Genomic DNA, 53,647 nt, shown 5'->3' with positions numbered 1-53,647 from the left:
CCGCCACCCAGGTCACCGGTAGCGCAAGCAGACCGACGACAGCGGTGGCGCCTGCGGCAGTGGCCACTTTTCCACCCGCTGTCAGGCTGAAGTCCGCATTCACGTCCGGCTCCGAGTTCTGCGCCGGGCGGACCCCCACGGTTCGCGGCAGTTGATCGAATCGCTCGCTGACCCGCTTGACTTCCGCCTCGTAATCTTCGGTGCTGAGGTGACCGGCGCGCTTCTTGTGACCGGCCAGGCTCAGCGTCTGCTCGAGCAGCTCGATGGTGTCGACGTCGTCTCGCAGCAGCTCTTTCCCCTTGGGGTCGCGCGGGATGTCGCCGAGGCCCATTTCGTACACCACCTTGAAGGTGGCCTTGAAGTCGTAGAGCTTGGTGTCGGCGCTCACCGTGCCGTCGACGACCAATCGGCCGTCTTCGGTTCGCGGCACGATATCGGCGTCGAGGGCGTCGAGGCTGCGGTCTTGCCCGCCGATGCTGATGGTCTTGGGGCCGGCCAGCGCGCACGGCGCATCGGGATCGAAGTCGCCCTCGTCGAGTCCGAAGCTGTTCATCACGGTGTCACGGACCTGCCGCAAAATGCTCCACCCGGTGACGGCCAAAGCCGCTCTCTCACACGGATTTTCGGCGAGGACGGACACTGGTAGCTCCTCCCCGGGCGGCAATTCGCGCAATGTCTGCAGCTGCACGACCATGGATTCCTCGGTGTCCTCGCCGACTTCGAAGCGCTGCACGACGGCGTCGAGTTCCTTGACTGTGCTGTCGTCCTGGGCCGCGGGGTCGACGTCCACCGGGGTTGGCAGCAGCGCCTGAATCCCGTTGTCCCCCATCGCCTCCAGTTGCGGGCCGACGGCGTCGGCGATTTGGGCGGCAAGCGAGTCGAGCACCCTGGTTCTGGCCTCGTCATCGGAGAGGCCGGGGTGCTGCAGTTTCTCCAGGTTCACCATCAGCTCCCCGGCGATGCTGTGAGTTACCCAATACGCCTCGGCGTAGTCGAGTTGCCAGCTGATCCGCGGGTCTTGTCCGTGAAAGACCGTGACCCCATCCGCACGCCGCTCGACGTGCGGGCCGAACAGCAGCCCGACGTGTGGGTCCGTCGATGGGGCGGCGACCAGTACGGGCCCGTCCTGGGAGGTGAAGTTGAGCGCGATCGTCTGCTTGCCCGGCTCTATTTGGTGCGATTCGAGCTGGTCGTGAATTGTCAACCGCCCGAACAGCGGAATCTCGTTGTACGGGATCTCGCGCGATTCTCCGGCACGCGGACCGTCCGGGATCGTGATGGTCGCCGGGGGAAGCGATACCAACGGGATGCAGGTAACCGAATCGATAACGATCTTCGAATCGAAAATCACCAGATCAATCGCGAAGTGTCGCAGAGGGTCGCGAAGTTCACCGTCTGCATCCTCCTGCCACAGCCGCTGACGAGAGTCGCGGACGAACCAGACGCGATCCAGGGTGAGGTCAAGGGTCGCCGTCGCGGAGTAGCCGGTGCCGTCGACGGACTGCGTGTACTTGTCACCGCTGAACATCTCGGCCGTCTGATCCTGCACGCGCTCGCGATGAATTTCGATGATCGTGTCGGGGCGATGCATGTCATAACTCCGTCCCTCGGCGGTACGCACGACACCGTCGTCGCGTATGCGGTTATGTCGGCCCGATCAGTGAACTCCAGTCGGCTTGTGGATCCTGTACCCAAAAAGGCATGGGTCGAGTCGCCCCAGGCCCATTGGGGAGTAGCGGACGTTCGCCTTGCTAATCCGGTCGGCGCGGCGGAAATTCGGCGCGCTTCTCGATGGCCTCGCGATAGGCATGCACCCGGCCCGGGATCGTCCCGAGCACCGCGATGGTGCGACCGCCCCGCCCGTAAGCGCCGACGAACTGCCAGCCGTCCGGATTGCCTTCGATGATCTCGACAGCGTCGTAATCGGTTGGCACGCCCAGCATTTGCAACTTCACGTCATATTGGTCTGACCAGAAGTACGGCACGGCTTCGAAGGCTTGGGCATGCTCGCGCCCGGCCAGCAGCGTGCGCGCCGCGGCCTCGCCCTGACGTGCCGCGTCGTCCCAGTGTTCAGTACGCAGATGGCGCTCGTACAGCGGATGCCACCAGCGCGCAACATCCCCGGCGGCGACGACATTGCCGTCGCCGGTGTCGCCCTCGGCGGCGCCGGTGGCATCGCAGACCACCCCGTCGTCCAAATGCAGACCCGAACCTTGCAGCCAGTCGGTGGCGGGCGTAACGCCGAGCCCGACGATGACGACATCAGCTGGCACCTGCGAACCGTCGGTGAGTCGAACCGCTTCCACCCGCCCGTTGCCGGCGAATCCGTCGACAGCCACGCCGACGCGCAGGTCCACACCATGTTCGCGATGCAACTTCGCCCAGCAAGGCGCCAGCTCCGCGCCTAACGCTTGAGCCAGCGGTCCGGAGGCCTTTTCGACGAGCACCACATCCAGCTCGAGCGATCGGCAGGTCGCGGCGACCTCGCTGCCGATGAATCCGCCGCCGACCACCACGACACGGGGCCGCGAGCCGAGTCGTTCCCGAATGCGTAGACAATCCTCGACCGTCCGCAGCAGAAGCACCCCGTCGGGAGCCTGTCCGCCCGGCCATTCGCGCGGCTCGGCGCCACTGGCGATGACCAGTCCGTCGAATTCCAAGGACAGGTTCTGGCCCTCGTCGCGGACCTGGACGGTACGCGCGGGCATGTCAAGGCCCACCGCGGATGCCCCTCTCAGCACCCGCGCATCCATGTCGAACTGTGGCGCCATGTCGACGCCCGCCCGGTGCACCTGGCCGCTGAGCAGCTTCTTCGACAACGGTGGTCGATGGTAGGGCGCCTGCCGTTCGGCTCCAACGATGGTCAGGGCGCCGTCGTAGCCGTCCTGCCGCAGCGTCTCCGCCGCACGCATTCCTGCCACGCCGGCGCCCACGACGACGATCTGGCGTAGCTGTCGATTTGCCGGCATCGCGTCAGTCCTCCTCCACCACGATCGCCCGCGTGGGGCAGGACACCTCGGCGGCCTTCAACGGTCCGCGCAACTCTCGCGGCGGCTGCTCTTGAAGCAGGTGCAGCCCGTCCTCTCGTACGTCAAATACTTCGTGGCACAGGCTCATACACACACCGTTGCCGTCGCAGGTATCGAGGTCCACCGAAACCTTCATCGCACCGCGACCTTTCCTTCTAGCTGAGCCCGTTCGCGGGCGGCCTTGGCTGCCGGCGAGTTCTTGATGTACTCGACCGCCATCTCTGTGACCGCTTCGGGGCCCGGGTGATGAGAAGGCCGCATGTACCTGGCGGGCTGGGTCACCATCAGCTGCCAAGGACCCGGCAACTTGTACTCCCTGGCCGCACGCCACCAATCGCGCCAGCGCCACTTCTGGTCGATGGTCGGGTCATGGGCCATCAGGTATTTGGCTCCGGCAATCCACCAGCCGTAAAACAGCGGGGTGGTCATCAACATCGAGAAGGCCCTGATGAAATAGTTGCCGCACACGTGCTGGTAGACGTCGAACACCAGTGAGCGGTGTTCGACCTCCTCGGCCCCGTGCCAGCGCAGCAGATCCAGCATCATCGGGTCGGTGCCGGCGTAATCCAGACCGCGGTTCTGCAGCACCCATTGGCCCAACATCGCGGTGTAGTGCTCCAGCGCCGCCACGTCGGCCAGGCGTCGATACAGCCACCACCGCTTCATCGCCGGCGGGAACCACTTGGGCGGATCACCCAGCGCCACGGACAGCATCTTCCGCAGACGCGAGGTGTACGGCTTCGTGTCGATGCCCTGTTCGCCCAAATGGTCGAGCACCACCTGGTGCGCCCAGGCGTGCCACGACTCCTGCTGGATGAACGGTTTGATCGCCGCCTCCAGCTCCGGGTCATCGACCAGCGACGACGCTTCCAGCACGGCCTTGATGAAGTGCCGCTCCCCCTCGGGCAGCAGCAAATGCAAGACGTTCATCATGTGCGTTGAGAACGGGTCGTCGGGCACCCAGTGCAGCGGTGTCTCGGACCAATCGAATCGGACCATCCGGCGATAGCGCGGGTGTCCGTCGTGGTGAAGTTGGACCTCCGGCATCACAAACTCCTCTCCCCGACCGACCGTTGCAGCCGGCCGAAGCTCTCTTCTACGAAGGAAACGACTCGGCCCGCGGGCACAGGCGCCGTTTCACTGCGAACAACCGTTCACTCAGTCGCGTACCCACACAGGCGGTCGGTCATGCGTGCCAGCCGGATGAGAAGGCTGAGAGTCCGCTGAATTGGCTGGGTTGTGGCGGCGGTCTGCCGCGGTGACGCAGGAGTGCAGCGAGGACTCAAGGATGCTGCCATCTTTTCGCTGCGGAGTCCGGACCGACGCCCTGCGCGACCTTCGCGCCAGAATCGCGGAGAGCAGGTTGAATAGTGCCGCAATTCGTGGCTGTTCCTTTGACCGCACCATGGATAAAGCAGATTTCTTGGTGGGTTTGACGACTTTTATCCAGCGGCATGATTCCGTCGCCGTAACTTCGACAACCCGAGCGATGCGCGGTAACTAGGCTAGCTTCTGAATGCGGTGTTGCCGGCTGGTTGTCGTCGTGCTGCCAGAGCAGGACGCTGCATGATTGAAACTGCGGAGAGAGACACTGCAGCGATATCTTCATACCGTGGCGCGGTGACTCGTTGCGGAATAAAATGCGGTCCGTCCCCATAGCTTTGCCGGTACGGTACGAGGAAATCATGTTCAATTTTTTCCCGAGCAGATTGTTCGCAGCGGCGTTTATTCTAGTTTTCACCATTGCCGCGTGTTGCTCGCCTTCCCAGGCGAGAGGTGGCTGTGGTTCAGGCGAAGAAACCACTCCGCAGACCCCCGTGAGTCTGGCGAAGGGCCAGGATATGGACGACGGCTTGGGAATGCTGAGCCCGGACACCAAGGCGTGCCCCTTGTCTGTCCTTGCCGAGAACGATCCTGAGCCGCCGTTGTACCCCTACATCGGAAGCGCGCATTGGCACGTACCGTGGGGGCAGGAGTATTTCGATCAGGGCCTGAGATTCTACTTCGCTTTCAACAACCGCGAATCCTATCGTGCATTTCGCAAAGCGGCTTCTGAAGCCAGGGATGAGGGGATTTCCTGCTCGGCCTGTTATTGGGCCCAAGCACTTGTGCTCGGGGTGGACTTGAATATGAAAAATGAAAATGAAAAGGATCGGCTGGAGGCGATCAAGTCGCTCGACAAAGCGGAGGACAGCTACCCGAACCCTGAGGACGAGGAGATAATCCGGGCTTTGCGCGGGCGATACCTGGATTGCAATCCCGACAAGACAGACAGCGACCAGGAGAAAATATGCCAAGGTGAACGCAACCAGGCCTACTACAAGGGGATGAAAACCGTCCTGCACGACTTCGGCCGCGACGATCCCAACGTTGTCACGCTGTTCGCCGACGCGGCCATGAATCTGACGCCCTGGGACTTTTGGGATAGGAACGGAGATCCAAAGTACCCTCGGTTTGCCGAGCCGATCACGGAGGCCAAGAAAGAACTCGAGAGGGCTCTGAACTTCGTTCAATATCCGAGAAACGAAGGGCCCCTCCACTGGTATATCCACCTGATGGAGCAGTCACCCACACCGGGTGATGCCGAGCGATCCGCGGACCTGTTGGCATCGCTTGCGCCGAATGCGGGTCATCTCGTCCACATGCCGTCACATATCTATTTCCGCATGGGCGACATGCGGAAAGCGGTTGACGCCAACAAACAAGCGGTCGAAGCGGACGAAAGGTATTTCGCCGAGGAGCCCGATCTTTATCGCCCGGATGGCGACCGGTACAGGTACTCGTATTATCCTCACAATATTCATTTCGTCATTGATGCCGCCGCGTTGAGCGGCGACGGCGATGACGTCAATGACTATGCGGAAAGGCTGTTCGAATCGGCGCCGGACAACGCAAACCCACTACGCGCGGACCTATACCGGGCGGTCTACTATCTCGCTAGGACGAATTTTTCCAGTTCGGACGATATTCGCAACTTTCGGAAGCCTGATGCGTTGAATCAGCAACCGCTGGCAAACATCGCCTACGATTTTGCCCACGTGATGGCTGATATCTGGGGCGGTAGGCCTTACGCGGAATCGGTCGGCCAATTCGGCAAGGACCTCACAAAGTATCGAGCGCTTGCGAAAGGGCCCAACCCCACCTGCGACGTGAAAAAGCGCCTCCCACCGGTCAAGCTGTGTCTGGCCGCGGTGCTCGATAATCTGCAGCGCGCGAGAGTAGAGGCCGCAAACGGAAAGTGGAATGAAGCGATTGACGCTGCGCAAAGCGCTATCGATATCCAGAAGGCCATGTCCGATCGGTCCTATGACGAGCCTCCCGTGTGGCCCTATCCCGCAAGTCAGACGCTGGCCTCGATCCTGATCCGCAAAGCGGACGCTGAGGGCCCCAAGACGGGTCCGGGTCAAGACGATCTGGACACCGCCAAGCGGCTACTGTCGACGAGCCTGAACCTGAACAGAACCCCGGGCGTCAATCCCGACCGAGTCCCGACGGACGCTTTTCTCGGAAACGGCTGGGCTTATTACGGCCTGTGGGAGATCGCGAAGTGGGACGACTCGCCCCAGGCCCAGGCCGATAAGGCCTTAGACGCTCTCAATAACCACTGGTTCGGAGCCACCCAATTCCGAAAACTCGATCGCATGTAGGTCGGCGCGTACTTGCAGCCGCCGTGCATTTTTTCTCGGTGGAGCTAAGGGGACTCGAACCCCTGACCCCCACACTGCCAGTGTGGTGCGCTACCAGCTGCGCCATAGCCCCAAGAAGTCGTGCCCATCGAAGCTACACCACCGTCAACCGTCCATCAAAGTTGCTGCTCAGGCAGGTTCGCCGTGTGCGGAGAGGGCGACGGGTCCGGCTCCGGGACGGGCACGGTCCGGGTTTCCGGCGCCGCCACCCATCCGACGGCGGCGATCAGCAGAACTATCCCGCTGATGGTGAAGCCCCAGCCGTAGCTCAGCCGCTCGGCGACCCAACCGAGCGTCATCGAGCCGACGATGGCACCCAGATCGGACATCATTTGCACCGCCGCCACCGGGCTGCCCGCCCGCGCCTCGCTGCCAAGGATGTCGGCGACCGCGGCCTGCATCGGCGACATGTAGATTCCGGTCACCGCGCCGACCACAATCGCAGCGGCCAGAAACGACGGCAAAGACGACGCGACGCCCAGGAAGACGGTCGCCGCGCCGGACAACGTCAGGCCCACGATCATCAGCGTGCGCCGTCCCACCCGGTCAGACAGGTAGCCACTGGGGATCATCGCCACCGCGTTGCCTCCGGCGAACGCCGCAAGCGCAACGCCGATGATGCCGACGCCGCGGCCCATGACGTCGGTAATGAACAGCGGGACCAGCGCGACGCGAAGGCCGAACGCCGACCAGCCGGTCGCGAAATTGGCTCCCAGCGACGACCAGTAGGCGCGGAATCGCAGCGCCTCTCGCATCGTCACCGTCGATCGTGTCGGCGGCCCCGGCGCGGCAAGGGTCGAATTCCGCAGGCTGTAGAACAGCACCGCCGCGACGCCCAGCAGGGCGACGCCGTACACGATGAACGGAGCGGTCAGGCCCCACCCGGCCGCCAGGGCGCCGACGGCCGGCCCACCCACGGCGCCCACCATGAACGAGGTGGTGAAAAGGCCCGCGACCCGTCCGCGCGCGTCGGGTGGGCTGATGTGGATCATCAGTCCCAGCGCCGACACATAGAACATGGTCGATCCGATGCCGCTGATCACCCGGAAAGCCAGCAGTTGCCAATAGGCCTGGGAGAACGCGCACGCGGCGGTGGAGACCGCGACGATCAGCATGCCGCCGATGTAAATCCGCCGCTCCCCCAGGCGCTGGACCAGCTGGCCGCTTATCGGCGCAAAACACAGGCGGCTCAACGAAAAGACGGTGACCAAGAAAGTCACCGCCTTGATGCTGACTCCGAAGCTGCGGGCGAACGACGGCAGCGCCGGCGAAATGACCCCGTAGCCCAGCGCGACCATGATGTTTGCCCAGCTCAGGATCCAGACTTCGCGCGGCAGCCGGCCAAAACGGGACGCACGCCCCTCCGCGCGGGCAAGCCGGAGGGAAATTGTCACCCAATGACTTTATTAACTACCTCGCGCGCGGTTTCTTGCACCTCCGCCAAATGCTCAGGCCCGTTGAAAGATTCCGCGTAAATCTTGTACACGTCCTCGGTGCCCGACGGGCGTGCGGCGAACCACGCATTGGCCGTCGTCACCTTCAATCCGCCCAGCGGGGCGCCATTGCCCGGCGCCGCGGTCAGCTTCGCCGTGATCGGCTCCCCCGCCAATTCCGTCGCGGTCACCTGATCGGCGGACAGTGTCGACAGCCGGGCCTTTTGGTCTCGATCGGCCGGGGCGTCGACCCGCGCATAGAACGGTGTGTCGTACTCGGCGGTCAGCCGCTGATAGCGCTGGGACGGACTCGATCCGGTGACCGCGAGAATCTCCGAAGCCAGCAGCGCCAGGATGATGCCGTCTTTGTCGGTGGTCCACACCGATCCGTCCCGCCGCAGGAACGATGCCCCGGCCGACTCCTCGCCGCCGAAGCCGATGGTTCCGCCGATCAGGCCGTCGACGAACCATTTGAATCCGACCGGCACCTCGATCAGCTTGCGGCCGATGCCGGCGACCACCCGGTCGATCATGGACGAGCTGACGGCGGTCTTGCCGACGGCGATGCCGCCCGGCCACGACGGCCGCTGGGTGTAGAGGTATTCGATGGCCGCCGCGAGGTAGTGGTTCGGGTTGAGCAGCCCCCCATCGGGTGTCACGATGCCGTGGCGGTCGGAGTCGGCATCGTTGCCGGTGGCGATCTGGTAGCGGTCGCGGTTGGCGATGAGCCCCGCCATCGCGTCCGGCGAGCTGCAATCCATGCGGATCTTGCCGTCGTGGTCGAGCGTCATGAACCGCCACGTCGCATCGACCAGCGGATTCACCACGGTCAGATCCAGGCGATGCCGCTGGGCGATCTCGCCCCAATAGTCCACGCTGGCCCCGCCCAGCGGGTCGGCGCCGATCCGCACCCCGGCCGCGCGGATGGCATCGATGTCGACGACATTGGGCAGGTCGTCGACGTAGTTGCCCAAGTAGTCGTGCCGCTGCACGGTGCGCAGAGCGCGGGCCAGTGGAATGCGTTTGACCCCCACCCCGTCACGCAGGATCTCGTTGGCGCGCTTGGCAATTGCGTTGGTCGCGTCGGTGTCGGCCGGGCCGCCGTTGGGCGGGTTGTATTTGAAGCCGCCGTCGGCGGGCGGGTTGTGCGACGGCGTCACCACGATTCCGTCGGCCAACGCCTCGGCGCGGCCACGGTTGTAGGACAGGATGGCATGGCTGACCGCGGGTGTCGGCGTGTAACGGTCGCGGGAGTCGATCATGGCGACGACGTCGTTGGCGGCCAGCACCTCGAGCGCGGACACCCACGCCGGCTCGGACAGGCCGTGGGTGTCCCGGCCGATGAATAACGGCCCCGTGGTGCGGTGCTCGGCGCGGAACTCGACGATGGCCTGGGTGATCGCCAAGATGTGGGCCTCGTTGAACGCGCCATTGAGTGCTGACCCACGGTGCCCCGACGTGCCGAAAGCGACCTGCTGCGCGACATCACCGGCGTCCGGCTGAATCGAGTAGTACGCCGTCACCAGGTGGGGCAGATCGACGAGGTCTTCGGGCTGGGCCGGCTGACCGGCGCGGGGGTTTGCCACCATGGGTACCAATTCTGCCCGTGTCCGCGGCCCCCCGGGCTGCGCCGGTCTGGACTTCGGCCATACGCTGCGTAGCGCAGCGGCAATCGAAGGGAATTCGCCCAGTGGCTCAACGGGACTATCGCGAATTGGCCGCGGTATTCGCCGGTGGGGCGCTGGGCTCCCTGGCCCGGGCCGCCCTGAGCACGCTGGCCGGCGATGACCCGGCGAGCTGGCCATGGCCCACCTTCATGGTCAACATCGTCGGGGCGTTTCTGGTGGGCTATTTCACCACCCGGCTGCTGGAACGGTTGCCGACATCGAGCTATCGACGGCCCCTGCTCGGCACCGGATTGTGCGGTGGTTTAACGACTTTCTCGACGATGCAAGTCGAGACCCTGAAGATGATCGAACACGGCCACTGGGGGCTGGCCGTCGGCTACACGCTCGCCAGCATCGCGTTGGGCCTGCTGGCGGTGCACCTTGCCACCAAGTTGGTACGCCGGGTCCGGGTGCGCCGGTGACCGCCGCCACGGTGACGACGGCTCTGGTCTGGGTCGGCGTCGTGCTCATCGGCGGCGTCGGGTCGGTGCTGCGTTTCGTCATCGACCGCACGGTGGCGCGCCGAGTGTCGAGACCGTTTCCGTTCGGCACGCTTGCTGTGAACATCAGCGGCGCAGCGCTTTTGGGTTTCCTGGGCGGCCTGGCGCTGAACAGGGAGGCCGCGCTGCTGGCCGGCACCGCCTTCGTCGGCGCATACACGACGTTTTCCACCTGGATGCTCGAGGCGCAGCGGCTCGGCGAGGAACGCCGGCTGCGAGCCGCACTGGCCAACATCGTGGTCAGCGTCTTGCTCGGTGAAGCGGCGGCGTTCATCGGACAGCAGATCGCACAGCAGTTGTGATCCGGGTCCGCGGCGCCATCAGGCGTCGCGCTGACGCGGTATGTCGTCGGGAGTTCGGGGCAGCACATACAGCGCCATCCGCCGATTCGACATGGCATGCTCGCCGAGAAACGCGCAACCGCCTCGTTCACAGAACTTGCGCGCCAACGCGTTGCGATGATCGGGATCGAACATGATGCGGCGACACCGCGGATCGAGGGTGAAGATGCTGATCACCAAATACGGCAGCAAGTAGCTGACGTGCCCGCGTTCGATGTGATCCAAGTCGGCGACCGCGACGTGCAGTCCCAAATCGTTGGGATCATGCTCGTATCGACGAGCAATGGAATCCTTTGCCGCTCTGTATAATTCGATGTACGCGCGGTCTACACCGTCCAGGGTGGCGATGAGCGGGCGAGAGAAAGCGCCCTCCAATTGCGCCTCGAGGTAGCGATGCCACCGTGCCACCGGCCAGTTGGATTCCCATGCCTCGACCAGGTGCGGCCGGCTCATCCACTCCGAGACCATCTCGGCGTCGGTGTCCGGGTCGGCAACGCGCAGACCATACGGCTCGGGCAATTCCGGAATGGGCGGCGGTGAGACGCTGCGGATCGCCTCGGGAAGGTCGGTCAGTTCCCGCGGAAGGATGGGTTCGGCGTTAGTCATGTCAACCGGCGAGCCTACGACGGCGTGGGTCTGAGCCGGTTCACCGGGGTTCGAGCAGCTTGGCCAAGACAGCGGCCTGGCTGATGTCCAGGTCTCGGGTCGCGGTCACCAGCGTCACGGCTTTCCGCTTGGCGAGCTTGCGCAGGTCTTCCAGCGCGGCACTGTCACCCAGTTCCGCCTTATAGCGTGACACGAATTCGTCGAACCGGTCCGGATCGTGGTGATACCACTCGCGGAGATCCTTCGACGGCGCGACGTCCTTGCACCAGATACCCACCCGCGGATCGTCTTTGCGCACTCCTCGCGGCCAGACCCGGTCGACCAGGACACGCTGGCCCTCGCCGGGGTCGACCTCGTCGTAGACCCGCGTCACCCGGACCCGCTTTTTGGCGCTCACAGGCTCAGGGTAGCCGCGGACGTGGCGGCGTCCGTCGGCTCAGTAGTGATAGGTGTCCGAGGGTGCGGGCGAGTGATCACGCTCTTCCTCGTCGATGTCCAACGCCTCGATCCCGTACGCGCGGGCCAGCTCCAGGATTTTGGTGGCCCGGGCGATGCGGGGCAGATCGGAGCCATTGCGGATCTCTCCCCCGTCGCGTTCGAACTCGGCGAAAAACTCTTTCGCCCAAGATATTTCGTCCTGCGATGGTGACAGCCCCTCATTGACCACGGCGCATTGGTCGGGCGTCAGGCAGATCTTCCCGGTCATTCCGAATTGGGTTGACACCGCGGTGGCCTCGATCAGTTTCAGCGGATTGGAGCCGATGGTCGGCCCGTCGATGGCGCTGGGCAGGTCGGCGGCCTTGGAGGCGATAGTGAAGCGGGATCGCGTGTAGGCCAGGGTCGCCGGGTCGTCGCCGAAACCGGTATCGCGGCGAAAGTCGCCGATGCCGAAGGCGAGCCGGAACGTGCCCTTAGTCGCGGCGATCTCGGTGATGCGCTCCAGGCCCCGGGCGGTTTCGACCAGAGCCACGATCGGGACGTCGGGCACCCGCTTCGCGGTCTCGGTGATGTGGTCGACCGATTCGACCATCGCCAGCATCACTCCGCCGACCGGGGTGGTGGCCAGGGCGGCCAGGTCGTCCGCCCACCAGGGAGTGCCGAAGCCGTTGATGCGGACCCAGTCGGTGTTTCCGGCGTTCAACCAGCGCACCACGTTGTCGCGCGCCGCGTGCTTGTCTTTTGGCGCGACCGCATCCTCGATGTCGAGGACGATGATGTCAGCGTGCGAGTGCACCGCGGACTGAAACCGGTCGTCGTGTGCACCATTCACCAATAGCCAACTTCGAGCCAGAACAGGATCGATGCGGAAGCCGATGACGTCATCGGACTCTGGCGCGCTGTTGTTGACCTGCTCGTACATGTCAGCTGAGATGTCGCCTTCTCGTGGTTGCAGTCCTGGGCTCCTTTACCGTAGCCCGGCCGGGTGTGAACTCACTCCGAACGGTCGTGTCGTCTTTCGATTTCGGGCAAGAACCCGCCGAGGCCCGGGGATCCAGCAAACGAAACCGCCCTCCGACGGGTTTCACCGTAGCTGCCTCGGGGTAGAACCTCCTTCGCCACGTTACGGCCATCGGTCGTGCGTCGGATCCTGCGGAGGCTAGAGCAACCTGGTCCCGAAATGCGTCTCGATCACCCGTCTCTGGGACCGACCGAGGAAAAATCACGAGGAGTAGATATGCGTAAGGCCATAGCAGTCGTTTCAGCGACCGGGGCATTGTTGTTCGGTGGAGCGGGTGTTGCAAACGCCGCCAGTCCGAGTGCTCCCGCACCGTCGTCCACCACCACGACACTGGCGGACAACAACAACACCGGCAATGACCAGAAGAGCGACAACAACGGCTTGTGGGGCCTGGTCGGTCTCTTGGGTCTGGGCGGACTCGCCGGGCTGATGCGCCGAAAGGATCACGTCGCGGGCACCGGCACCGGCGCCGGACCGGCCGCCACTCGGGGCCGCGGAGTTTAACCCCGCGCCTTAGTCCTCGAGCTCCCCGTCAGCCGTCGTGCGGCTGACGGGGATCGCTGGGCGACGGGCGCTGCTACACAAAACCGTTGCGCCGCAGCGGTTTTGCTCATTGAGTGGGCGCAATGAGCGTCGCGCGGAGCGCCGGCGTCCGTTTGGCCATTTGCGCGGCGGGTATGCCTCGTTCAAGCCGTACACAGCCCAGCGTGCGTCCCCTATTCCCCTCATCACAGGAGGTACCGGCGATGGCCGAGATGATTATCGAATCACCCGACGAAGTCGTCGCATTCCTGAAAGCGCAGCACAACCTCATCGAGGACATGTTCGACCAAGTGCTGCACGCCACGGATCCCAAAGCGCGCGAGGAGCCATTCGCAACGTTGCGCCAGCTGCTGGCCGTCCACGAGACGGCCGAGGAAATGGTGGTGCATCCGCGCGTGCGGCGGGAGGACGATGCCGGCGACGCCATCGTCGACGCCCGCCTCAAAGAGGAGCATGACGCAAAGGAACTGCTGTCGGCGATCGAGAAGCTCGACATCACCTCCGACGAATTCATTGCAGAGCTCACCAAATTGCGCGGAGCGGTGCTCGAGCACGCCCGGCAAGAGGAGGACGAAGAGTTCCCCGTCTTGAAGCGCAAGGTGGACACCGACGACCTCAAGCGAATGGGGGCGGCGGTACGCGCCGCTGAGGCGATCGCTCCGACGCGCCCCCATCCCGGCGTGGAATCGGCGAAACTGAACTTCGCGCTTGGGCCGTTCGCGTCCATGCTCGACCGCGCCCGCGATCTGATCGGCAAAGCCCTCGGATAGCGCGCCCGGCGCGCCTTTTGGAGTTTCCGTAGGCTCGATGAGATGAGCGTTGCCCCGGATACCACCGTTGCTCTCCAAAACCGGTTCTTCCGCGAGTTGCCGGAGATGGCGGTCCGTTGGCAGGCGGAGACATTCCCCGAGTTGCAGCTGTTGGCGCTCAACGAACCCCTGGCCGGCACGCTGGGACTCGACGTCGGCTGGCTGCGCGGTCTCGACGGGTTGCGCTTTCTGGTCGGCAACTCGGTGCCCGGTGGCGCCACTCCGGTGGCCCAGGCCTACGCCGGGCATCAGTTCGGCGGCTTTGTTCCGCGGCTGGGCGACGGGCGTGCCCTGCTGCTCGGCGAACTGGTCGACGGCGACGGGCGGCTGCGCGACATACATCTCAAGGGATCCGGCGCCACGCCGTTCGCCCGCGGCGGCGATGGCCTGGCCGCGGTAGGGCCGATGCTGCGCGAATACCTGGTCAGCGAGGCGATGCACGCCCTGGGCGTGCCGACGACGCGGTCGCTGGCCGTCGTGGGGACTGGGCGTCCGGTCCATCGCGAAGAAACGCTGCCGGGTGCGGTGCTCACCCGCGTGGCAAGCAGTCATCTGCGGGTGGGCAGCTTCCAGTTCGCCGCGTCCACCGGCAATGAAGACCTGCTGCGCCGCCTCGCCGACCACGCGATCAGCCGCCACCACCCAGCCGCCGCCGAGGCGAAGAACCCGTATCTCGCCTTGTTCGAAGCGGTGGTCGCAGTGCAGGCGTCGCTGATCGCCCAATGGATGCTGATCGGATTCGTGCACGGCGTGATGAACACCGACAACACCACCATCTCGGGCGAAACGATCGACTACGGGCCGTGCGCCTTCATGGAGGTCTACGACCCCGACACCGTCTTCAGTTCGATCGACTTCTGGGGGCGCTACGCCTACGGAAACCAACCGGTCGTCGCAGGATGGAACCTCGCGCGCTTCGCCGAGACACTACTTCCGTTGCTCTCGGAGAACACCGAGGACGCCATCGCGCTCGCGGAGCAGTCGTTCGCGGTGTTCCAAACCCGCTACGACGCCGTATGGAGCTCCGGAATGCGAGCCAAACTCGGCTTGTCCGCCGACGTCGACGCCGAATTCGCCACGGTGCTGGTCGAAGAGCTGCTCGCGCTGCTCAAGCAGAACCACATCGACTACACCTCGTTCTTCCGCCGGCTCAGCCACGCGGCGCGCGGGGATGCCAGATCCTGTGCCGAACCCGTCCGCGGATTGTTCGCCGACCTCGCCGGCTTCGACGCGTGGCTGACGCGGTGGCGGGCGTTGGGTCCCGACGCCGACACAATGGATCGCACCAACCCGATCTACATTCCGCGTAACCATCTGGTCGAGGAGGCCCTGGCCGCCGCGACGGCCGGCGAGCTCGGCCCACTGCAGCAACTGCTGGCGGCCGTCACCGACCCCTATGCGGAACGGCCGGGCCTCGAGCGCTACGCGGAGCCCGCCCCCGACGAGTTCGGCAAGTATCAAACCTTCTGCGGCACTTGACCTTACGAAAGCTTGGCGAGCTCAGCCTGCAACCCGTCCAGGCGATGCAGCGTCTCGTCGCGAGGCTCCGTCGGTAAATCCACCAAGAGGTGTGTCAACCCCAGCTCGCGATAACCCTCGAGTTCCTTCGCCGTCGGCTTGCCGCCGTGGAAGTGGATCACCGGCACGTCCCGGCCGGCCACGTCACGCAGTTGCTCGAGCGGAGAAGACAAATCCTGCGCCGACGCCGTCATGGACAGCCAGCCCGTGTGCAGCCGAGCGATGCGCGTGAAGCCCGCCGGTCCTCCGCCGAGATAGAGCGGCGGATGGGGCTGCTGGATAGGCTTGGGCCAGCTGTAGATGGCGTCGAAGTTCACGAATTCGCCGTGATATTCCGCCTTTTCGTGTGTCCAGATCTCGATCATCGCGTCCAGCCGCTCGTCGACGACGCGCCCCCGGACGGAGGGGTTCACACCGTGGTTGGCGATCTCCTCGCGCAGCCAACCGACGCCCACCCCCAAACGAAATCGCCCCTGCGACACCAGATCCAGCGAGGCGACCTCTTTGGCCGTGTGGATCGGATCGCGCTGAGGAACCAGTGCGATCCCGGTGCCCAGGATGAGCCGTTCGGTGGCGACCGCCGCGGCGGTCAGCGCCACAAACGGGTCCAGCGTGCGGTAGTACTTCGGCGGGATCGGACCACCGCCCGGGTACGGCGTCTTGGCGTTGACCGGGATATGCGAATGCTCGGCGAGGAAAAGCGATTCAAAACCACGCTGCTCGAGCGCCTTGCCCAACTCGGCGGGGCCGATTCCGTCGTCGGTAACAAATGTCAGCACACCGAAACCCATGAAGCTCAGTCAACCGCATCGTCGCGCGGCTGTCAGCGCGCGAGCCTGTTTCGGCGGCTCGGGTATGTCAGCTCATGGCGCTGGTTCTTCGGTCACCGCGCGTTTGGCCGGACGGCGGCTCGGACGGACCGCCCCCCACAGGCCGGCGGCGACGCCGACCGCGGCGCCGCCCAGGCCGATGATCTGCTGCGAGGGCTTCAGTTCGCCGTGCACGCTCAACCCTCCGACCAGGTCGGCCACGTCGGCACCGGCTGAGGCCAGGAACCACCCGCGCGTGTTCTTACCGCGCAGCGCCGCCCCGGCGAGCAGAGCGCCGATCAGAGCGTCGCGATAACCCATCGAGCGCAACAACAATTGCGCGGTCGGCGTCGGCTCCTCCGGGTCGCCCCATAGCTTATTCGCCCGTAAGGGATCGACGAGAAACGAAACGCCAGAGGCGAGGCGGATGGTGCCCGCAAGGAGGCCGAACCGGTCGATTGACATGTTCACAGAGCCTAGGAGCAATCCGTCCCGTCGTGCACGCATTCCACCCGCACGTCGCTCACGGCGCGGGGCAGGAATCGGCGATCTGCAACGACGCCGGCCACAGCACCGTGGTCGCCCCGAAGGCTATGGCGTCGGCGCCGGTGGGCGACACCGCTTCGATCCGGGCCTGGATTCGCTGGGTCTGCTCGGGGTGAAAGGCGGTCCACGCGAACCCAATACACAGGTATGGAATCAACAGCCACACCGTCAGTTCGATAAGCGCGCCGACGCTGATCTTGTGCCCGAGCATGCGCCGGACCGGAGCCATCGCGTGATCGATTCCGCCCATGACACTCCCAGCTACCGCAGCACCAGTTTGAGAGCGTAGTCGACGACGGCGTCGAGATCACTGCCCAAATGCCCGGCGAGCCACTGCTGAGCAAGCTCGGCCATGGCACCCGTGTACAGGGCGGCGGCGACCTCCGCGGCCACCGGATCGGAATCCGGATTGAGGCGCCAGCCCTCGGTCAGCACGCCCTCGCGCAGCATGTCCTGCGTCGCGCGACGGCGCGCGGCCAGCACGGGGTTCGTGCGGGCATCGGTGAACAACACGCGACCGCGGCGCGGATCGGCCGACGAGAAGCCCAGCACCGCCGCGATGCCGGCGCGGGTCCGGGCCCCCAACGAGTCCCCCGCCTCCTCGATGGCGGCCGCGATCACCTCGGTCAGCTGCTCACTCACCCGGTCGTAGACCGCGCCGAGCAGGTCGTCGGTGTCGCCGAAGCTTTCGTAGAAGTACCGCGTATTCAGCCCGCATTCCCGGCACACCGAGCGCACCGAGACGGCGGCCTCGCCCCCGCTGCCGAACACGCGATAGGCGGCCTCGACCAGCAGCGCACGACGCTCGGCGCGGCGGTCCTTGAGCGGTATACCGGCCCACCGGGTGGGACTCGACATCCCTACAGCGTAAGTCGAGAAGGCCCGGGTCTTGTCACACCTGTAGCCAAAACTTATTCTGGTTACAGTCGTGACCAGAATGTCGAGGAGCGAGCTGTGTTTCTGCCACACCAGATCGTCGGGCAGCTGATCAACAAAAAGCTGGACGAAAACATGCGGCGGTACTTCTTCCGTGGCATGGAGTTCGCCGCACCCGTCGGCGATCCGGGATGGTTCGGCCCCGACAGCGCCGTGTGGCGGGTGCATTCGCACCTGCCCGCCCTGATCTTCGGCCTGCAATGCGCCGCCTTCATGGAGACCCTGGACCCGTCGATCTATTGGATGGGCATGCACCACTCGCGGTTGATCAAGCGGGACAGCAACGGAAACCCGATTTCGCAGGTGCCCCATATCGACCCAGAAGGCGCCGCGACACGCCTCGGCCACTCGGTGGCGTTCTTCATCGGCACGGCCTACGGGTCGACGGAAACCGCTGAGCGCCTGGCGAAATCCGTGCGCGCGATGCACCACACCATCAAGGGCACCCGGCCCGACGGTGCCCGCTACGACGCCGATGACCCGGAGTGGCTGCGGTGGAACTACGCGACAGTCGTCTGGGGCCTGGCCACCGCGCACGAGCTGTATCATCCAATGCCGTTGCGCGGCAAGAAACTTGACCGCTACTACGGTGAGTTCGTCCGGGTCGGGCACGCGCTGGGAGGCACCGACCTGCCGACCACGAAGGCCGAAACGCTCGAGTGCCTGGAGTCCTACTTACCGAGACTGGCTGTCACTCATGGTGAGGCGATGGGCACCGGCCCCAACGTCTCCATGCCGCAGGCAGCGGTCGACTGGGCCATCCGCGACACCATGCCGAAATGGGCCAAGCAGATGCTGCAGCACCGCGACTGCAATATCGTGGAACGTACCGCTCGTCGCACCGCGGTGTGGTCGATCATCAACGGGATCAACGCCGCTTCCGGCCCCACACCGGAATTTCAGCAGGCCCAGGCCAGGGTCATGGGAGGCACCGCGGTTGCCCACACCCTGCCGACCTACGTACTCGGCAGCGATGAGGTCCACAGCCGCTCCGAGGTGGAGCGCAGCTTCCAGTCGGTGTAGTCGCTCCCGCCGCCTCCGGTGCTCGACACCGGGCAGATTTCACACACGGCCTATCCGCGCGAAACCCGTTGCGGTACAACCAGAAACAACTGCTACGCAGCGCCGGGTGTGATGATGGGAATGTCGATGAACGGCGGCGGTTGCGGCGCCGGAGGCGGCGGTGTCTGGGTGACTGGTTGCCCCAGATGCTGAGGACAGTAGGCGCTCGCCGCGATCATCGTGAATTGGGCGGCGCCGTCCACGGTGAACCCCGGATTACTCGACGACACGCTCTTGATGACCTCGACCTGGGGACTGCCCTCGTCCATCAGTTGGCAGGCCCTCTTACCGACCCCGACGGCGGCGGCCGGATCCTGATAGGTGATTCCGGCTTTGTTCAGCGCGGCGATGAACCTCGCATCGGCTCCCGAAGTGCCGACCGGATCGGCGTACGCCGGCGCGGCCGCGCCGATGAGTGCGGCGCAGCCCGCAAGCACTACCAGCATTCGCATCGCTTCATCCTCGTATAGATCGGCGCCGTTTGTCCTGCCAACCCCTCAGTCTGTGCACACACGGGCAAGTCGAGCGGCCTGGTGGCGGTTCCGCACCAATGCTGGCATTCGCCCTGGATGTGGTACACAGTGGCTATGTCCGCGCTGTCCCGTCAACCTCGTTGAGAGGCCCGGCGTGAACGACAATCGACTTCTGACTCCTGGCCAGACCTGCTGGCGCGCGGCACGGGCCGACCAGTTCGCCCCCATCATCGATGCCGCCGACTATTTCAAGCACGTCAAGGCGGCGATGCTGCGCGCCCGCCATCGAATCATGCTGATCGGCTGGGACTTCGACTCCCGGGTGACGTTCGAGCGGGGCGCGAAGACGCTTCCCGGGCCCAACCAGCTGGGCGCATTCCTCTACTGGATTCTGTGGAAACGCCCGAGTCTGGACGTCTATCTGCTGAAGTCCAATCTGCGGCTGCTGCCGGCCTTCGATGGAATCTGGTTTGGCCTCACCCCGGTATCGCTGCTGAACCAGATCAGCAGCAGGCGAATGCATCTCGCCATCGACGGCGCCCACCCGGTCGGCTCGGTGCATCATCAGAAGATCGTGGTCGTCGACGATGCGGTGGCGTTCTGCGGCGGCATCGACTTGACACTCGAACGATGGGACACCCGTGCCCACGCGCATCGCAACCATCACCGCCGGACGGTGGGGCGCGGCTACGGTCCGCGACACGATGTCGGCCTGGCGGTCGACGGCGCAGCAGCGCGGGCCCTGGCTGAGCAGGCCCTGACCCGGTGGCAGACCGCGACCAAACAATCGTTGTCGCCGGTGCGGGCCAAGCACAGCGCCTGGCCCACCAAGCTGAAACCGACGCTGCGCAACGTCGACGTCGGCATCGCCCGCACCGTGCCGAAGCTCGAGGACTCCGATGAGGTCCGGGAGGTGGAGGCGCTCAACCTGGCCGCCATCGCGGCCGCCCGGGACACCTTCTATGTGGAAAACCAATACCTGGCGTCCCGAACCATCGCCGAAGCGCTGGCTGCGCGGCTGCGCGAAGACGAGGGTCCCGAGATCGTCATCGTGCTGGCCCGCAGAGGCAACAACCCGCTCGAGCGGGGAACCATGGACAGCGCACGCCACCGCCTCATCCATCTGCTGTGGGAAGCCGATGAGCATGGCCGGTTGGGCGTGTTTTGGCCAGCGACCGACGGCGGAGCGCCGATCTACGTCCATTCGAAGGTGCTGGTGGTCGACGATCGGCTGTTGCGCATCGGCTCCTCGAATTTCAACAACCGGTCGATGGGGTTCGACAGCGAGTGTGACGTCGCGATCGAGGCGCAGCCGACTTATTCCGAACACGACGAGCTGCGCCGCGAAATCGCTTCGGTGCGAAACGAATTGATGGCCGAACACCTGGGTGTTTCGGTAGGCGAACTGGAAGCGGCGATCGGTGAACACCGGTCGGTGTTGAAGGCCATCGAGGCGCTTCGCGGAGATGGCAAGACATTGCGGCCCTTCACCGAACGCACCATCGCCAACGAGGCGGGTCCGCTAGCCGAGAACGACCTGATGGATCCCGACCACGTGCCCCGGTCGCTGACCCGCAGCGTGCAACGGTTCATCACCGGCCTTCGGGGTTGACCCCGGTCGGCGATTCGGGTGTGGGTTGAGCCGAATTCGGCCTAGGGTGGGCAGGAGCGCAGTGGAGCAAGGACGAGCACCCATGAGCATCGACGACGAATCGGTCACCACGCTGGAGGATTTGCGAGGCGATCTGGCGCAGCGCTACAAGCGGACGCCGACCGGTGGAAGTTCGATCGACAGCGCGATCGTCGAAGCCGACATGGCCGCGCTGGATCGCGACGGCTACGTCGTCTGGGACAACCTGCTCAGCCCCGAGCGGTGCTCGCAGATCCGCGACGTCGTGCGCCCTTGGCTGGGGCACACCGGACGAAACTCCTTTGAGGGCCTGCGCACTCAGCGCATCTACAGCGTGCTGAGTAGGACCCGGGCGTGCGATCGACTTGTCGATGATCCGCGGGTGCTGGCTGTGCTCGATCGGCTGCTGATGCCCAACTACCTACTTTCGGCGTTGCAGGCCATCAACATTCACCCCGGAGAGGCCGCACAGCTGGCGCATCACGACGATGGCTTCTACCCGATTCCGCGTCCTCGGGCGCCGCTCGCGGCCGCGACGATCTGGGCGATCGACGACTTCACAGCCGACAACGGCGCCACCGTCCTCTACCCGGGCAGCCACCGCTGGGGAAAGCGCCGGCCGGGTCCCGACGATCAGGCCCTCCCCGTCGTCATGCCCGCCGGATCGTGTGTCTTCTTCGTGGGCACGCTGTGGCACGGTGGGGGCGCCAACAACACCGACCGCGAGCGCCTCGCCGTCACCGCGCAGTACTGCCAACCGTGGCTGCGGCCCATGGAGGCCTACACCCTGTCGATATCGCGCGACATCGCCCGAGCGGTGTCGGATGACATTCGCCGGATGCTCGGATACAGCATTCATCCGCCGTTCGTCGGCAACGTCGACGGTCTGCATCCGTTGCGGCTGTTGGAAGTCGGGCCGCAGCCCTAGCGAGCGTCCGATCGGGAGGCCGGGCGCTGGTTTGACGCATCGCTACCTGGCTATTCATAGTTTTGAAATGACGCGTCGAGCGGGCCCGCCCGACGAGCAAGATTCAGATTCGCCGACGGCCGGGCCCCGGAATCGCTTGCACCGCAACCATCGGATGGTGGCCGGTGCCAAAACGCTGGCCGCGCTGACGTCGCTGGCCCTGGTGGCCGCCATCGGCATCGCCTGGCATGCCTACCGCAGCGCCTCGGCGGGCATCACCAAATCCGAGGCATTGGCCGGTGAACCCGCGTCGACCGGAAGCGAGCAGAACATCCTGATCATGGGGCTCGATAGTCGTCGCGACCAGCACGGACAGCCGTTGCCACCCGACATCTATGGCGCGCTGCACGCAGGCAGTGAGGATTCCGCCGACGGCGATTCCGACGCGCTCATCGTGGTGCATCTGCCCGCCGGCGGTGGTCGGGCCACCGCGATCTCGATCCCCCGCGACGACTACGTCGAACTGGCCGGGTGCCCGACCTCGGATTGCCGCGGCAAGATCAAAGAGGCCTACAGCTTCGCCTACCAACGCGTGATGGCCGGCCACGGCTCCGCCGCCGTGTCCCCGACTCCGACCCCGCTTCAAGGACAAGACTTGACCACTAGGGAACAGACGGCGCGGGAGGCGGGCCGCAAAGCCGAAATCAGCACAGTCAAGAACCTCTTGCAAATTCCCATCGATCACTTCATCGAAGTCACCCTGGCCGGGTTCTTCGAAATCGCACGGGTGGTCGAACCGATCACGGTGTGCCTCAGCGCCGACACTTCGGACCGCTACTATTCCGGCGCGGACTTTCACCGAGGACTGCAACAGATCAGCGCAACTCAAGCGTTGGCTTTCGTCCGCCAGCGCCGCGACCCCAACGACGCGGCCTTCACCGACCTTGATCGGAGCCGGCGTCAGCAGGCCTTTATCGTCTCGGTGGTCAGCGCGATGCGCCGAGGCGGGATGCTGTCGGACCCCACCAACCTGCATGCCCTGCTAGACGTCGCCAAGCAGAACATCGCCGTCGACGTCAATTTCGACTTCGACGATTTCGTTCGTAACGCGTTGGAATACCCCAACAGGCCAGTCGCGCTGTACACGCTGCCGGTCACCAGCTTCGGCGAAATCTCGAATGGTGCCTACGTGAACTTCATTGACGCACCCACCATTCGCTCCATCGTGCGCAACCTGGTGGGCACCGATTCGTCGACAACACCCTCGACCAGCAGCCCCACCACAGCACCGCAACCGGACAGCGGCGCGCAGAGCACCGCCGGCAGCGTCACGCTCGACGTGGTCAACGCCTCGGGCCGGCAAGGCGAGGCCGCAAGCGTCCAAAGAATCTTGGCGACTGGACAATTCAGTGACGGCAAGCTCAGCAGCGCCGACTCCACCAGCGAGACGAGCAGCGTCGCCTACGGGCCCGGCGCGAAGATCGCGGCCACCGAGCTCGCCGACCAGTACGACATTACGGCGACCGCATCCGACAGCATTGCCGGCAACACGGTGCAGCTGACCGTCGGGACGGATTTTTCCCGGTTCGACCACCACCGCACTTTGACGTCGGAATCGACCACAACCGCGGCGGCGCCCGTCACCACCGTGCCGGCCACCGTGGCCGGCACGCAAGAACCTGCTATCACCAACCTCTCCCGCATGACCGCCGACGGCATTCCCTGCGTGAAATGACGTGAGACTTGGTCATTTCGTAAGGCCAGGCGTAGATGTCGTGGCCGACGCGCGGCGTTTTAGAGATGCAGGGCCTGCGCCGCGGCCGTAGCCACGGCACCCCTGAGATTCGAGATCGGCGGGCTGCCCCGCAGGTGAATCGAGTTCGAGAGCAGGATGACGTAGGTATTTGAGCCTGGGTCCATCCACAGCGTCGTTCCGGTGAACCCGGTGTTGCCAAAGCTGCCGACGGGAAAGACCTTTCCCCGGGGCCTGGAGTAGGCCGTGTCGATGTCCCAGCCAAAACCAAACAGGCTTTGCCCCTCGATCGCGGGATAGCGGGCGGCGTGAGCTCCTTGGGCGGCGCGGTTTGCCGCTTCGACTTGGCCGGCGGTGTGGCCGGGCTGCTGAGGGGTTGTCATCAGCTCGAGAGTTTCGGGCCGCAAAGGAAACTCACCCGGGCGGCCGGCTAGCCGATCAAGCAGCGCCTGCGCAAAGATACTGACGTCGTGCGCGGTCGAGAACAGGCCGGCATTGCCGGCCACTCCCCCCATGCGGCGCGCCGTCGGGTCATGCACGGTACCCCGAAGCAGCGCATAGAAATCCGGATTTCTGCTCGGGTCGTCTCTGCTTTCCTCGTCACGCGCCGTCGGCGCGATGCGCGACAGGAGGCTCGTGTTCCATGTCCCCGCGGGACAAGTCATCAGCTCGCCTGCCGGCGGGGCGGGCGCAAAGGCGACCGCCGCCCCTCGCACCACGTGTGAGCCACACGCTTTGGCCGCAGGAAGGTAGCGGGTGTCTTGCAGGCCAAGCGGCGCAAAGACATTGCGTTGGACGTACGTATCTTCGGCCTCGCCCGTGGTCTGTTCGAGCAGCGCGCCCAGCAGGATGTAGTTGATGTCGGAGTATCGGAAGAGCTCACCGGGACCCGACTGCAGTGGCGTGGTGAGCGCGCGACGAATGCCTTCGGATTTGTCGGGTCCGCCCAGCCCCCAGGGGTCTTGAAGGCTGACGTCGATCCCTTCGCCGGAGAAGTTGGTCAGCAACATGCGAACCGTGACCTTGGCGCGCCGTGCATCGTTCGTTGTGTTGAAGTCGGGCAGATATTTCTGCACCGGATCGTCGAACGCGACCTTGCCCTGTTCGTAGAGCTGCATGATGGCGACCGCCGTTGCGAGGCACTTCGTCAATGACGCCATGTCGAAGATCGTGTCCTCGGTCATCGGCTCCGCGGGTGCGGACGATCCGTCCAGGCCCGGTTCGCCCGCCAGTTTGCGCGACCCGTACGCCTGGTGGAAGACGACGTTGCCGCCGTGCCCGACCACCACCACGCCACCCGGCAACCCGCCCGCCGCGATCGCGTCGTTCATCAGCTTGGAGACAGTTGCGAAATCAGGTGCGGGCGCCGCGGCCGGGGTCTCCGATGGCGCAGGCAAGGGCACGGACGTCAGCGCGGGCTGCTGCGGGCGGTCGGCGACCGGCGTGTGTGCCGTAAACACCCAGGGTGAGGCCACGACGAGGCCGAGCAGCACCATTGCGACCACGACCGTCTTGCGCAGCGCGGTTGCCCTGAACTTCCACCTGCCACTGACCACAGGCATACGGCAAGGGTAAATCACGGCCTGACGGCATCCACGACTTCTTCGGTTTCGGCGCAAAGCGGCTGTCGCGCAGCAGGTTAGAGCGGTATGCAGTAGCGTTGGCCCCGGACGTGTCGCGACGCCGGTCGCGGCGGTCGAGTCGATCTCGGAGCGAGCGGTGAGGACGCATCCCCATTGACGTCCGCCAGGCGATGGGTTGCCGTGCTGGCGGGCACGATGGCGGCCGGGGTCACGTTGACGCAATGCGCCGCCGCGCCGGCGCCCCCCGTGGCCAGGCCATCGTCCGCCGCGTCGTCGGCGGCCGGCGCGCCGTCAGCGGGTGCCGATCACAGCATTCGGCCGGTCACCGCCGCGGAGCTGGGCGCGAGCTGGCGGCCGGGCTGTCCGGTGGACCCCGCGCAGCTACGACGAGTCGAGGTCGACCACCTAGGTTTCGACGGACATACGCACCGCGGCGAGCTGATCGTGCACCAGGACTTGGTGCCGGAGGTCATCACGGCCTTCGCTCGGCTCTACCGACTCGGCTTTCCCATCGAAAAGATCCGCACCGCCGACCACTACCCGGCCGCCGACGATGAGCTCTCCATGCAGGACGACAACACGTCGGCGTTCAACTGCCGGGGCATCCCCGGAAGCGAGCACTGGTCGCAACACGCCTATGGTCGGGCTATCGACCTCAATCCACGTCTCAACCCGTGCGTCTACGCCACCGGCGCCTTCCAGCCACAAAACGCGGCCCACTACCTGGACCGCAGCCAAAGCGAGCCAGGACTCTTACACGACGGGGACCCCGCCGTGCGCGTCTTCACGGATCGCGGGTGGCGGTGGGGCGGTCACTGGACGGCGCCCATCGATTATCAGCATTTCGAGCGGCCCTGAACCGGCCTCTGTAAGAATGGTCGGATATGTCACGCTCATATGACGTCTCGACCGAATCACCCGCTAGTGTCGAACAAGTCCATGCCGCGTTCGGTCGCGAGGATTATTGGCTGGCCCGCATCGCCGATGCCCCCAGCATCACGCTGGATTCGCTGGTGGTCGACGCCGATGGCACGGTGACGGTGAGCACCAGCCAGCATTTCGGTCGTCAACTGTTACCCGGCCTGGTGTCCAAGCTCATCAAAGGCGACCTGAAGATCGTGCACACCGAGATATGGCGGCCGGACGGTGACCGCCGGGTGCGCGGGCAAGTCAGCGTCTCGGCGTCCGGCGGCTTGGGGTCTGGTCATGTGGAGAGCTGGCTGGCACCGACGGATGACGGCGGTTGCCAAATGCGCTCTGCCCTGCGCGTCGAGGTGAAAATCCCTCTGCTGGGCGGCAAACTCGAGAAATCCATCGGATCCGATTTGGCCAACGGCATTCCCGAGATAGTGCGCTTCACCACCACGTGGATCACCGAGAACGAGGTCTAAGTCTTCGTCGTGTCCCGTGCCGAGGCCGAACGTCGACGCGACTCGGCGGGCAGTGACTTAAACACAGGCCGGCATACTGTCCCAGCCGCGCACGGCTGACGACGACGAGAACACCGCGGCATCGAGGTCGACTTCCCAGTCGGGAAAGCGATTCATGATCTCGTCCAGCGCAATTCGACCCTCGATCCGCGCGAGCGCGTTGCCGAGGCAGTAGTGGGCACCCACCCCGAACGTCAGATGTTGGCGCGGCACCCGCGTCACATCAAACGTTTCGGCGTCCTCCCCGAATCTCCTTTCGTCGCGGTTGGCTGCTCCGATCAGAGTCAGGATCGCGCTGCCCTTCGGCACCGTCTCGCCGTGGAATTCGATGTCACGGGTGACGTACCGCGCAGCTTGCAGCGCGGGTGGCTCGAAACGCAGCAGCTCTTCGATGGCCCCGGGCAACAGTGATCGGTCGTTGGCCAGCAGTCGGCGCTGATCGGGATGCTCGGAGAGCAGCTTGCCCGACCAGCCGATCAACCGCGTTGTGGTCTCCGACCCCGCGACCGCAACGACTTTCATGAACATCAGCAGTTCGTCGCGGCGCAGCTTTCTGGTGACGCCGTTTTGGTCCTTGAATTCGGCGTTGAGGAGTTCCGTCGTGAGGTCGTCGGCGGGATGGTTTGTGCGCCAGTCGATGAAGTCGGCGAAGACCTCGCCATCGGCGAGCTTGGCATCGGTGTTGTCGGTCATCCGGCCACCACGCTTGGTGCGGACGAACTTTTCGCCGTCTTTTTGAACTCGCCGCTGGTAATCCTCGGGGATTCCGAACAGGATGCCCACCACGCGCATCGGCATGATGGCGCCGAGATCTTGGACGAAGTCGAGCCGGTCGCCGCCGGCCAGGGGGTCCAGGCAGCGCTGCGTGAACTCGCGGATCATCGGCTCCAGGGCGTTGATTTTGCGGGGCGTGAACGCGCGGGAGAGCAAGCCGCGGTGGATGTCGTGCACGGGTGGATCTTCGAAAATGAGCAGTCCCGGCGGAATGTCTATGCCCGCCTTGATGATCTCCAGCACGACACCGCGTGCGGAACTGAATGTTTGGTGGTCGACTAGTGCCCGGTTGACGTCGTCGAACCGGCTCAGCGCATAGAAGTCATGTTCGTTGTTGTAGTACAACGGCACGTTCTCGCGGATGCGTCGAAACATCGGATAGGGATCGGAGTTGAGGTCGACGTCCCACGGGTCGTAGTACAGATCATCGCCAGTCCTGATGGTCACGGCCATTCCTGACTACTGCGTCTGCGCGTTTGCGCCGAAGGTTTCGCGGTGCAGTTCGATCAAGGCGTGGAGTTGCTCGAGATAGTGCTGCAACGAGTGGTGAACGAAGCGGGCCGAAAGGGTGGTGGTGCCGCCGTTGGCCAAATCCCGCAACGTCTCTCGCGTCGCTTCCGGTTTTCCGGCGGGATCGAGGGGCTGTTCGGCGGGCATCACCACTTCGAAATTCGGTGGTAGTTCGAACCGCCCCAGCCACTGCGCGGCCGTGTGGATCGACACGTAGAACGGGCACCAACCGTCCGCCAGGGTGACCGCCCGTCGCAACGAACGTCGCGTGCGCCCGCCGACCCAGATCGGCGTGTGTGGTTGTACCGCACAGGGGTCGACGGTCAGCCCGCCGAAAGAGTAGAACTCACCGTGATATGCCGGCTCATTGCTGGCCAGCGCCGCCCGCAGCGCCCTCAGGGCGTCGTCGCCGCGGGCGCCGCGGTCCTCGAAAGGCGCACCGAGAAGGTCGAACTCCGCCTTGAGCGAACCGACGCCCACACCGAGGATCACCCGTCCATTGCTGACGTGGTCGAGTGTGCCGTAACGCTTTACGATCGCCAGCGGATGGTGGTACCCGAGCACCAACGTCATCGTGGCGAAGCGAATCCGCTTGGTGCGCCCCGAGACGTAACCGAACGTCGCCAGCGGATCCCAGTAGCGAGCTCCGCGCCGACCGGATTCGGTCGAGGGCATGCCGATGTGCTCGCTGCAGGTCATGTGGTGATAGCCGAGCCGATCTGCGAGCTCCGCGACCCGGCCGATGTCCTCGATGCCGGCGTCCTTCTCCCATTCCAAGGGCGCTCCAGCGACATTGGTGACGACCGGGGTGGCGATGCCGAGCTTCACTGCAGGGGCTCTTCACCCGCGAGAATCGTTCGGTGCATGAGCCGGCCGCTGTCCACCGCATACGGCAACACCCGGTGCATGGTCCCGGTGTTGTCCCAAATGAGCAGGTCGCCCGGCTGCCACTGATGCTGATAGACGTACTGCGGCTGGGTGGCCCAATCACGAAGCCGCGCAAGCAGCGCCCGGCTTTCCTCCACCGGCAGGCCGATCACGTAATCCGAGGTCGCGCCCAACAGCAAGGATTTACGGCCGGATTGATGCGTCCACACGATCGGGCACGCCTTCGTTGGCGACTTCTGCCAGAAGGCCACCTCGTCGTAACTCATCTCCGGGGTGACGTAATACTGCGAGCGTTCCGCGCTGTGCACCACGCGCAGCTCCGCAATCGCGTCCTTGTCGGCATCGGGCAGGTCGTCGTAGGCCGCGTAGGTGTTGCAGAATTCGGTCTGCCCCCCGATCTCGGAGAGCTGCACTGCGCGCAGCAGCGTGGCCAGGTTGGGCAGCGGCTGCAGCGATCCGTCGAAATGCCAGAACATCGAGCCCTGCAGGTATTTGGCGCGCTGATTGACGTTCTCGTCGAGGGAGATCTTGTTGATGCCGCCCTGGCCCTCGTTGGCGACCAGCGTGCCGAGGGTCTTGGCGATGGCGACCTGCTCCTCGTCACCGATGTCCAGCCCGCGGAAGAACACCACGCCGCGCCGCTCGAGAACGTCACGGATCGTCGACGCCTCCCGCCCGCTCAGCAGCGTGTCGAGATCGGTTCGGATCTCGCTGCCGATTCTCGGGGTGAGGTCGACGATCTCCAGCTGCGCAGAAGTGAGTCCCATGGTTTCAGCTGACTCTCGTGAGAATGGTGTTGGCCGAATGCTTTACCCGCGGCTGCTTCCACAGCTCGACCGCCAACGAGACGGTGATCAGCGAGTAGAGCAGGTTGCGCAGGTTGGCCACATCGTCGGGCAGCGGCTCGGAGTAGTCGAACTTGTCGATGTAGGCGACGGCTTCCTCGGCGTGTGGAAACACCTCGTCGTAGAAGGCCCGGATTTGGTCCATGGAGCTGTTGACGCGTTTGACATAGCGCTGATGGCCGTCCTCGATCGCCCACTCGGGCACCAGGTGCTCGAGTTGCGAAAACTCCCTCGGCAGAACCGTACTCATCTCGAGCGTGCCTTGGCCGCTTCGCCGGCCGCAACGTAGTCGCCGACCACAGTATGCAGATGGCGCAGCAGGATTTCCTCGTCGTTCATCGTGAAATGTGTCAGCACACCGCTGTTGAGCATCGCCTGCAGACCCTCCGACGGGCTCGCGTCCTCGAGGATGATGTCGTTGAGGAAGGTCACGGTGAGCTCCTGGCCGAGCCGCTCCTTGTGCGTCTTCGGCGGCTGATAGAACATCTCCGCCTCGAACACGTGCGAGTGCGGACCCGTCGGCCAGTGGGCGTGGGTGCTGAATCCGGACGCCCCGAAGATGATGACGAAGTTGGGGAAGAACTGGAACGAGTCGAACCCGTACTTTTCCGACCGGGTCGGATTGATCCCCGCGGGTATCGGCCCCCGGTCCAGCTTCTTATTCCAGGGGCCAGCGGCGCTGGCTTCCATCACGCATTCAATTGGCTTGGAATATGGCGTCTTTTGCGAGGGTTCACCGGAGAACGAGAACATCCGATGCGGACCGCTGAGCTGGTAGGCCAGCGCGTCGGTGAACGGGTTCGGTCGATCGAACGCGTCTCTGGCCTCCGCGGTGAGGGCGCCGAACGACGACGCGTGCAGGTACGGTCCGTGGTAGCTCTCGGCGAAGCTGTCGACGAAGATCTTCCAGTTGCACTGCAACTCGGCCGAGAATTTGTAGATCTGATGCGGGCCGCCAAACGGATAGCCCTCGATGCCGTGGGCCAGTTCGCCGAGGAAGGAACGCAGCGGCTCGGTGTTGTTCGGGTTGAGATTGATGAAGATGAAGCCCTCCCACACCTCGCACTGCACCGCAGGCACCCGACAGCTGTCAGCGTCGAAGTCCAGGAGCAAATCCTTGCGAGTGGCCGAGTGGAGCGAGCCGTCCAGCTTGTAGCGCCAGCCATGGAAGCGGCAGTACAGCAACGGGGCGCGCCCGGACACCTCCTGGAACGGGTCGTCCTCCCACAACATCTTGTTGCCGCGGTGCGGGCAAATGTTGTGGAAGGCGCGGATCACCTGGTCCTTGCCGCGCACGATGATGATTGAAGTGTTCAGGAACCTGAACTCGCGGGTGAAGTAGCTGCCCGAGCGCGGGACTCGTTCGACTCGCCCGACGTATAGCCAGGTCTTCTTGAAGACGTGCTCGCGTTCCTTCTCGTAGAACTCTTCGGACACACAATCTTCGAGCGACACCGGGCCGCGGCCGAGTTCGGGATACGCGTCGGTCCAGTGCCCGGTCGGGGGTTTGGCGACGGCGCTGGGCTGATTCATCCCCGTACCTCCTACGTGGTGCGGCCGACGCTAGCAGGTGCGGGGACTCCCAATAAGGTGTACGTACGCAACACCCTGTTGCATACTTGGAACACCGATGGAACAGAATCTGCCCTTCGACCTCGATGCCCTGCTGGTCTTCGGCAAGGTGGTGGACTGTCGCGGCATCTCGAAGGCGGCGACGGCGCTGGGCATGCCAAAGTCCACGGTCAGCCGGAAGTTGACCAAGCTGGAATCGGACCTGGGCGTCAAGCTGCTGCGAAAGAACACGCACCAGCTGACGGTCACCGACATCGGCGAACAGATCTACGACCATGCGGTGAACATCTTGACCGAGGCCAACGGTGTACGGGCCCTGGTGGAAGCCAGTCGGCAGGAACCACAGGGAGAACTGCGGGTGGCGATACCGGTGAGCCTCGGCATCGACTACGCATCGCGCGTCGGCGCCACCTTTCTCCAGCGTTACCCGCACTCGCGCTTAGACATTCGATTGGTCGACAACATGGTTGACCCGATCAAGGACGGTTACGACGTCGTGTTCGGTCCCGGACCGCTACAGGATTCGACGCTGATCGCGCGAAAAGTCTTCGACCTGAACCTGTTTCTGTGCGCCTCGATCGATTTCGTGGGTCAACTGAAGGATCAGCTCACCGAACCCGCACAGTTGAACGCTCTGCCGTTCATCGACTTCGGTTTCTGCGGACCTCAAAAGCTGGCGGTGACCAGACTCGGCAGACGATATGAGTTGTCGCCACGAGTGCGCGCACGAGCCAACAACTTTCAGGTGTGCAAGGAGTACATTCTGCAGGGTCTCGGCATCGGCGCTATGCCCACGCAGATCATCTGCAGCGAGGAACTGCGTAAGGGCACCATCGTGCCGATCCTTTCCGAGTGGGCGGTCGAGCCTCTGGCCGTGCACATGATCTATCCCTTCGAGCTCTCCTTCTCCACGCTGATCAGCGCCTTCTACGAGACGGCCTGCCAGATCATCGTCGAGAACATCGCCCGGGCCGAGAGCTGAAGTTGGCCTGAGATACGCGACAATCGCCTCATGCCCCATGAACCCGAACATCCGCCGGCCGCGCCGAAACCGAAGCGGGTGCACGTCACGCCCGAGGATCTTGAGAGGTTCGGCGACGAGGAGCAGATGCGCGAGGCATCGGACGACCGTCGGCTGCGCGACGAGCAACCGCCGCACCACCAGTAACGCCGGCGGCGCTCAGGGAACCGCACTGGAAAAGTGGGGGGCCGCTGAGTGAGACTGGTAGCTATGAGTTTCGTGGAAACGGTCTTCGCGCAGATTCTGCGGGTGCACGACACGGTCTATCAGAAGACGAACGGCTGGATTGGTCACCGCACGCTGTGGATACCGAGCCTGCTACTGCACACCGTCGGGGCGAAAACCGGCAAACAACGCACGACGTCGCTGTCCTACGCCCGCGACGGTGCCAACTACCTGATCGTCGCCTCCAAGGGCGGTGCGCCCCAGGCTCCCGGCTGGTACCACAACCTGAAGGCCAATCCCGACGTCGAGATCAATGTCGGCCCAAGGCGTTTCGCCGTCACCGCACGACCGGTGCTCTCCGGCGATCCCGACTACCAGCGGCTGTGGCAGATCGTCAACAAGAACAATCAAAACCGCTACAACGAATACCAGAAGAAAACGTCGCGCCCCATCCCCGTCGTCGTCCTGGCCCCGAGGGGTTAGGACAACCGATAGCCGCGCGAGTCACGTTGCGGCGGGCGCCTCTAGGCCGAGAGTGAAGACTTGCACCTCGGCCGACTTTCCTTTCAGAGCGTGCGACCCGCGATCAAGGAGTCCGTGCGGTCGGCTGGTCAGCGCGTCCACGCACGAACCGGTCAGGAGGATCGCGCAACCAGCTGGACCGCCACTGCGATGGTGGCAGCCACCGCAGCGTAGTGCACCAGCCGTAACCAACCGGCTCCGGCGATCGCTCCGACAGCGACCGACAGCGCGGCAGCCCAGATCCCGGCTGCCCACACTGTGCGAGAAGTCGCCCTGCGGACAAAGACACAGGTGCCTTGCAGCGCCGTCATCCGATCGACCTCGTGGCCGGCCGCCCACCGCTCGGTGGGGCGTGCCCATCGGCGATCCGGAAGCACCATGAGGCATACGAACACCAGCACAGCCACAACGGTGATGGCCGTAGCAGCGACGTAGCGGCCCGACTTTTCAAACGCGACGATCGGAAACGACACGGACGTGAGGTAGATCGGCAGCGCTACGAAAAAGCAGATCACGCCCCCGCCCACGTATATCGCGCCCCCTACCGATCCCACGCCCACTGCCAGATGCGGTCCATGTCGGGAGATTAATTCGTCGGTTGCAGCGATGCGGGGCAAAAGGACCGCATCGCGGCGGCTGCGGCGTCGAGGCACGATGTCTCTCATGGTCGCCGTCTACCGCGCGCCGATGCGATCCCGGGACGATGCCGTCGAGCCGCAAGCCACCATCGATCGCGCCCGCCGGCTCGGCGTGTGCGGGTTCGGCCGACGGGTGAGCGGTTCGGCCGAACAGGAGCGGCTCGCCCGTCGGGTCGCCCGCTTCGCCGAGCTCGACGAAGGTTCGTTCGTGTGGACCCACGACACCCACGGGTGGTTCTGGCTGGGCCGCATCTCCGGGCCATACGTCTACGACACCGGCAAAGCCGCTGCGGCGGTGGATTTGGTGCACGTACGACCCTGCGAGTGGCTGTCCATGCCAATCCTGGAGCAGAATGCGCCGGCCGCCGTCATCGCCACATTCGGTCGGGGCGGAAGGAACTTTCAGGAGATCCACCATCCCTCGATCGGCGTTGAGAGTCAAAGGATTTGGGATGCGCGGGCGGATCGTTCCACGGGGAGCTGAGCGCGTGGATAACCCCTACCCGTCAACCTTCAACGGCGAACAGCGCCCACTCACCCGCGACACCCTTGAGGGCGTGCGCGCCGCGAGCGGAAGCCACCTCCCCGCAGGACGCGGCTGCATCGGCTCGATTGGCCATTCGCACCCGAGCGCGGCGGTGCCTTTCCTCGCTTCAGAGTGGGTCGTTAGCCTCCCAGGTATGGTCACGTCGCCTGCCGCGCTCACCGCGGCAGAGCTGGAATTGCGGGAACGGGTTCGGGCATTCCTGACCGAGACGCTGCCCTGGGGGACGTTCGAGCCTGGGCTCGGCATGAGCGCGGAGGTGAATCCGCAGTTCTCCGCCGCGTTGGGCGAGCGTGGCTGGATTGGCATGGCGGTCCCGGCCCGCTATGGCGGCCACGACGCCACCGCCGTCGACCGCTTCATCATTGTCGAAGAACTGCTGCGCTGGGGCGCCCCCGTGGGGCATCATTGGGTGGCCGACCGACAGATCGCCCAGGTGCTGCTTCGCTACGGCACCGAGGAACAGAAGCAAATGCTGTTGCCCCGAATCTGCCGCGGCGAGTTGTGTTTTTGCATCGGCATGAGCGAGCCAGACGCCGGAAGTGACCTCGCGTCGGTCCGCACCAAAGGTGTTCGTGACACGGACGGCTGGCGGGTGTCCGGTGTCAAGGTGTGGACAAGCAACGCGATGCGCGCCGACTTCATGATCGCGCTGTGCCGAACCGGTGACGGCGAACGGCACGCGGGGCTGAGCCGGTTTCTGATCGATATGCGCAGTCCCGGTGTGACGGTCAAGCCGATCCCCTTCCTGAATGGCAGCACCGACCACTTCGCCGAGGTGCTCCTGGACGGGGTTCTGGTTTCCGACGAGATGGTGATCGGCGAAATCGGGCAGGGCTGGGCACAGAACGCCGACGAGTTGGCCTTTGAGCGCAGCGGCCCCGATCGCTGGATCTCGACCTTCCTGGTCGTTCAAGAATTCATTCGCGAACACCCGGGCCTGGCGGCCAGCCGCGAAGGGAGCCGGCTGATCGGCGAACTCGCGGCCCAATACTGGGTGCTACGCCGGCTCTCACTGACCGTGGCCAGGGCGATCGATGCCGGCGACACCCCCGCGGCCGAGGCGGCGCTCATCAAGGAGATGGGCACCCGGTTCGAACAAGACGTCGTGCGCGCGCTGCGGGAGTTGTTGGACCGCGAGCTGGTGTGCGGCCTGGAGCCGGAACCGTCATTGTTCGAACGGTTGTTGCGTCGCGCCGCGCTCGATGCGCCGTCATTCACCATCCGGGGCGGCACTACCGAGGTGCTGCGCTCCGTCGCCGCCAAAGGATTGTCATGAGCGACAACCAGCTGTACGCAGCCGCCGACAAGCTGTTTGCCGCGCACAGCCTTTGGGAGGATGTTGGCGACGCCGACGCCACCGGCTGGGCACCACAACTATGGAATGCATTGCAGCAGCACGGGTTCAGCGATGTCCCCGTTCCCGAGGAGCTGGGCGGAGCCGGGGGCGGCGTTGCCGACGCGATTCAATTGCTCCGCGCCGCGGGAGCGCACGCGGCACCGGTGCCTCTGGCCGAAGCCGGACTTGTCGGCGGATGGTTATTGGCGTCTGCTGGTCTAGCGCTGCCCAAAGGTGTTCGCACGATGCTGCCACCCGCCGCGACGCTGCGTCTCGACGGCGACCGCCTGTTCGGTACGGCGCCGGCAGTCGCGTGGGGTCACCGCGCCGAGCATGTCATCGGACTCGTCGACGGCGTCGTGGTGCTCGCGCCCGGACCGGCCGCATCGTCAGGAGGCCCGGCCGTCAGCCGCGGGGTCAACCTCGCCGAAGAGCCCCGTGACACAGTGATTTTCGATGGTGTTCCGGTAACCGAACGCGCCGAAACACGGGTCACCGAACAATCTCTGAGGGAGCGCACCGCGCTGGGGCGTGCCGCGCTGATGGCCGGCGCGGTAAGTGCCGTCGCGGCAATGACACTGCGCTACAGCGCCGAACGTGAGCAATTCGGCCGCCCCATCGGTCGTTTCCAGGCTGTTCAAGCCCATCTGGTGACCATCCACCAGCAGGCCGCGGTGGTCGCATCGGCCCTCGACGGTGCGGTCGAAGCGGTCGAAGTCGGCCGGGGCGGGTTCGAAATCGCCTGCGCCAAAATGCTTGCCGACCGGGCGGCGCAGTTGGTCACGGCGGCCGCCCACCAGACGCATGGCGCTATCGGTATGACGAAGGAGTATCCGTTGCACTATCTGACTCGTCGGCTCTGGGCATGGCGAGACGAAGCCGGGGGGCATCATCGCTGGGCGGAGCGACTTGGCGCGGCCCTGGTCGCCGATGGCCCCGACGCCCTGTACCCAGCCATTCAGTCAGGCTCGGAGGTGATGTCGTGAACCGGTTGCAGCGCCCAGACGGGGTCACGCTCGCGTATCAGGTGCACAACCCGGACGCGCCGGGCTTGCCGCTGTTACTCACACACGGTTTCGGTGCCACCGCGGGCATGTGGAACCCCAACATCGATGCCTTGAGCGCCGACCGACCGGTGATCGTCTGGGACCAGCGCGGTCATGGCTGCAGTGACGCACCCGAGGACATGGAGCGCTACACCGAGCAGATCAGCGTCGCCGACATGGCGGCCATTCTCGATGCCGCGGGTGCCGATCGCGCCGTACTCGGCGGAATGTCCTTGGGCGGCTACCTATCCCTGGCCTTCTACCTCGTCCATCCGCGGCGCGTGGCCGCGCTGGTACTCGTCGACACGGGGCCGGGTTATCGCAACGACGACGCGCGCGACAAGTGGAACGCGTGGGTGGAACGACGCGCTCGAGAACTTGAGCGCGGCGAAGGGCGCGCCGACGCCTCGGCGGAAGTCGCACAGGCGTTGCATGCGCATCCCGAGGGGCTGCCGCGCGCTGCCCGCGGTGTCATGGCGCAAAAGGACGCCCGCGTGATCGCGTCGCTCGGCAGCATCACGGTGCCCACGTTGGTGGTCGTCGGCGCCCAAGACACCGACTTCCTGGCACCGGCCGGCTACATGCACCGCAAGATCTCCAATTCCCGCAAGCTTGTCATCGACAACGTCGGGCATGCGGCGAACATGGATCAGCCCGAAACGTTCAATGCGGCCGTTCGCGCACTGTTGGAACAGCTATGAGCGCGGTCGATGTCACCATCGAATTCGTCGGCCACGTGGCCACGGTGGAGATCCATCGCCCGCCGAACAATTACTTCGACACCGCCTTGATCGCGCGCATCGCCGACGCCTACGAGCAACTGGACGGCGATGTCGAGTGCCGGGCGATCGTGTTGTGCGCGGAGGGAAAACACTTCTGCGCCGGCGCCGATTTCTCCCAGGCCGCCGAGAATCGCTCGTCGCCGGGCGAGCTCTACGCCCAGGCAATCCGGTTGTTCCGCGCCCGCACGCCGGTTGTCGCGGCGGTTCAGGGCGCCGCGATCGGGGGCGGGCTCGGGCTTGCCCTCAGCGCAGACTTCCGAGTGGCGGCACCCTCCTCGAAGTTTGCCGCCAACTTCAGCCGACTCGGGTTTCATCCCGGCTTTGGGATGACCGCCACGTTGCCGCGTGTCGTCGGCCAGCAGAAAGCCCTCGAGTGGATGCTCACCGGCGAGCGTTTCGGAGGTGCGATCGGTTATGCCGCAGGGTTGTTCGATGAACTAGCCGCCGACGGCGACGTTCGGCAGGCGGCGATTCAGTTCGCCGGGCGTATCGCGGCTTCGGCTCCCCTCGCGCTCACGAGCATCCGGGCCACGATGCGCGCTGGGCTCGCCGAGGCCGTCGTGGCCGCCACCGCCCACGAGCTCGAGGAACAAACGCGCCTTACGGCGACCGCCGACTTCCGCGAGGGCGTGACGGCGGCGGCCCAGCGCCGCGCTCCCGTATTCACCGGTCGGTGAACCTCCACGAGCTCCGCGGGAACCGATACCGTGCAATGCATGCCGCGTGTGGACTACGTCATTCACTACGTCGAATCGCTCAACCGGTCGGTGGCGTTTTACCGCGACGTGATCGGCCTTCAGGTGCGAATCGAGGGCGACGGCTATGTCGAGTTCGATATGGAGAACACGAAGTTCTCGCTTTTTGAGCGCTCGAAGCTGCCGGAGCTCATCGGTCGCAAAGGCGGAAACCCGCCTTGCGGTGAGATCGGCTTCCTGATCGAAGACGTTGATGCCGAAGCGGAACGGTTGAGGCGGCTCGGGGTCGAGATCCTCAGCGGACCGCTGGATCGACCATGGCGGGAACGGACGCTGCACATCGCAGATCCAGACGGCAACATCATCGAATTCGCACAGAAGCTGCGATGATTCTCGCCGTCGACCTCGGCAAGACGTCCTGTCGGGCCGCGGCGGGCGGCCGGCGGGTCGAGGGTGCGGGCGCGCCGGGGCTCGCGACGCCTGGCGGCGTGCGGGCCGCGGAGACGGCGATTGTGGCCGTCGCGCGAGATTTGGGTCCGGCCGACGAGGTGATCGTCGGCGCCGCGGGGGCGCTGGCGGCGCCCGACTCGGCACGCGCACTGGGCGACGCGCTGCTGAGATCGCTTCGGGCGCAACGCGTCACGCTGACCAGTGACGCGGTGATCGCGCACGCGGGCGCATTGAACGGGCAGCCGGGCGTCGTGCTGATCGCGGGCACCGGCGTCGTGGCGCTCGCGATCGACGCGAACGGCTTGCTGCGCACCGCCGACGGCTGGGGTCCGTGGCTGGGTGACGAGGGCGGGGGCACGTGGATCGGCGCCGCTGGGCTGCGTGCGGCGCTGCGCGGCCACGACGGCCGCGGGCCGTCCACCATGCTGCTCGACGCCGCCCGCGCCCGCTTCGGCGCGCCGGAGACCTGGCCCGCGCGGCTCACCGACGCCGCCGCACTCGCGTCCTTCGCGCCCGACGTCCTCGCGGCGAAAGGCGACGCCACGGCGCTGGCGATCATCCGCGCGGCGGCCGAGGCGCTTGCCGCGACCGCCCGCGCGGCCGGGGACGGCCCGGTGGCGATGGTCGGCGGACTGGCGGGGGTCGAAGCGCTGCGCGAGTGGCTCGACCTCATCCCTGCCGCCGGCGACGCGCTCGATGGCGCGCTGCGGCTGGGAGCGATCCACGAGCCGCACGTGATGCGCATGCAGGTGGCCGGCGCGACCCACGGCCTCGATGCGCTCGCCACCGAAGCCGAGCGGCCCGGCCTGGAGGACCTCGACGCGCGGCCCACCGCCGAGGTCGTCGCACTGCTCGTTGCCGCCGAGGCGGAAGCGCACGGAGCGGTGGCGGCGGCGGTGCCGCGGATAGCGGCGGCGGCCGAGGCGATCGCCGCGCGACTCGAGCTGGGCGGCCGCCTGATCTACGCCGGCGCCGGGACACCGGGTCGGCTCGGGGTGCTCGATGCGGCCGAGTGCGGACCTACATTCGGCACCGACCTGGTGCGCGGCGTGATCGCCGGCGGCCCAATGGCTTTGACCGAGGCGATCGAGGGCGCGGAGGATGCGTTCGACCCCACCGATCTCGCGGACCTGACCGCCGCTGACGCGCTCGTCGGGATCACCGCGTCGGGCCGCACGCCATACGTGCTCGGAGCGCTCAAGCACGCGCGCGCTGTGGGGGCCTTAACCGTCGCGATAGTCAACAACCCGAGAAGCGAGGCGTCTGCCGACCTGGTGATCGAGCTGCTGACCGGGCCTGAGGTGCTCGCCGGGTCCACGCGGCTCACCGCCGGGACGTCGCAGAAGGTCGTGCTCAATGCGCTTTCGACGAGCGTGATGATCGCCCTCGGCAAGGCCTATGGGCCGCGGATGGTCGACGTGCGCGCGACCAACGCGAAGCTGCGCCGCCGCGCGGTGCGGATCGTCCGCGACGCGGCCGCCGTCGACGAGGAGACCGCGACCGCCGCGCTCGCCGCCGCGGGTGGGCACGCCAAGACCGCGATCGTCGCCCTGCTCGCGGGCGTCGACGCGACCGAGGCCGCGGCCAGGCTCGATCAGGCGCGCGGACGCGTGCGCGACGCGCTGGGCAGGACATGAGTGAAGTCGTCCCGCGAGCCGGCGTCACGCCCGTATGGTGAGGACGTGTGTGAGCCAGCGCGCGGCTGGCCAGCTCGTGTCAGCCGCCGTCAGCTGCTAGCGCTGGCCGGCAGCGCCGGGGCGGCGTCCCTCGTCGGCGGCTGCTCGACTGCGCCGTCTGAGACCGGCGCGACGCCACCTTCGACACCGGCTCCTCCCCCGACCTCGACGATCAGCGCAAGCCTGGCCGCTACGACTTCGGCAGTGTTGCTATGCCGGGACGCCTGGGGCGCCCGACCGCCCCGCTCCGGAGGGAAGCGCCACACCATCACCCGAATGACCCTTCACCACGAGGCCGTCGTCCTTGGCGAGAACCGCAACGCCCCAAGCCATCTCCGACAGGACCAGCGATACCACCAGGACCAGCACGGGTGGATCGACATCGCCTACCACGTCGGCATCGACCGCAATGGCAACATCTACGAACTGCGGAGCACCGAGATCGCGGGCGACACCGCGACCGACTACGACACGACGGGTCATTTCCTGGTCCTCTGCGAAGGAGACTTCGATCAGGAGGCCGTGCCGGAGGCCCAGCTCCAGGGAGCTGCTCGCGCGTTCGCATGGGCCGCCCAGAATTTCCACGTTTCAACCGAGACGCTGGCGGGCCATCGGGACTTGGCCCAAACCTCCTGCCCGGGTCGAAACCTGTACGCCCACCTTTCCTCGGGTGACCTCAAGCGCCGCATTGACGACATCCTCGGCGCGGGCGGCGTAGACCTCCAGCGGTTCTCCGGACCCGACGCAGCCGCGAGGGTTGCCTCAATCGAGGCCGGCAACTGACCCGCGCTCGCCGGGGCTCGAAGCGCTGGCATGTTTGTAGCCCTGTACCAACGGGCATTTCGCTGAACACGGGTAGCATGGGATCAGCATGTCGGTCACAGATCGCAGCGGTTTCGCCAGCGCCTGTCAGGAGGCCGTGGGGGCCGTCCTTCATGCCATCACCACCCAAGGGGACGAACGCCGAGAGCACCTCTCGGAGGCCAAATCCGCGGTCGACATGGCGTTACGCGATGCCCATAGCGGTGAAGAGTGGTACCTGGCCGAGCACCTGCGCCAGGGAATCAAGGATGTGGAGACCCACCTGCGCGACGCCTCCTGATCGCTCGCCATCGGCACTGGCTAACTCGCGCGGGCGGCCGACCGACTGATCCAAGCTCCCGCAGTCCCTCGGCCGGAAAGGCAGCACAGGTCTCGACACGGCGGCGTCGCCGATCCGCCGACGTCATCCTCGGCGCAATGCACGTTAGTGTGCTCTGGTCGGCCTCATCGAACTGGCCGATAGAAAAGATGAGCAATTCATGACCACAGCAGAAGCGTCGGCGCTCGAATCGCGGGTCGGCCACTACTACCAGATGGACGGCACCTACCTGGTCGGACGCGAGAAGTTACGCGAGTACGCCCGTGCGGTGCAGGACTATCACCCCGCGCATTGGGACGTCGCCGTCGCCGCTGAGCTGGGCTATCCGGATCTGGTGGCGCCCCTGACATTCACGTCGACGCCGGGCATGACCTGCAACCGCCGCATGTTCGAACAGGTCGTGGTCGGCTACGACACCTATATGCAGACCGAAGAGCTGTTCGAGCAACACCGCCCGATCGTTGCCGGCGACGAACTGCACATCGACGTCGAACTGACATCGGTGCGCAGGATCGCCGGCAGGGACCTGATCACCGTGACCAACACTTTCACCGACGCGGCCGGCGAGCGAGTGCACACCCTGCACACCACCGTCGTCGGAGTCACCGCCGAGGATGTCGATCCGGCGATCAAGCTGGCCGTGCCGAACATCATGATGCATGACGTGGACCTCAACGCGGTCGGTGAAGCCGACGACGCGTATGAGAAGACGGTGCGCCCCCAGGGCGAGGTTCGGATCGCCGAGCACGGCAGCACTCGCACTCCCGGGACGCCGTCCTTCGATGACGTGAACGTCGGCGACGAGCTACCGGCGCACCACGCCCGACTGTCCCGCGGGGACCTGGTGAACTATGCCGGTGTGGCCGGCGACGCCAACCCGATCCACTGGGACGAGGAGATCGCCAAGCTGGCCGGCCTGCCCGACGTGATCGCCCACGGAATGCTCACCATGGGGCTAGGTGCCGGCTTCGCCTCCACCTGGACGGGTGACCCCGGTGCGGTCACCCGCTACGCGATACGGCTCTCCGCGCCCGCGATCGTATCGGCCAAGGAAGGCTGCGATATCGAATTCGGTGGCAAGATCAGGTCGCTGGACCCCGCGACACGCAGCGGTGTCGTGCTTGTCGGGGCGAAGTCCGGAGGCCGAAAGATCTTCGGCTTGGCGACGTTGAACGTCCGATTCCGCTGATGCGTCTTGGCGCATTGCTGCGCTTCACGGCTGATGACCGCCGCCGGCGCGCGTCGGCATTAAGGCATTGACCGGCAAGCCTTTTCGTTTGTCGAACGTGGCTGGCTTACGCCTTTGCCTGCACAGCTTCGACAAAAGCGGTTTACTCAGCAGGTCGTCGACGAGCAACTACAAGTAGCCGGGAAGGTAACCGATGTCGATATTCGGCCCCTGGTCGAGTGCGTCGGGAAAAACGCGGACCGAGTATCCGTTGAACGACGATTCTTGCTTGCCGAGCGAGGTAGCGAGTAACGCTGCCGGGCCAATTGGGCGGCACTCGATACCGATCCCAGAACTAGGTGCTTGTTGTGCTGATTAGGTGGTGACGGGCTTTGTCACGAGTGTTGTTCGTGCTGGTGAAGAGTGGTGCCCCCCGTGAATCGAATTTGCAGGTATATCAAGGCTTTAGACGCAAACCTCCTCGACGGAGAGATTCTCCAGCGGTTCACCCCGAATTGCCCGGGGGCGGCGGGCTCGCAGGACTCGTTGGGGTCGTGGGACTTGTTGGGGTGGTAGGGGTCGCAGGCCTCGTCGAGGTCGCAGGACTGGTGGACCGCACAGGGCTCGTCGGGCTCGTAGGGCTCGTCGGACTCGCGGGCGTGGGACTCGCCGGCGTCGGACTCACAAGGCCTGGCCCTTCGCCACACCAGTCCGCCACATCCTTCGGGTACTGCTCGAGCGGCGGAGGACAACGCTGCCCCGGCGGGAAATTGGCGCCGGCGTTGAGCAGGTCGCAGGGCACGTAGACCTGCTTGCCCTTGGGGGTGTTGGTCAGACACTTCGTCGGCGGCTCGCCATGGGCCTCGACAGGAATGATGGCCGCCGTCATCACCGCGGCGAGCGCCCAAGCAAGACGGCGATAGGCCATTAAAGAGCTCCTCGTAAAGCGGTCTCAGGCGTGCCCAACGTGACATCGCCGTCGTTTGACGATTAAAGCCGCTTAGCCCAGGCAAAATCCAACCCGTAGTCCTTTGACGCAGTTGCGGCGCGTACCTAAATTATCGCTTGACCAGCACCTTCTCAGTGGAGCTGCCGGGAATCGAACCCTCCCCAAATTTGCCCCTCACCTGCATAAACGCGGAATTTGAGTACGCGAAAGTACGCGAAACGACCTGCGGATACGCCGCAGGTGTTGATGGCATCAACCACACGCCGGACCGTTCGGCGTCTCAACTCCGCCGCGTAGACCTGCGTGCCCATCAGATGAATTAATCATCGACCGCTTTGGTTACCTTCTGTGTTGAGTGGGTATCGAGGCAAGGAATCCGGTGATCGCTTCGGCCAGTCCACGCGGGTTGCTTGACTGAATGGTGTGACCGGCATCGGTGACCCGGCTCCACGTCGCACCGTCGATCAGGTCGGCGAGCTCGCCGGCGGCGGCGTCGGACACGACCCTGCTGCGGTCACCCCGCAGGACGATGGTCGGGCAATGGATGCGGCGCGCCAACTGCCGCATCTCGTCCCCGACAGGTAGCTGGGTGTTGCCCAAATGGAACTGCGAGTCATCGTATTTGAAGGCCAGTCGTCCGTCGTCGCGCCAGCGCAGGTTGCTCGCCACGCTGTCGCCGCCCGGCCCGTCACCGGCAACGAAATCGTCGACCTCCTCTAGGTCGGCGAAGGATGGCTGCGATGTGATGAAGCCCCGGACCGAGTCGGTTGCGGATTTGTCGAGGTCGGCTCCGAGGTCGATGACGATGAGGCCGGCGAGTTCGGGGACACCCCGAGCAGCCCAGGCCATCGCACCCATGCCGCCCATCGAATGCCCCACCACGACAACTCTTTTCAGACCCAAGAGCTCCGCGGTTGTCGAGATATCGTCGGCTGTGTGCTCTGCGCCGTAGCGGCCGGGCGACCACTGGCTTTCGCCGTGACCACGCAGGTCGAGCGCAATGCAGCGGGCATGGTGACGCAGCAGGTTGCCGACGATGTCGAACGTGTGGGCATGCAGGCCGCCGCCGTGCAGGAAGATCACCGCAGGATCGGCACCGGTGCCTGGCCATTCGAGGTAGTGAACGCCGACGCCGTCGGGGCTGACGATCATTGCCTCGGCGGGCAGGACAAGACCCGCAGGATCGACACCGTGCCGCTGCGCGGTAGCCAGTAGACGGGCGTAGCGGGCGCCGAAGGATTCCATCCGCAGTGTCCGCGCCGTCGGCCTGTCCGGGGCGGTGGAGGGCCGCGGGCGACGGATCCGGTCGGTCACAGGCCCGCTGGGCGGCCGCTGATCGCGCCGACCTCCTCGAGGGCGGACAGGTCGTCGGCCGTCTTCTTCAGTACCTCGGTCAGTACTTCGGCGGTGTGCTGCCCGTAGAGCGGCGCCGGCGTGGTGATCCATCTGCGGGGACGCCCCGCGAAGGTGAATGGCGCGCCCGTCGGGTGCTCGCTGGCCGCCCGTGGGTCCGTGCGTGCCGGCCACGACCCCTCGCCGTTGTCGGCACCCAGATCCGGCGCGAGGGCAAGAGGCCGGACTTGGATAGCCGAGCTGCGGTAGGGGACTCGCGGTCCGACGGCTCCGGTTCGTGATTCGAGGAAGACACCGCGATCGACGAAATGGTCGATCGTCGTTATGGTCTGCGGGCTGGCGATGGGGGCTACCGGAATCCGGAAGGCCGCGGCCCTTTCCACGATGTCGGTGGTGGTCTTGTCAGCGGCCCAGTCGTTAACCATCGCGAGGAATTCGTCGCAGCGCCTGATCCGTCCGGCCATCGACGCCAAGTCGTCGTCGAGCAGGTCGGGGCGCTCGATGAGCACCAGGAAGTCCTGGAACTGCTGCGCCGTGCTAGTGCAGAACCCCACCAACCCATCGACGGTCACGATGGACAGCAGTTCGAGGCTTCGGTTGCCAAGGGCCTGATCGTCGCCGAGCACGCTGGCCGACACCGCCCCCAACGAGCCCATCGCGATGACCATCGCCTCGTAGATGGAGAGGTCGATCTTGGCGCCGGTACCTGTGCAGCCGGCATGGCGAACCGCGGCCGCCCCAGACACCGCCGCGAATGCTCCCGCGGTCCACTCGCCGATGCGCCCGCCTGCCTGCACAGGCATCGAACCCGGCCTGCCCCGGCCGCCGATCGATCCGCACAGCCCGAAAATACCGACATGTCGGGCGGTGCCGTCAACAGATGTGACCGGCTGTTCACAACCGGCTGTCAATTCTACAACCATCTCGCTACGCCTCCTCGGTGGTGACTTCGTGCGGTCGCTACAGACACTGGCGGGCCGATAACCGATGCGGTGAACGCGGCGGTGGATCGGAAAAAGCCACTGCGCACTAGTGATTGGCATCCGCGGATCCACCGAGTAACACCGCTGGCAGCCACGCCGCAATGCGGTCCCAGAGACGAGTGCGCGTGGATGCCAGGTTGTGCGCGTGGGCGGCACCCTGAGCGACGAAGGTGGTGATGTCAATGGCCGACGGGTAGTTCAACGCTTCCGCGCGCGGATCGCTGGCCATGTCACGCACTCCGCCGAACCCGAGGAACACGGGCACGTCGATGCCAGCGGCACAGGCTTCGACGGTGCCCGCCGTCATTATCTCGGCGACCACGCGGACCGGTATCCGCGTGGCGTGCGCTTCGTCAGCGGCGATCACCGGCTCTGGAACATCAGCAGCGTAGAGCATCTCGCGAAGGGGACCGCGCGGGATCGTGCACGATAACGCATCGTGAGCCGCACCGGTCATCGTCCGTATCAGCATCTCGTTTTGTCGCATTGCGGCTTGTAGACCCATTCCCGAATCTGCTGTCGCCACGTGTTGTTCGATCCCACCCGGCGCATTGACGTAGCTGCGGGCGACATAGCCCAGCAGCACCAACGCGTCGAAAGACCGAACCGAACCGTCGCCCGCCTGCGCGGCGAGGGCCAGCCCGGCGCCAAGCGAATGGCCAACTCCCACAACGGGAACCGACATCGCGGGCAGGCTCGAATGCAGTGTCTTACTAGCCGCACGCGCCCGTACCTGGTTGACCACTTCGGCGTCGCCTCGGGCCAGCATCGCAGCGGTCACCTGTCCCGCAGCAACGGGGTCCGTACTGTCGCCCACCCCAAGGTGGTCGACGGCCACCACCACGTACCCGCAGGCCGCGAAGTGCTCGGCGAAGCTGTAGCCGCGGTAACCGTGTACCTGCAGATGCCAGTAGTGCTTGTCGTAGCCGGCCCCGGCCAAACAGACGAGGATGGCGCGAGGCGGGACCGCCTGCTTCGGTATGAAGAGCCAGGCCCGTTGATTGAGCTGCTCGCCCCCTCCGACCGCGGCGGTGACGTTGAAGTCGAGCTCGGCCCGCCGGATTTCACTCACCCTGTCGACAACATCGGCTTCACCCCCTCGCGGCCGCATCGTCAAATCGCGAGGGGTCAATCGACGTCTCTGGTTTGTCGCTTACTCAAGGTCGTTCCTTTCTGACGGGTGGCCGCCGTGCCGCCTCGCGGCGATGATCGGGCCCACGTGGTTATTCCGGGCGGGGATCGAGCATGAGCTCCTGCCACGTCTCGGCCGTGTGGGGTCACAAAAGATCCGGTGGGCGGGTCCATAGGTGGAGAACCCCGCCGCTGCAAGCCTTGCGAACAGAACCCTGTGTCGGTAGGTGTGCATGGTGGCCGCCTACTCAGCAATTGGTTCGAAATGACGAAAGCTTGCGCCAGACAACGGTTCCTCGGCTGAAAGTGCCTCGTTTCCAAGGGCAATCACTAGCTGGTTAGCCCGAACACAGCCACCCGATCCTGGTTGAGATCCCAGGGCCGCCATCACCGGATGCCCATCGGGACCGTCGGGGTGCCCGGCCAGTGAGCTGCTGAACCGGCACTATTCGACTTCCTTCGCTGACAGCTAGTTTGGCCCGCCTACAGGCGGACTACTTGGCGACGTAGCCGCCGTCGATGGGCAGCAGCACCCCGGTGATGTTCTTCGCCTCGTCGGAGCTGAGGAATACCGCCGCGTCAGCGCAGTCCTCTGCCGTGATGACCCGACCAAGGGGATGAAGCTGCGCGACGTAGTCCACCACGTTCTGATCGGCGGGTTCGAATTTCTTGTCGTCGGTCGCCGAAAAATTCGTCAGCGGCATGCCGGCCGGGCAGATCGCATTCACCCGAATGTTTTGCGCGGCAAACTCAATGGCAAGACCCTTCGTCAACTGGTTGACCGCCCCCTTGGTCGCGCCGTAGAGGACGCTGCCGAAGCCGACCATGCCCGCGACCGAGCCGGTGTTCAGGATCACCCCACCGGTGCCCTGCTTCTTGAACTGGCGGATCGCGTACTTGCTGCCGTAGAAGACACCACTGACGTTGATCTGGAGCAATTTCTGCCACTCCGCGTCGGTGAAGTCCTCGGCCGTGCAACCGGGCTTCAGCCCAGTGATCCCGGCATTGTTGTGCATGATGTCCAGTCTGCCGAAGTGGCTCACCGTCGCGGCCACCACCGCCTCGAGATCATTTTCGACGGACACGTCGCAAGGAACCCCGATCACCGAACTCTCAGCGGCACCGGCGAGTTCGAGGGTCTTGTCGATCCAGTCTTTACGCACGTCGGCGCACACGACCTTCGCTCCCTCTACGAGGAAGCGAAGAGCCGTGGCACGCCCGACGCCGGAACCCGCCCCAGTGATGATGGCGACTTTGTCGTTGAGTCGCATCGTCTCAGCGCCGGCTTCCGACTCGGTGGAAGGTGAGAATGTCCATCAATTCCAGGATGTCGCGCTGCCGGTCGAGGTTGAGCACGAGGTCCTCGACCCGGTCGGCGGTCGCGGTGTCCAGCATCCACTCCAAGTATGGCCTGCTGACCTTGCGGATCTCCTCGGTGCTCAGCGGAGCTTCCGGGGAACCCAGCCAGCCGTCAAGACGCTTGGAGTAGGTCTGGCCAGAGGTAGTGGTGACAAACACCTCTGCACCCGGGTCGTGCACACCGAAGTCTTCGTGATCTCCGGTAGCGACGATCTTGCCCATCGCCTCGCGGTAGCGCGGATCCTGAAGTGAGGAAAGGTCTTCGAAGGTCTGGTCGCTGATCCTGCCCTTGAGCATCACTTCGGCCAGTAGATAGTGCACGCTGAATCGCGACCCCTGCAGGTCAACCGGGTTCGGCGTGATGCCGACGGCCAGGTTTCCGATCACGCCCTGGCGGGTCTTGACCGACTCGATGTCCTCGTAGCTCAGGTTGTGCTCAGACATGAGCAGCCCCAGCGCGTCGATCGACGTATGCGCGTAGGTACAGGCCGAGTACTTCTTGATGCAGGCCCGATTGATGCGGTACGGCGCGATGCCGAGATCGGCATCGATGATCGACAGATCAATCTGGTTATTGGCGATCAACGGTGCATACAGGCCGGACTTCCCTTCCAGCACACCGAGCTCCCCGGTGGCGCCGAGCCGCGCCAGCAGCGCCGACTGCACGCCCATCTTGGCGGTGTGACCCGATTCGATGAAGTGGGTGTCGCAGCCGGCCTGCCCCAGGCCACACGCCCAGGAACCCGCCATGGTGATGGCGTGCTCGGTGCGCTGGGCGTCGAGTTTGAGCAGTTTAGCCGCCCCCGCCGCGACCCCGAGCGGACCGAACCAGGTCGGGGGGCAGATGTGCACCGACATCAGCGCCTGACCGGGACCGGCAGAGTTGTACCGCGAGGCCACTTCCCACGCGGAGATCGCCGCGGTGATCAGGTCCTTACCGCTCGAGGTTTGCTTCTGCGCCAGCGCGAACAGGCCCGGCAGCACCCAGTAGGCACTGGTGAAGTTGGGCATCTCGTTGTCCTCGAGTTCCGAGGAGTGCGCGAACGTGGCATTGGCGAACGCGGCGTTCTCCACCGTCGTGCGGTAGCCGGCGCCCACCACACCCGCGTCGGGAGCGCCACCCTGTTCGGCATAGTAGGTGGTCAGGATCCGGGCCGCGGGTTCGCGGCACCCGGCCAGCATGCCCGCAATATTCTTGAGCAGCAGCGCCTTGGTGAACTCGACGGTCTGCGGATCGAAATCCTTGTAGTCGACCCGCTCGACCCATTCAGCGACGTTCTGCGCCCGGCGCTTCTGTGGATCCTTATTGGCCTTAGCCTCGACGTATTCTTTCCTGGCATCTTCCAAAGTGTCAGTCATGACGCTTCTCTCTTTCCGATCTTGTTGACTGTTGATGGTTTTGGAGTTCAGCTGTTCTCGGCTGCAGCCTTGGTGAACAGTTCCTGGATGGCCTCCCCTGCGACGCGCAGCGCTTGCACAGCTTTGGGAACGCCGATGTAGGGAATCAGATGCAGGAGGATCTCAAAAATGTCCTCATGGGAATGCCCATTGGCCAAGGCGGCCTCGACGTGCAACTTCAATTCCTCTGGGGCACCCATCGTGGCCAGCGACGACAGGCAGATCACGCTGCGTGTCTTGAAATCCAGGGTGTCACGCGCCCAGGCATCGGCATAGCAATGTTCGACAGTGATGCGCTGGAAATCGTCGACGGCCTTGAAGCCGGTCTCCCTGGTCTTGTCCCGCCACGAGGGACCGAAAATGTTGTCGAGGATCCCCGCACCTGTCTCATAGCGGGACGATTCTTGAACGGTGCTCTCAGTGGTCACGTGATGGCCTCTTCTTTTCTTTGTGGTTGGTTGTCATTTAGGAACGCCCGGTAGATCCCAGACCACCGGAACGCTGGTGACCCCCCGTTCGTACATGCCGATGATGCGCGGGGTCTCGGCATCGGGGTCCAACCGCAGGCCGGGCAGCCGTTGAGTCAATGCCGTTATCGCAGCAGAGATTTCAGCGCGTGCGACATGTTGACCCAGACAAACGTGGGTTCCCCGGCCGAACCCCAGATTCGGCTGAATCGGCCGGTCCGGGAGAAACTCGTCGGGGCGGTCCCAGCGCAGCGGGTCCCGATTGGCCGCGGCGAAGCACGCATGCACAACCGCACCCTTCGGAATACGCACTCCCCCCAGCGTGGTGTCGCAACGCGCGAACCGCCCGAAGGCCGGATCGGTCGGCATCCACCGCAATGTCTCCTCGACAAACGGATGGACCAGTCCCGGGTCCGCCACCACGCGTGAAAGCCACTCGGGGCGCTGCAGCAGCGTCAGCATCGTGATGCCCAGTTGCTTCCACGTCGTGCCAGAGCCGGCCGCCAACAGCAGCAGCGAGAACATCTGGACTTCCGCGTCCGAGAGATGGTGCCTGCTGCCGTCCTCGTCTTGGAATTCCTCACTGACCAGCATGCTGATCAGGTCGTCGCGCGGTTCAAGCCGACGGGCCTCGACGATCGGTTTGACGATCTCGGCGATCGCCGTAATTCCGGCGGCGTCGGAGACGATCGCGGCGCGCACCTGCAGCGCCTCCTCCACACTGACGCCGAAGCTGCTACAGATGGTCAGCAACGGAATCGGTGCGAAGAACTCGACGTTGAGGTCCGACTTGCCCTTGTGCGCAATAAGATTGAACAGCGCTTCGACGATGTCGTCGATCCAGTTGTCCACCCACCAACCGGCCCGCTTGGGTGTGAACGCATTTCGCACCAACGATCGCAACCGGCGATGGCGCTGGCCGTCCATGAACAGCAGCAGCGCCTGACTCTCGTACTCTGCCGATCCCGGTTCATGCTGGGACGCGGCGAAGGTTTCCGGATCCTGCAGCATCTCACTGCACGTGGCGTAGTCGAACGCCGTGAAGTGCGGACGATCGTCGAACGGGAGACCGGAAAAGAACGCGGGTCCGTCATAACCGACGAGCTCGCCCGGGGTGCCCGCGTGTACCGGCCCGCTCTCCCGTAACTCGTTGAAGGCGGGGTAGGGATCGTCTTCAAACGACCCGCCGCGCATCTCGTAGACCTCACTGCGCAGATCGAACAGCTCCTTAAGCCGCTTCGGATCGAGCGCAACTACCTCGTTGGCCAGCATCTTTCAGGCCTTCTCCAGCACCACGACGGGGATCACCCGGTCGGTGCGGGTCTGGTATGTGTCGTAGCTGGGCCACGCCTCGGCCATCAACTGCCACAGCCGCTCGCGTTCCGGCCCCTCGGCGGTGCGCGCAGTGGCCTCGAAGCGATCACCCTTGACCTGTACGTGGACTCGTGGGTTAGCCACCAGGTTCAGGTACCACTGCGGATGCGCGGGGGCTCCGCCCTGCGAGGCGATCACGACGTATTTGTTGTCGTCATCGCCGTCGGCAGCGCAGATCAGCGCCGTGTCTCGCTGCTGGCCGCTGTGGCGGCCAATGGTGGTCAGGATGAGAGTCGGCACACCGTTCCACAGGTAACCGACCTCACCGCCGGTCTCGCGGTAGCGGCGCACGTGGTCGGCACCGAACAGCGAGAGGTCGAGATTGGGGGTCGACATTACTGTATTCCCTTCAGCAACAAGTGAATTTGAAGTGGTCAAGGTCCAACGACCAGGTGTTTGACCTCCTGGTACTCGCGCAGGCCAGCCACACCGCGTTCCCGACCGATCCCGCTTTGCTTATAGCCGCCGGTCGGCGTGTACGCCGTCGGGGCCCCACGGTTGACATGCACGGTGCCCGACCGGATCCGTTGTGCGACGGCCACTCCGGCCGGCAGGTCGGCGGTATAGACACCCCCGCCCAGTCCGTATTCAGAGTCGTTGGCGATGGCCACCGCCTCTTCAAGGTCGCGGTATCCCTGAATCGTGACCACGGGTCCGAACACTTCTTGCTGCGCAACCGGATTGGAGTTGTCCTCAATGCGCAGCACGGTCGGCTCGATGAAGTACCCCCGTTCCAGGCCCGCGGGCCGCCTTCCTCCCGCAACTACTTGCGCACCGGCCTTGATGCCGGCGGCAATGAGATCCTCGATCCGCTCTCGCTGCCGAGCCGAGATGACCGGACCGATCATTGTCTTCTCGTCACTGGGGTCACCGACGGGCAGGAACGGAAGAACTGAGGTGATCTTCTCCAGCGCGGCGTCCACGGCGTCTTGCGGTACCAGGACTCGGGTCTGAGCGGTGCAGGCCTGGCCAGAATGCGACGCGAACACGGTGAGGACTCCCGTCCCGACCCGCTCGAGCGCGTCGGGCAGGTAGAGCTGGACTGATTTGCCGCCCAGTTCCAGGATCATGCGCTTCACGGTCGGCGCAGCCTGTGCGCCGATCTGGCGCCCGACGACCGTGGACCCAGTGAACGAGACACAATCGACGCGCGGATCGCCGGTGAGCTGCAGTGCTCCCGAGGTGCCCTGCTCGACCACGACGTTGAGGACGCCGGGCGGCAGATCCGCGGCAAGCGCAGCCTCACCGAGGGCCAGCGCAGTCAACGGGGTGAGCGGACTCGGACGCAGGATCACCGAGCAGCCGGTCACCAGCGCCGAGAAAACTTTCCAGATATTGGTCTGCAGTGGGAAGTTGTACGGGGTGATGGCGGTGACCACGCCGACAGGCTCATAGCGACGGATGCTGAGCAGAACGTCTTTGGCGGTCACCAAATCACCCAGCGGCATCTCGTTGTGCTCCCACTGCGGCAGACCACTGAAAAGCTCGGGGAGTTGACGCGCCTGGTCCAAAGCCATGCCCACTTGAGCGATGCGGGCGATTCCCAGCGGGGCGCCGACCTCGTGGACGGCCGTTTCAACCAGCTCCTCGCGGCGCTCCTCGAGCCATTGCGCCATCCGTCCGAGCGTCTCCAGGCGCTCGGACACCGACCTGTCCGCCCACACACCACAGTCGAAGGACCTGCGCGCGGCGGCGATGGCCATTTCCACCTGGTCCGCTGACGCGGTCGCCACGGTGGTGAGAATCTCCTCGGTCGCCGGGTCCTCGACCGGCAACGCCACTCCGTCGCCGGCGACGGCACGGCCGTCGAGCAGCAACCGGTCCACCTCGAGGTGAACGACCATCCCTAAAACACTCCCGTGATTGCTATTATTTCAGCGTTGTAGATGATATTTAGACACAGTAGACGATACTATGGCGCTGCAGCAAGAATTGGGAGCGGGCGAAAGACCAACGCTCGACGTGGTGCTGCGTCACTCGAGACGGGCACGACCGCGAGGGGACTAAGAAAAGGATGCTGCCGGCGCCTCTCAGGAGGCCCGAGGACCTCTCCAACGCCGGGGGCGGACGGTGGCCGATGACCACAGACCACTTTCACTCGATGCAAGGGGGGTGACATGCAGATCGGCTAAATCGG

The 53,647-nt window shown here is 65.0% G+C and carries 56 protein-coding genes, 1 tRNA gene and 1 pseudogene; 26 read left to right on the top strand and 32 right to left on the bottom strand.

What is annotated here, in order from left to right; translation table 11 throughout:
• The 5 genes from A5753_RS23230 to A5753_RS24665 all read right to left on the bottom strand — a co-directional run.
• The coding region (locus tag A5753_RS23230; protein ID WP_156656209.1) for a hypothetical protein at positions 1–1,591 on the bottom strand (1,591 nt) is incomplete at its 3' end.
• A gap of 160 nt (positions 1,592–1,751) precedes the next feature.
• Entirely contained in the window at positions 1,752–2,969 is a 1,218-nt protein-coding gene (locus A5753_RS23225) for an NAD(P)/FAD-dependent oxidoreductase (RefSeq protein ID WP_067134167.1), read from the bottom strand.
• Positions 2,970–2,973: 4 nt separating this feature from the next.
• Complete coding sequence (locus A5753_RS23220; protein ID WP_067134163.1) at positions 2,974–3,165, bottom strand: ferredoxin; 192 nt, start codon at positions 3,163–3,165, stop codon at positions 2,974–2,976.
• Complete coding sequence (locus A5753_RS23215; protein WP_067134160.1) at positions 3,162–4,076, bottom strand: metal-dependent hydrolase; 915 nt, start codon at positions 4,074–4,076, stop codon at positions 3,162–3,164. Before A5753_RS23215 ends, A5753_RS23220 begins: the two co-directional genes overlap by 4 nt.
• 235 nt (positions 4,077–4,311) lie before the next feature.
• Entirely contained in the window at positions 4,312–4,773 is a 462-nt protein-coding gene (locus tag A5753_RS24665) for a hypothetical protein (protein WP_197694779.1), read from the bottom strand.
• A gap of 97 nt (positions 4,774–4,870) precedes the next feature.
• On the opposite strand from A5753_RS24665, the gene A5753_RS23210 reads away from it, so the two are divergent.
• On the top strand, positions 4,871–6,676 hold the full coding sequence (locus tag A5753_RS23210) for a hypothetical protein (protein ID WP_231990152.1): 1,806 nt from the start codon (positions 4,871–4,873) through the stop codon (positions 6,674–6,676).
• Positions 6,677–6,715: 39 nt separating this feature from the next.
• Here the strand turns inward: A5753_RS23210 and A5753_RS23205 are convergent.
• The 3 genes from A5753_RS23205 to pgm all read right to left on the bottom strand — a co-directional run bounded on the left by A5753_RS23205 (position 6,716) and on the right by pgm (position 9,737).
• Positions 6,716–6,788 (bottom strand) — tRNA-Ala (locus A5753_RS23205).
• A 43-nt stretch (positions 6,789–6,831) separates the two neighbouring features.
• Positions 6,832–8,103: an MFS transporter gene (locus A5753_RS23200; RefSeq protein ID WP_156656210.1), complete on the bottom strand. Its 1,272-nt coding sequence runs from the start codon at positions 8,101–8,103 to the stop codon at positions 6,832–6,834.
• A 2-nt stretch (positions 8,104–8,105) separates the two neighbouring features.
• On the bottom strand, positions 8,106–9,737 hold the full coding sequence (gene pgm / locus A5753_RS23195; RefSeq protein WP_067134157.1) for a phosphoglucomutase (alpha-D-glucose-1,6-bisphosphate-dependent): 1,632 nt from the start codon (positions 9,735–9,737) through the stop codon (positions 8,106–8,108).
• Between the two features lie 101 nt (positions 9,738–9,838).
• Between pgm and crcB (A5753_RS23190) the strand changes: the two genes are divergently transcribed.
• Both crcB (A5753_RS23190) and crcB (A5753_RS23185) read left to right on the top strand, forming a co-directional pair.
• Positions 9,839–10,237 (top strand): fluoride efflux transporter CrcB, encoded by a 399-nt coding sequence (crcB, locus tag A5753_RS23190; protein WP_067134154.1) that lies wholly within the window; start codon positions 9,839–9,841, stop codon positions 10,235–10,237.
• Positions 10,234–10,617 carry a fluoride efflux transporter CrcB gene (gene crcB / locus A5753_RS23185; RefSeq protein ID WP_231990151.1) on the top strand — a complete coding sequence of 128 codons (384 nt, stop codon included), beginning with the start codon at positions 10,234–10,236 and terminating at the stop codon, positions 10,615–10,617. Before crcB (A5753_RS23190) ends, crcB (A5753_RS23185) begins: the two co-directional genes overlap by 4 nt.
• Positions 10,618–10,635: 18 nt before the next feature.
• On the opposite strand, the gene A5753_RS23180 is transcribed toward crcB (A5753_RS23185), so the two are convergent.
• The 3 genes from A5753_RS23180 to A5753_RS23170 are packed head-to-tail and all read right to left on the bottom strand — an operon-like array spanning position 10,636 to position 12,622.
• Positions 10,636–11,262, bottom strand: coding sequence for a GNAT family N-acetyltransferase (locus A5753_RS23180; RefSeq protein WP_067134151.1), 627 nt, complete (start codon positions 11,260–11,262; stop codon positions 10,636–10,638).
• Positions 11,263–11,302: 40 nt separating this feature from the next.
• Positions 11,303–11,659, bottom strand: coding sequence for a DUF488 domain-containing protein (locus tag A5753_RS23175; RefSeq protein ID WP_067134148.1), 357 nt, complete (start codon positions 11,657–11,659; stop codon positions 11,303–11,305).
• Positions 11,660–11,698: 39 nt separating this feature from the next.
• Positions 11,699–12,622, bottom strand: a complete 924-nt coding sequence (locus tag A5753_RS23170; RefSeq protein WP_067134145.1) for a CoA ester lyase — start codon at positions 12,620–12,622, stop codon at positions 11,699–11,701.
• 315 nt (positions 12,623–12,937) lie between these two features.
• Between A5753_RS23170 and A5753_RS23165 the strand changes: the two genes are divergently transcribed.
• The 3 genes from A5753_RS23165 (at position 12,938) to A5753_RS23155 (ending at position 15,552) form a co-directional block, all read left to right on the top strand.
• Positions 12,938–13,225 carry a WGxxGxxG family protein gene (locus A5753_RS23165; protein WP_067134141.1) on the top strand — a complete coding sequence of 96 codons (288 nt, stop codon included), beginning with the start codon at positions 12,938–12,940 and terminating at the stop codon, positions 13,223–13,225.
• A gap of 242 nt (positions 13,226–13,467) precedes the next feature.
• Complete coding sequence (locus tag A5753_RS23160) at positions 13,468–14,034, top strand: hemerythrin domain-containing protein (RefSeq protein WP_067134137.1); 567 nt, start codon at positions 13,468–13,470, stop codon at positions 14,032–14,034.
• Between the two features lie 42 nt (positions 14,035–14,076).
• Positions 14,077–15,552 (top strand): YdiU family protein, encoded by a 1,476-nt coding sequence (locus tag A5753_RS23155; RefSeq protein WP_067134133.1) that lies wholly within the window; start codon positions 14,077–14,079, stop codon positions 15,550–15,552.
• Positions 15,553–15,554: 2 nt separating this feature from the next.
• Here the strand turns inward: A5753_RS23155 and A5753_RS23150 are convergent, their stop codons facing one another.
• From A5753_RS23150 to A5753_RS23135, 4 genes are all read right to left on the bottom strand, one after another.
• On the bottom strand, positions 15,555–16,382 hold the full coding sequence (locus tag A5753_RS23150) for an LLM class F420-dependent oxidoreductase (RefSeq protein WP_067134129.1): 828 nt from the start codon (positions 16,380–16,382) through the stop codon (positions 15,555–15,557).
• Between the two features lie 72 nt (positions 16,383–16,454).
• Positions 16,455–16,865, bottom strand: a complete 411-nt coding sequence (locus A5753_RS23145; protein ID WP_067134126.1) for a DUF4267 domain-containing protein — start codon at positions 16,863–16,865, stop codon at positions 16,455–16,457.
• 58 nt (positions 16,866–16,923) lie between these two features.
• Positions 16,924–17,196 (bottom strand): hypothetical protein, encoded by a 273-nt coding sequence (locus A5753_RS23140; protein WP_067134123.1) that lies wholly within the window; start codon positions 17,194–17,196, stop codon positions 16,924–16,926.
• An 11-nt stretch (positions 17,197–17,207) separates the two neighbouring features.
• Complete coding sequence (locus A5753_RS23135) at positions 17,208–17,804, bottom strand: TetR/AcrR family transcriptional regulator (protein WP_067134120.1); 597 nt, start codon at positions 17,802–17,804, stop codon at positions 17,208–17,210.
• Positions 17,805–17,900: 96 nt separating this feature from the next.
• Here A5753_RS23135 and A5753_RS23130 point away from each other — a divergent pair, with 96 nt between their 5' ends.
• Positions 17,901–18,905 (top strand): oxygenase MpaB family protein, encoded by a 1,005-nt coding sequence (locus tag A5753_RS23130; RefSeq protein WP_067134117.1) that lies wholly within the window; start codon positions 17,901–17,903, stop codon positions 18,903–18,905.
• A 92-nt stretch (positions 18,906–18,997) separates the two neighbouring features.
• Here the strand turns inward: A5753_RS23130 and A5753_RS23125 are convergent, their stop codons facing one another.
• Positions 18,998–19,396: a DUF732 domain-containing protein gene (locus A5753_RS23125; RefSeq protein ID WP_067134114.1), complete on the bottom strand. Its 399-nt coding sequence runs from the start codon at positions 19,394–19,396 to the stop codon at positions 18,998–19,000.
• Positions 19,397–19,571: 175 nt separating this feature from the next.
• Here A5753_RS23125 and A5753_RS23120 point away from each other — a divergent pair, with 175 nt between their 5' ends.
• The 3 genes from A5753_RS23120 (at position 19,572) to A5753_RS23110 (ending at position 23,689) form a co-directional block, all read left to right on the top strand.
• Positions 19,572–21,029 (top strand): phospholipase D-like domain-containing protein, encoded by a 1,458-nt coding sequence (locus tag A5753_RS23120; protein WP_067134111.1) that lies wholly within the window; start codon positions 19,572–19,574, stop codon positions 21,027–21,029.
• Between the two features lie 82 nt (positions 21,030–21,111).
• Entirely contained in the window at positions 21,112–21,975 is an 864-nt protein-coding gene (locus A5753_RS23115) for a phytanoyl-CoA dioxygenase family protein (protein WP_067134108.1), read from the top strand.
• Between the two features lie 67 nt (positions 21,976–22,042).
• The gene (locus A5753_RS23110; RefSeq protein WP_369829348.1) at positions 22,043–23,689 is read left to right on the top strand and encodes an LCP family protein; all 1,647 of its coding nucleotides are present in this window, start codon (positions 22,043–22,045) and stop codon (positions 23,687–23,689) included.
• 59 nt (positions 23,690–23,748) lie between these two features.
• On the opposite strand, the gene A5753_RS23105 is transcribed toward A5753_RS23110, so the two are convergent.
• Positions 23,749–25,269 carry a serine hydrolase gene (locus tag A5753_RS23105; protein ID WP_067134102.1) on the bottom strand — a complete coding sequence of 507 codons (1,521 nt, stop codon included), beginning with the start codon at positions 25,267–25,269 and terminating at the stop codon, positions 23,749–23,751.
• A gap of 216 nt (positions 25,270–25,485) precedes the next feature.
• Between A5753_RS23105 and A5753_RS23100 the strand changes: the two genes are divergently transcribed.
• Complete coding sequence (locus A5753_RS23100; protein ID WP_082971450.1) at positions 25,486–26,148, top strand: M15 family metallopeptidase; 663 nt, start codon at positions 25,486–25,488, stop codon at positions 26,146–26,148.
• Between the two features lie 26 nt (positions 26,149–26,174).
• The gene (locus A5753_RS23095; RefSeq protein ID WP_067134099.1) at positions 26,175–26,681 is read left to right on the top strand and encodes a DUF2505 domain-containing protein; all 507 of its coding nucleotides are present in this window, start codon (positions 26,175–26,177) and stop codon (positions 26,679–26,681) included.
• Between the two features lie 57 nt (positions 26,682–26,738).
• Here the strand turns inward: A5753_RS23095 and A5753_RS23090 are convergent, their stop codons facing one another.
• From A5753_RS23090 to A5753_RS23070, 5 genes are read right to left on the bottom strand one after another with little or no spacing between them, the layout of a single operon-like run.
• A complete protein-coding gene (locus A5753_RS23090; protein ID WP_067134096.1) occupies positions 26,739–27,947 on the bottom strand; it encodes a cytochrome P450 in 1,209 nt (402 codons plus the stop codon).
• Between the two features lie 6 nt (positions 27,948–27,953).
• A complete protein-coding gene (locus A5753_RS23085) occupies positions 27,954–28,832 on the bottom strand; it encodes a TIGR03619 family F420-dependent LLM class oxidoreductase (protein ID WP_067134093.1) in 879 nt (292 codons plus the stop codon).
• Positions 28,829–29,659 carry a TauD/TfdA family dioxygenase gene (locus A5753_RS23080; protein WP_067134090.1) on the bottom strand — a complete coding sequence of 277 codons (831 nt, stop codon included), beginning with the start codon at positions 29,657–29,659 and terminating at the stop codon, positions 28,829–28,831. Before A5753_RS23080 ends, A5753_RS23085 begins: the two co-directional genes overlap by 4 nt.
• A 4-nt stretch (positions 29,660–29,663) precedes the next feature.
• Positions 29,664–29,987, bottom strand: coding sequence for a hypothetical protein (locus A5753_RS23075; protein WP_067134087.1), 324 nt, complete (start codon positions 29,985–29,987; stop codon positions 29,664–29,666).
• On the bottom strand, positions 29,984–31,270 hold the full coding sequence (locus A5753_RS23070; RefSeq protein ID WP_067134082.1) for an SRPBCC family protein: 1,287 nt from the start codon (positions 31,268–31,270) through the stop codon (positions 29,984–29,986). The genes A5753_RS23075 and A5753_RS23070 overlap by 4 nt, the downstream gene beginning before the upstream one ends.
• A 97-nt stretch (positions 31,271–31,367) precedes the next feature.
• On the opposite strand from A5753_RS23070, the gene A5753_RS23065 reads away from it, so the two are divergent.
• The 3 genes from A5753_RS23065 to A5753_RS23060 all read left to right on the top strand — a co-directional run bounded on the left by A5753_RS23065 (position 31,368) and on the right by A5753_RS23060 (position 32,978).
• A complete protein-coding gene (locus A5753_RS23065; protein ID WP_067134080.1) occupies positions 31,368–32,291 on the top strand; it encodes a LysR family transcriptional regulator in 924 nt (307 codons plus the stop codon).
• Between the two features lie 30 nt (positions 32,292–32,321).
• Complete coding sequence (locus tag A5753_RS24660; protein ID WP_197694778.1) at positions 32,322–32,477, top strand: hypothetical protein; 156 nt, start codon at positions 32,322–32,324, stop codon at positions 32,475–32,477.
• A gap of 63 nt (positions 32,478–32,540) precedes the next feature.
• Complete coding sequence (locus tag A5753_RS23060) at positions 32,541–32,978, top strand: nitroreductase family deazaflavin-dependent oxidoreductase (protein WP_067134077.1); 438 nt, start codon at positions 32,541–32,543, stop codon at positions 32,976–32,978.
• Positions 32,979–33,130: 152 nt separating this feature from the next.
• Here A5753_RS23060 and A5753_RS24480 read toward each other — a convergent pair whose 3' ends face one another.
• Positions 33,131–33,571, bottom strand: coding sequence for a hypothetical protein (locus A5753_RS24480; RefSeq protein WP_156656208.1), 441 nt, complete (start codon positions 33,569–33,571; stop codon positions 33,131–33,133).
• Between the two features lie 109 nt (positions 33,572–33,680).
• On the opposite strand from A5753_RS24480, the gene A5753_RS23050 reads away from it, so the two are divergent.
• From A5753_RS23050 to A5753_RS23005, 11 genes and pseudogenes are all read left to right on the top strand, one after another.
• Entirely contained in the window at positions 33,681–34,139 is a 459-nt protein-coding gene (locus A5753_RS23050) for a GAF domain-containing protein (RefSeq protein ID WP_082971445.1), read from the top strand.
• Positions 34,140–34,335: 196 nt separating this feature from the next.
• Positions 34,336–35,478 carry an acyl-CoA dehydrogenase family protein gene (locus A5753_RS23045; protein ID WP_067134068.1) on the top strand — a complete coding sequence of 381 codons (1,143 nt, stop codon included), beginning with the start codon at positions 34,336–34,338 and terminating at the stop codon, positions 35,476–35,478.
• Positions 35,475–36,524, top strand: coding sequence for an acyl-CoA dehydrogenase (locus A5753_RS23040; protein WP_067134063.1), 1,050 nt, complete (start codon positions 35,475–35,477; stop codon positions 36,522–36,524). The genes A5753_RS23045 and A5753_RS23040 overlap by 4 nt, the downstream gene beginning before the upstream one ends.
• Positions 36,521–37,285 carry an alpha/beta fold hydrolase gene (locus A5753_RS23035; protein WP_067134060.1) on the top strand — a complete coding sequence of 255 codons (765 nt, stop codon included), beginning with the start codon at positions 36,521–36,523 and terminating at the stop codon, positions 37,283–37,285. Before A5753_RS23040 ends, A5753_RS23035 begins: the two co-directional genes overlap by 4 nt.
• The gene (locus A5753_RS23030) at positions 37,282–38,043 is read left to right on the top strand and encodes an enoyl-CoA hydratase/isomerase family protein (protein WP_067134058.1); all 762 of its coding nucleotides are present in this window, start codon (positions 37,282–37,284) and stop codon (positions 38,041–38,043) included. The genes A5753_RS23035 and A5753_RS23030 overlap by 4 nt, the downstream gene beginning before the upstream one ends.
• Positions 38,044–38,082: 39 nt before the next feature.
• Positions 38,083–38,451, top strand: coding sequence for a VOC family protein (locus A5753_RS23025; RefSeq protein ID WP_067134056.1), 369 nt, complete (start codon positions 38,083–38,085; stop codon positions 38,449–38,451).
• Positions 38,379–39,164: pseudogene (locus tag A5753_RS25270) on the top strand (BadF/BadG/BcrA/BcrD ATPase family protein); the annotation flags it as partial. The gene A5753_RS23025 and the pseudogene A5753_RS25270, both read left to right, overlap by 73 nt.
• 84 nt (positions 39,165–39,248) lie before the next feature.
• Complete coding sequence (gene murQ, locus A5753_RS25265; protein ID WP_067134191.1) at positions 39,249–40,148, top strand: N-acetylmuramic acid 6-phosphate etherase; 900 nt, start codon at positions 39,249–39,251, stop codon at positions 40,146–40,148.
• 243 nt (positions 40,149–40,391) lie between these two features.
• Positions 40,392–40,970 (top strand): N-acetylmuramoyl-L-alanine amidase, encoded by a 579-nt coding sequence (locus tag A5753_RS23015; protein WP_255361376.1) that lies wholly within the window; start codon positions 40,392–40,394, stop codon positions 40,968–40,970.
• Between the two features lie 88 nt (positions 40,971–41,058).
• Positions 41,059–41,289: a hypothetical protein gene (locus tag A5753_RS23010; protein ID WP_067134053.1), complete on the top strand. Its 231-nt coding sequence runs from the start codon at positions 41,059–41,061 to the stop codon at positions 41,287–41,289.
• Positions 41,290–41,488: 199 nt separating this feature from the next.
• Positions 41,489–42,517: a fused (3R)-hydroxyacyl-ACP dehydratase subunits HadA/HadB gene (locus A5753_RS23005; protein WP_067134049.1), complete on the top strand. Its 1,029-nt coding sequence runs from the start codon at positions 41,489–41,491 to the stop codon at positions 42,515–42,517.
• 1,267 nt (positions 42,518–43,784) lie between these two features.
• On the opposite strand, the gene A5753_RS22995 is transcribed toward A5753_RS23005, so the two are convergent.
• The 9 genes from A5753_RS22995 to A5753_RS22955 all read right to left on the bottom strand — a co-directional run bounded on the left by A5753_RS22995 (position 43,785) and on the right by A5753_RS22955 (position 53,354).
• Complete coding sequence (locus A5753_RS22995) at positions 43,785–44,690, bottom strand: alpha/beta fold hydrolase (protein ID WP_067134043.1); 906 nt, start codon at positions 44,688–44,690, stop codon at positions 43,785–43,787.
• A 65-nt stretch (positions 44,691–44,755) separates the two neighbouring features.
• Complete coding sequence (locus A5753_RS25000) at positions 44,756–45,721, bottom strand: CoA transferase (protein ID WP_369829347.1); 966 nt, start codon at positions 45,719–45,721, stop codon at positions 44,756–44,758.
• Positions 45,722–45,827: 106 nt separating this feature from the next.
• Entirely contained in the window at positions 45,828–46,853 is a 1,026-nt protein-coding gene (locus A5753_RS22985; protein ID WP_231990148.1) for a serine aminopeptidase domain-containing protein, read from the bottom strand.
• Positions 46,854–47,406: 553 nt separating this feature from the next.
• Positions 47,407–48,183: an SDR family NAD(P)-dependent oxidoreductase gene (locus A5753_RS22980; RefSeq protein ID WP_067134037.1), complete on the bottom strand. Its 777-nt coding sequence runs from the start codon at positions 48,181–48,183 to the stop codon at positions 47,407–47,409.
• 4 nt (positions 48,184–48,187) lie between these two features.
• Positions 48,188–49,630, bottom strand: coding sequence for an MmgE/PrpD family protein (locus A5753_RS22975; RefSeq protein WP_067134034.1), 1,443 nt, complete (start codon positions 49,628–49,630; stop codon positions 48,188–48,190).
• Between the two features lie 47 nt (positions 49,631–49,677).
• Positions 49,678–50,097 carry a carboxymuconolactone decarboxylase family protein gene (locus A5753_RS22970; protein WP_064878471.1) on the bottom strand — a complete coding sequence of 140 codons (420 nt, stop codon included), beginning with the start codon at positions 50,095–50,097 and terminating at the stop codon, positions 49,678–49,680.
• 33 nt (positions 50,098–50,130) lie between these two features.
• Positions 50,131–51,408 (bottom strand): cytochrome P450, encoded by a 1,278-nt coding sequence (locus tag A5753_RS22965; protein ID WP_067134031.1) that lies wholly within the window; start codon positions 51,406–51,408, stop codon positions 50,131–50,133.
• A gap of 3 nt (positions 51,409–51,411) precedes the next feature.
• Positions 51,412–51,846: a nitroreductase family deazaflavin-dependent oxidoreductase gene (locus A5753_RS22960; RefSeq protein WP_067134029.1), complete on the bottom strand. Its 435-nt coding sequence runs from the start codon at positions 51,844–51,846 to the stop codon at positions 51,412–51,414.
• 38 nt (positions 51,847–51,884) lie between these two features.
• Positions 51,885–53,354 (bottom strand): aldehyde dehydrogenase family protein, encoded by a 1,470-nt coding sequence (locus A5753_RS22955; protein WP_067134026.1) that lies wholly within the window; start codon positions 53,352–53,354, stop codon positions 51,885–51,887.
• Positions 53,355–53,647 lie beyond the last annotated feature (293 nt).

Origin of the sequence: Mycobacterium sp. 852002-51971_SCH5477799-a (assembly GCF_001667145.1) — a bacterium.
GTDB lineage: Bacteria > Actinomycetota > Actinomycetes > Mycobacteriales > Mycobacteriaceae > Mycobacterium.
The sequence above is the reverse complement of the archived record's forward strand: the minus strand, read 5'-3'. Positions and strand labels throughout refer to the sequence as shown.

Excerpts from the sequence above, each read along its gene's own strand:
- A5753_RS23225 (WP_067134167.1), bottom strand. The coding sequence starts at position 2,969 with ATGCCGGCAAATCGACAGCTACGCCAGATCGTCGTCGTGGGCGCCGGC.
- A5753_RS23220 (WP_067134163.1), bottom strand. The coding sequence starts at position 3,165 with ATGAAGGTTTCGGTGGACCTCGATACCTGCGACGGCAACGGTGTGTGT.
- A5753_RS23215 (WP_067134160.1), bottom strand. The coding sequence starts at position 4,076 with ATGCCGGAGGTCCAACTTCACCACGACGGACACCCGCGCTATCGCCGG.
- A5753_RS24665 (WP_197694779.1), bottom strand. The coding sequence starts at position 4,773 with ATGGTGAAAACTAGAATAAACGCCGCTGCGAACAATCTGCTCGGGAAA.
- A5753_RS23210 (WP_231990152.1), top strand. The coding sequence starts at position 4,871 with ATGGACGACGGCTTGGGAATGCTGAGCCCGGACACCAAGGCGTGCCCC.
- pgm (WP_067134157.1), bottom strand. The coding sequence starts at position 9,737 with ATGGTGGCAAACCCCCGCGCCGGTCAGCCGGCCCAGCCCGAAGACCTC.
- A5753_RS23180 (WP_067134151.1), bottom strand. The coding sequence starts at position 11,262 with ATGACTAACGCCGAACCCATCCTTCCGCGGGAACTGACCGACCTTCCC.
- A5753_RS23170 (WP_067134145.1), bottom strand. The coding sequence starts at position 12,622 with ATGTACGAGCAGGTCAACAACAGCGCGCCAGAGTCCGATGACGTCATC.
- A5753_RS23165 (WP_067134141.1), top strand. The coding sequence starts at position 12,938 with ATGCGTAAGGCCATAGCAGTCGTTTCAGCGACCGGGGCATTGTTGTTC.
- A5753_RS23160 (WP_067134137.1), top strand. The coding sequence starts at position 13,468 with ATGGCCGAGATGATTATCGAATCACCCGACGAAGTCGTCGCATTCCTG.
- A5753_RS23155 (WP_067134133.1), top strand. The coding sequence starts at position 14,077 with ATGAGCGTTGCCCCGGATACCACCGTTGCTCTCCAAAACCGGTTCTTC.
- A5753_RS23150 (WP_067134129.1), bottom strand. The coding sequence starts at position 16,382 with ATGGGTTTCGGTGTGCTGACATTTGTTACCGACGACGGAATCGGCCCC.
- A5753_RS23145 (WP_067134126.1), bottom strand. The coding sequence starts at position 16,865 with ATGTCAATCGACCGGTTCGGCCTCCTTGCGGGCACCATCCGCCTCGCC.
- A5753_RS23140 (WP_067134123.1), bottom strand. The coding sequence starts at position 17,196 with ATGGGCGGAATCGATCACGCGATGGCTCCGGTCCGGCGCATGCTCGGG.
- A5753_RS23135 (WP_067134120.1), bottom strand. The coding sequence starts at position 17,804 with ATGTCGAGTCCCACCCGGTGGGCCGGTATACCGCTCAAGGACCGCCGC.
- A5753_RS23125 (WP_067134114.1), bottom strand. The coding sequence starts at position 19,396 with ATGCGAATGCTGGTAGTGCTTGCGGGCTGCGCCGCACTCATCGGCGCG.
- A5753_RS23115 (WP_067134108.1), top strand. The coding sequence starts at position 21,112 with ATGAGCATCGACGACGAATCGGTCACCACGCTGGAGGATTTGCGAGGC.
- A5753_RS23110 (WP_369829348.1), top strand. The coding sequence starts at position 22,043 with ATGACGCGTCGAGCGGGCCCGCCCGACGAGCAAGATTCAGATTCGCCG.
- A5753_RS23105 (WP_067134102.1), bottom strand. The coding sequence starts at position 25,269 with ATGCCTGTGGTCAGTGGCAGGTGGAAGTTCAGGGCAACCGCGCTGCGC.
- A5753_RS23100 (WP_082971450.1), top strand. The coding sequence starts at position 25,486 with ATGGCGGCCGGGGTCACGTTGACGCAATGCGCCGCCGCGCCGGCGCCC.
- A5753_RS23095 (WP_067134099.1), top strand. The coding sequence starts at position 26,175 with ATGTCACGCTCATATGACGTCTCGACCGAATCACCCGCTAGTGTCGAA.
- A5753_RS23090 (WP_067134096.1), bottom strand. The coding sequence starts at position 27,947 with ATGGCCGTGACCATCAGGACTGGCGATGATCTGTACTACGACCCGTGG.
- A5753_RS23080 (WP_067134090.1), bottom strand. The coding sequence starts at position 29,659 with ATGGGACTCACTTCTGCGCAGCTGGAGATCGTCGACCTCACCCCGAGA.
- A5753_RS23075 (WP_067134087.1), bottom strand. The coding sequence starts at position 29,987 with ATGAGTACGGTTCTGCCGAGGGAGTTTTCGCAACTCGAGCACCTGGTG.
- A5753_RS23070 (WP_067134082.1), bottom strand. The coding sequence starts at position 31,270 with ATGAATCAGCCCAGCGCCGTCGCCAAACCCCCGACCGGGCACTGGACC.
- A5753_RS23065 (WP_067134080.1), top strand. The coding sequence starts at position 31,368 with ATGGAACAGAATCTGCCCTTCGACCTCGATGCCCTGCTGGTCTTCGGC.
- A5753_RS24660 (WP_197694778.1), top strand. The coding sequence starts at position 32,322 with ATGCCCCATGAACCCGAACATCCGCCGGCCGCGCCGAAACCGAAGCGG.
- A5753_RS23060 (WP_067134077.1), top strand. The coding sequence starts at position 32,541 with ATGAGTTTCGTGGAAACGGTCTTCGCGCAGATTCTGCGGGTGCACGAC.
- A5753_RS23050 (WP_082971445.1), top strand. The coding sequence starts at position 33,681 with ATGGTCGCCGTCTACCGCGCGCCGATGCGATCCCGGGACGATGCCGTC.
- A5753_RS23045 (WP_067134068.1), top strand. The coding sequence starts at position 34,336 with ATGGTCACGTCGCCTGCCGCGCTCACCGCGGCAGAGCTGGAATTGCGG.
- A5753_RS23040 (WP_067134063.1), top strand. The coding sequence starts at position 35,475 with ATGAGCGACAACCAGCTGTACGCAGCCGCCGACAAGCTGTTTGCCGCG.
- A5753_RS23030 (WP_067134058.1), top strand. The coding sequence starts at position 37,282 with ATGAGCGCGGTCGATGTCACCATCGAATTCGTCGGCCACGTGGCCACG.
- A5753_RS23025 (WP_067134056.1), top strand. The coding sequence starts at position 38,083 with ATGCCGCGTGTGGACTACGTCATTCACTACGTCGAATCGCTCAACCGG.
- murQ (WP_067134191.1), top strand. The coding sequence starts at position 39,249 with ATGCGCATGCAGGTGGCCGGCGCGACCCACGGCCTCGATGCGCTCGCC.
- A5753_RS23010 (WP_067134053.1), top strand. The coding sequence starts at position 41,059 with ATGTCGGTCACAGATCGCAGCGGTTTCGCCAGCGCCTGTCAGGAGGCC.
- A5753_RS23005 (WP_067134049.1), top strand. The coding sequence starts at position 41,489 with ATGACCACAGCAGAAGCGTCGGCGCTCGAATCGCGGGTCGGCCACTAC.
- A5753_RS22995 (WP_067134043.1), bottom strand. The coding sequence starts at position 44,690 with ATGGAATCCTTCGGCGCCCGCTACGCCCGTCTACTGGCTACCGCGCAG.
- A5753_RS25000 (WP_369829347.1), bottom strand. The coding sequence starts at position 45,721 with ATGGTTGTAGAATTGACAGCCGGTTGTGAACAGCCGGTCACATCTGTT.
- A5753_RS22980 (WP_067134037.1), bottom strand. The coding sequence starts at position 48,183 with ATGCGACTCAACGACAAAGTCGCCATCATCACTGGGGCGGGTTCCGGC.
- A5753_RS22975 (WP_067134034.1), bottom strand. The coding sequence starts at position 49,630 with ATGACTGACACTTTGGAAGATGCCAGGAAAGAATACGTCGAGGCTAAG.
- A5753_RS22965 (WP_067134031.1), bottom strand. The coding sequence starts at position 51,408 with ATGCTGGCCAACGAGGTAGTTGCGCTCGATCCGAAGCGGCTTAAGGAG.
- A5753_RS22960 (WP_067134029.1), bottom strand. The coding sequence starts at position 51,846 with ATGTCGACCCCCAATCTCGACCTCTCGCTGTTCGGTGCCGACCACGTG.
- A5753_RS22955 (WP_067134026.1), bottom strand. The coding sequence starts at position 53,354 with ATGGTCGTTCACCTCGAGGTGGACCGGTTGCTGCTCGACGGCCGTGCC.